Source organism: Dyadobacter bucti, from assembly GCF_005869225.1.
GTDB lineage: Bacteria > Bacteroidota > Bacteroidia > Cytophagales > Spirosomataceae > Dyadobacter > Dyadobacter bucti.
Map to the genome: position 1 here is coordinate 57,672 of NZ_SWFP01000003.1, position 57,287 is coordinate 114,958.

Annotated in this window: 54 protein-coding genes (2 of these 54 cut by a window edge); 18 read left to right on the forward strand and 36 right to left on the reverse strand. The window is 44.5% G+C overall.

What is annotated here, in order from left to right; all coding sequences use genetic code 11:
* A protein-coding gene (gene aspS / locus FBF61_RS10345; RefSeq protein WP_138477162.1) for an aspartate--tRNA ligase crosses the window boundary here: on the reverse strand, positions 1-1,419 show its 5' portion. 348 nt of this gene lie to the left of the window's left edge; only the first 1,419 of its 1,767 coding nucleotides appear in the window; its start codon is at positions 1,417-1,419; the stop codon falls past the left edge of the window.
* 92 nt (positions 1,420-1,511) lie between these two features.
* Between aspS and FBF61_RS10350 the strand changes: the two genes are divergently transcribed.
* The 4 genes from FBF61_RS10350 to FBF61_RS10365 all read left to right on the forward strand — a co-directional run bounded on the left by FBF61_RS10350 (position 1,512) and on the right by FBF61_RS10365 (position 8,326).
* Positions 1,512-2,429, forward strand: coding sequence for a PE-PGRS family protein (locus FBF61_RS10350; protein WP_138477163.1), 918 nt, complete (start codon positions 1,512-1,514; stop codon positions 2,427-2,429).
* Between the two features lie 178 nt (positions 2,430-2,607).
* A complete protein-coding gene (locus FBF61_RS10355) occupies positions 2,608-4,698 on the forward strand; it encodes a prolyl oligopeptidase family serine peptidase (protein ID WP_374756609.1) in 2,091 nt (696 codons plus the stop codon).
* Positions 4,699-4,874: 176 nt separating this feature from the next.
* Entirely contained in the window at positions 4,875-6,998 is a 2,124-nt protein-coding gene (locus FBF61_RS10360; RefSeq protein ID WP_138477165.1) for a bifunctional aldolase/short-chain dehydrogenase, read from the forward strand.
* Positions 6,999-7,042: 44 nt separating this feature from the next.
* Positions 7,043-8,326, forward strand: a complete 1,284-nt coding sequence (locus tag FBF61_RS10365; protein ID WP_138477166.1) for a sugar isomerase — start codon at positions 7,043-7,045, stop codon at positions 8,324-8,326.
* Between the two features lie 93 nt (positions 8,327-8,419).
* Here the strand turns inward: FBF61_RS10365 and FBF61_RS10370 are convergent, their stop codons facing one another.
* Positions 8,420-9,439, reverse strand: a complete 1,020-nt coding sequence (locus FBF61_RS10370; RefSeq protein ID WP_138477167.1) for a GntR family transcriptional regulator — start codon at positions 9,437-9,439, stop codon at positions 8,420-8,422.
* 125 nt (positions 9,440-9,564) lie between these two features.
* A complete protein-coding gene (locus FBF61_RS10375) occupies positions 9,565-10,812 on the reverse strand; it encodes a DUF6600 domain-containing protein (protein ID WP_138477168.1) in 1,248 nt (415 codons plus the stop codon).
* Positions 10,813-11,116: 304 nt separating this feature from the next.
* Between FBF61_RS10375 and arfB the strand changes: the two genes are divergently transcribed.
* Together arfB and FBF61_RS10385 are read left to right on the forward strand one after the other, a co-directional pair.
* On the forward strand, positions 11,117-11,524 hold the full coding sequence (arfB, locus tag FBF61_RS10380) for an alternative ribosome rescue aminoacyl-tRNA hydrolase ArfB (RefSeq protein WP_138477169.1): 408 nt from the start codon (positions 11,117-11,119) through the stop codon (positions 11,522-11,524).
* A 27-nt stretch (positions 11,525-11,551) separates the two neighbouring features.
* Positions 11,552-12,793 carry an MFS transporter gene (locus FBF61_RS10385; RefSeq protein ID WP_138477170.1) on the forward strand — a complete coding sequence of 414 codons (1,242 nt, stop codon included), beginning with the start codon at positions 11,552-11,554 and terminating at the stop codon, positions 12,791-12,793.
* Positions 12,794-12,807: 14 nt separating this feature from the next.
* On the opposite strand, the gene FBF61_RS10390 is transcribed toward FBF61_RS10385, so the two are convergent.
* The 7 genes from FBF61_RS10390 to FBF61_RS10420 form a co-directional block, all read right to left on the reverse strand.
* Positions 12,808-13,143: a DUF6984 family protein gene (locus FBF61_RS10390; protein WP_138477171.1), complete on the reverse strand. Its 336-nt coding sequence runs from the start codon at positions 13,141-13,143 to the stop codon at positions 12,808-12,810.
* 45 nt (positions 13,144-13,188) lie between these two features.
* On the reverse strand, positions 13,189-14,226 hold the full coding sequence (locus FBF61_RS10395) for a hypothetical protein (protein ID WP_138477172.1): 1,038 nt from the start codon (positions 14,224-14,226) through the stop codon (positions 13,189-13,191).
* A 75-nt stretch (positions 14,227-14,301) separates the two neighbouring features.
* Positions 14,302-14,508, reverse strand: a complete 207-nt coding sequence (locus FBF61_RS10400) for a DUF5615 family PIN-like protein (protein WP_138477173.1) — start codon at positions 14,506-14,508, stop codon at positions 14,302-14,304.
* A 15-nt stretch (positions 14,509-14,523) separates the two neighbouring features.
* Complete coding sequence (locus FBF61_RS35265) at positions 14,524-14,679, reverse strand: DUF433 domain-containing protein (RefSeq protein ID WP_310590266.1); 156 nt, start codon at positions 14,677-14,679, stop codon at positions 14,524-14,526.
* 79 nt (positions 14,680-14,758) lie between these two features.
* Positions 14,759-18,184: a DUF7133 domain-containing protein gene (locus FBF61_RS10410; protein WP_138477175.1), complete on the reverse strand. Its 3,426-nt coding sequence runs from the start codon at positions 18,182-18,184 to the stop codon at positions 14,759-14,761.
* 106 nt (positions 18,185-18,290) lie between these two features.
* Positions 18,291-18,857: a Uma2 family endonuclease gene (locus tag FBF61_RS10415; RefSeq protein ID WP_138477176.1), complete on the reverse strand. Its 567-nt coding sequence runs from the start codon at positions 18,855-18,857 to the stop codon at positions 18,291-18,293.
* Positions 18,858-18,973: 116 nt separating this feature from the next.
* Positions 18,974-20,182 carry a DUF763 domain-containing protein gene (locus FBF61_RS10420; protein WP_138477177.1) on the reverse strand — a complete coding sequence of 403 codons (1,209 nt, stop codon included), beginning with the start codon at positions 20,180-20,182 and terminating at the stop codon, positions 18,974-18,976.
* 174 nt (positions 20,183-20,356) lie between these two features.
* Here FBF61_RS10420 and FBF61_RS10425 point away from each other — a divergent pair, with 174 nt between their 5' ends.
* Positions 20,357-21,649, forward strand: a complete 1,293-nt coding sequence (locus FBF61_RS10425; RefSeq protein ID WP_138477178.1) for a hemolysin family protein — start codon at positions 20,357-20,359, stop codon at positions 21,647-21,649.
* A gap of 19 nt (positions 21,650-21,668) precedes the next feature.
* On the opposite strand, the gene FBF61_RS10430 is transcribed toward FBF61_RS10425, so the two are convergent.
* From FBF61_RS10430 to atpA, 7 genes are all read right to left on the reverse strand, one after another.
* On the reverse strand, positions 21,669-22,358 hold the full coding sequence (locus tag FBF61_RS10430; RefSeq protein WP_138477179.1) for an SDR family NAD(P)-dependent oxidoreductase: 690 nt from the start codon (positions 22,356-22,358) through the stop codon (positions 21,669-21,671).
* A 36-nt stretch (positions 22,359-22,394) separates the two neighbouring features.
* Positions 22,395-23,258, reverse strand: a complete 864-nt coding sequence (galU, locus tag FBF61_RS10435; protein ID WP_138477180.1) for a UTP--glucose-1-phosphate uridylyltransferase GalU — start codon at positions 23,256-23,258, stop codon at positions 22,395-22,397.
* A gap of 109 nt (positions 23,259-23,367) precedes the next feature.
* On the reverse strand, positions 23,368-24,363 hold the full coding sequence (locus FBF61_RS10440; RefSeq protein ID WP_138477181.1) for a mevalonate kinase family protein: 996 nt from the start codon (positions 24,361-24,363) through the stop codon (positions 23,368-23,370).
* 142 nt (positions 24,364-24,505) lie between these two features.
* The gene (locus FBF61_RS10445; protein ID WP_138477182.1) at positions 24,506-25,036 is read right to left on the reverse strand and encodes a YceI family protein; all 531 of its coding nucleotides are present in this window, start codon (positions 25,034-25,036) and stop codon (positions 24,506-24,508) included.
* A gap of 122 nt (positions 25,037-25,158) precedes the next feature.
* Complete coding sequence (locus tag FBF61_RS10450) at positions 25,159-25,875, reverse strand: outer membrane lipoprotein-sorting protein (RefSeq protein ID WP_229214997.1); 717 nt, start codon at positions 25,873-25,875, stop codon at positions 25,159-25,161.
* A gap of 148 nt (positions 25,876-26,023) precedes the next feature.
* Complete coding sequence (gene atpG, locus FBF61_RS10455; RefSeq protein ID WP_138477184.1) at positions 26,024-26,911, reverse strand: ATP synthase F1 subunit gamma; 888 nt, start codon at positions 26,909-26,911, stop codon at positions 26,024-26,026.
* Between the two features lie 98 nt (positions 26,912-27,009).
* The gene (gene atpA, locus FBF61_RS10460; protein WP_138477185.1) at positions 27,010-28,587 is read right to left on the reverse strand and encodes a F0F1 ATP synthase subunit alpha; all 1,578 of its coding nucleotides are present in this window, start codon (positions 28,585-28,587) and stop codon (positions 27,010-27,012) included.
* A gap of 288 nt (positions 28,588-28,875) precedes the next feature.
* Here atpA and bamJ point away from each other — a divergent pair, with 288 nt between their 5' ends.
* Positions 28,876-29,634 carry a BamJ family beta-barrel-assembly machinery protein gene (gene bamJ, locus FBF61_RS10465; RefSeq protein WP_138477186.1) on the forward strand — a complete coding sequence of 253 codons (759 nt, stop codon included), beginning with the start codon at positions 28,876-28,878 and terminating at the stop codon, positions 29,632-29,634.
* Between the two features lie 9 nt (positions 29,635-29,643).
* Positions 29,644-31,767, forward strand: a complete 2,124-nt coding sequence (locus tag FBF61_RS10470) for a carboxy terminal-processing peptidase (protein WP_138477187.1) — start codon at positions 29,644-29,646, stop codon at positions 31,765-31,767.
* Positions 31,768-31,814: 47 nt separating this feature from the next.
* Here the strand turns inward: FBF61_RS10470 and FBF61_RS10475 are convergent, their stop codons facing one another.
* Positions 31,815-32,279: a hypothetical protein gene (locus tag FBF61_RS10475; protein ID WP_138477188.1), complete on the reverse strand. Its 465-nt coding sequence runs from the start codon at positions 32,277-32,279 to the stop codon at positions 31,815-31,817.
* A 144-nt stretch (positions 32,280-32,423) separates the two neighbouring features.
* The gene (locus tag FBF61_RS10480; RefSeq protein WP_138477189.1) at positions 32,424-32,669 is read right to left on the reverse strand and encodes a helix-turn-helix domain-containing protein; all 246 of its coding nucleotides are present in this window, start codon (positions 32,667-32,669) and stop codon (positions 32,424-32,426) included.
* Positions 32,670-32,841: 172 nt separating this feature from the next.
* Between FBF61_RS10480 and FBF61_RS10485 the strand changes: the two genes are divergently transcribed.
* Both FBF61_RS10485 and FBF61_RS10490 read left to right on the forward strand, forming a co-directional pair.
* Complete coding sequence (locus FBF61_RS10485; protein WP_138477190.1) at positions 32,842-33,807, forward strand: hypothetical protein; 966 nt, start codon at positions 32,842-32,844, stop codon at positions 33,805-33,807.
* Positions 33,808-33,855: 48 nt separating this feature from the next.
* Entirely contained in the window at positions 33,856-34,863 is a 1,008-nt protein-coding gene (locus FBF61_RS10490) for a thioredoxin domain-containing protein (protein WP_138477191.1), read from the forward strand.
* A gap of 177 nt (positions 34,864-35,040) precedes the next feature.
* Here FBF61_RS10490 and FBF61_RS10495 read toward each other — a convergent pair whose 3' ends face one another.
* From FBF61_RS10495 to FBF61_RS10510, 4 genes are all read right to left on the reverse strand, one after another.
* A complete protein-coding gene (locus FBF61_RS10495; protein ID WP_138477192.1) occupies positions 35,041-36,483 on the reverse strand; it encodes a TolC family protein in 1,443 nt (480 codons plus the stop codon).
* A 65-nt stretch (positions 36,484-36,548) separates the two neighbouring features.
* Positions 36,549-39,704 carry an efflux RND transporter permease subunit gene (locus FBF61_RS10500; RefSeq protein WP_138477193.1) on the reverse strand — a complete coding sequence of 1,052 codons (3,156 nt, stop codon included), beginning with the start codon at positions 39,702-39,704 and terminating at the stop codon, positions 36,549-36,551.
* 27 nt (positions 39,705-39,731) lie between these two features.
* Positions 39,732-40,883, reverse strand: coding sequence for an efflux RND transporter periplasmic adaptor subunit (locus FBF61_RS10505; protein ID WP_138477194.1), 1,152 nt, complete (start codon positions 40,881-40,883; stop codon positions 39,732-39,734).
* Between the two features lie 194 nt (positions 40,884-41,077).
* On the reverse strand, positions 41,078-41,497 hold the full coding sequence (locus tag FBF61_RS10510; RefSeq protein ID WP_138477195.1) for a hypothetical protein: 420 nt from the start codon (positions 41,495-41,497) through the stop codon (positions 41,078-41,080).
* Positions 41,498-41,902: 405 nt separating this feature from the next.
* Here FBF61_RS10510 and FBF61_RS10515 point away from each other — a divergent pair, with 405 nt between their 5' ends.
* Both FBF61_RS10515 and FBF61_RS10520 read left to right on the forward strand, forming a co-directional pair.
* On the forward strand, positions 41,903-42,943 hold the full coding sequence (locus FBF61_RS10515) for a GNAT family N-acetyltransferase (RefSeq protein WP_138477196.1): 1,041 nt from the start codon (positions 41,903-41,905) through the stop codon (positions 42,941-42,943).
* 8 nt (positions 42,944-42,951) lie between these two features.
* Positions 42,952-43,572, forward strand: a complete 621-nt coding sequence (locus FBF61_RS10520; RefSeq protein WP_138477197.1) for a YdeI/OmpD-associated family protein — start codon at positions 42,952-42,954, stop codon at positions 43,570-43,572.
* Positions 43,573-43,612: 40 nt separating this feature from the next.
* Here the strand turns inward: FBF61_RS10520 and FBF61_RS10525 are convergent, their stop codons facing one another.
* The 7 genes from FBF61_RS10525 to FBF61_RS10555 form a co-directional block, all read right to left on the reverse strand.
* On the reverse strand, positions 43,613-44,203 hold the full coding sequence (locus FBF61_RS10525) for an HmuY family protein (RefSeq protein WP_229214998.1): 591 nt from the start codon (positions 44,201-44,203) through the stop codon (positions 43,613-43,615).
* A gap of 82 nt (positions 44,204-44,285) precedes the next feature.
* Positions 44,286-45,671 carry an HmuY family protein gene (locus FBF61_RS10530; RefSeq protein WP_138477198.1) on the reverse strand — a complete coding sequence of 462 codons (1,386 nt, stop codon included), beginning with the start codon at positions 45,669-45,671 and terminating at the stop codon, positions 44,286-44,288.
* A gap of 31 nt (positions 45,672-45,702) precedes the next feature.
* Positions 45,703-47,976 carry a TonB-dependent receptor gene (locus tag FBF61_RS10535; protein WP_166444499.1) on the reverse strand — a complete coding sequence of 758 codons (2,274 nt, stop codon included), beginning with the start codon at positions 47,974-47,976 and terminating at the stop codon, positions 45,703-45,705.
* A 130-nt stretch (positions 47,977-48,106) separates the two neighbouring features.
* Positions 48,107-48,643, reverse strand: coding sequence for a YceI family protein (locus FBF61_RS10540; protein WP_138477200.1), 537 nt, complete (start codon positions 48,641-48,643; stop codon positions 48,107-48,109).
* A gap of 8 nt (positions 48,644-48,651) precedes the next feature.
* A complete protein-coding gene (locus tag FBF61_RS10545; protein WP_138477201.1) occupies positions 48,652-48,990 on the reverse strand; it encodes an avidin-fold protein in 339 nt (112 codons plus the stop codon).
* A 63-nt stretch (positions 48,991-49,053) separates the two neighbouring features.
* Entirely contained in the window at positions 49,054-49,437 is a 384-nt protein-coding gene (locus FBF61_RS10550; protein WP_138477202.1) for a VOC family protein, read from the reverse strand.
* A gap of 66 nt (positions 49,438-49,503) precedes the next feature.
* Positions 49,504-50,313: a helix-turn-helix domain-containing protein gene (locus FBF61_RS10555; RefSeq protein WP_138477203.1), complete on the reverse strand. Its 810-nt coding sequence runs from the start codon at positions 50,311-50,313 to the stop codon at positions 49,504-49,506.
* A 259-nt stretch (positions 50,314-50,572) separates the two neighbouring features.
* Here FBF61_RS10555 and FBF61_RS10560 point away from each other — a divergent pair, with 259 nt between their 5' ends.
* The 4 genes from FBF61_RS10560 to FBF61_RS35505 all read left to right on the forward strand — a co-directional run bounded on the left by FBF61_RS10560 (position 50,573) and on the right by FBF61_RS35505 (position 54,126).
* Positions 50,573-51,418, forward strand: coding sequence for a cupin-like domain-containing protein (locus FBF61_RS10560; protein WP_138477204.1), 846 nt, complete (start codon positions 50,573-50,575; stop codon positions 51,416-51,418).
* An 87-nt stretch (positions 51,419-51,505) separates the two neighbouring features.
* Positions 51,506-53,524, forward strand: a complete 2,019-nt coding sequence (gene uvrB / locus FBF61_RS10565; RefSeq protein ID WP_138477205.1) for an excinuclease ABC subunit UvrB — start codon at positions 51,506-51,508, stop codon at positions 53,522-53,524.
* A gap of 69 nt (positions 53,525-53,593) precedes the next feature.
* Entirely contained in the window at positions 53,594-53,812 is a 219-nt protein-coding gene (locus FBF61_RS10570; protein ID WP_138477206.1) for a hypothetical protein, read from the forward strand.
* Complete coding sequence (locus FBF61_RS35505) at positions 53,797-54,126, forward strand: type II toxin-antitoxin system PemK/MazF family toxin (protein WP_138477207.1); 330 nt, start codon at positions 53,797-53,799, stop codon at positions 54,124-54,126. The genes FBF61_RS10570 and FBF61_RS35505 overlap by 16 nt, the downstream gene beginning before the upstream one ends.
* A gap of 15 nt (positions 54,127-54,141) precedes the next feature.
* Here the strand turns inward: FBF61_RS35505 and FBF61_RS10580 are convergent, their stop codons facing one another.
* Positions 54,142-54,690 (reverse strand): 5' nucleotidase, NT5C type, encoded by a 549-nt coding sequence (locus tag FBF61_RS10580; RefSeq protein WP_138477208.1) that lies wholly within the window; start codon positions 54,688-54,690, stop codon positions 54,142-54,144.
* Between the two features lie 113 nt (positions 54,691-54,803).
* On the opposite strand from FBF61_RS10580, the gene FBF61_RS10585 reads away from it, so the two are divergent.
* Complete coding sequence (locus tag FBF61_RS10585; protein WP_138477209.1) at positions 54,804-55,553, forward strand: DeoR/GlpR family DNA-binding transcription regulator; 750 nt, start codon at positions 54,804-54,806, stop codon at positions 55,551-55,553.
* A 15-nt stretch (positions 55,554-55,568) separates the two neighbouring features.
* Here the strand turns inward: FBF61_RS10585 and FBF61_RS34585 are convergent, their stop codons facing one another.
* The 5 genes from FBF61_RS34585 to FBF61_RS10600 all read right to left on the reverse strand — a co-directional run.
* A complete protein-coding gene (locus FBF61_RS34585; protein WP_166444500.1) occupies positions 55,569-55,727 on the reverse strand; it encodes a hypothetical protein in 159 nt (52 codons plus the stop codon).
* Between the two features lie 130 nt (positions 55,728-55,857).
* Positions 55,858-56,274 (reverse strand): hypothetical protein, encoded by a 417-nt coding sequence (locus FBF61_RS10590; RefSeq protein WP_138477210.1) that lies wholly within the window; start codon positions 56,272-56,274, stop codon positions 55,858-55,860.
* Positions 56,275-56,298: 24 nt separating this feature from the next.
* Positions 56,299-57,078: a 3-hydroxyacyl-CoA dehydrogenase gene (locus FBF61_RS10595; RefSeq protein ID WP_138477211.1), complete on the reverse strand. Its 780-nt coding sequence runs from the start codon at positions 57,076-57,078 to the stop codon at positions 56,299-56,301.
* A complete protein-coding gene (locus tag FBF61_RS34590) occupies positions 57,079-57,243 on the reverse strand; it encodes a hypothetical protein (RefSeq protein ID WP_166444501.1) in 165 nt (54 codons plus the stop codon). It lies immediately after the preceding gene.
* Positions 57,244-57,254: 11 nt separating this feature from the next.
* Positions 57,255-57,287, reverse strand: partial view of a DUF6934 family protein gene (locus FBF61_RS10600; RefSeq protein WP_138477212.1) — the end only. The gene runs 423 nt beyond the window's last position; the window shows 33 of its 456 coding nt (coding positions 424-456); its start codon lies off the right edge, out of view; the stop codon is at positions 57,255-57,257.

The window sequence follows — 57,287 nt, forward strand, 5'->3', positions numbered from 1 at the left end:
ATTAGCCCGTACTTGCCCCAAATTTGTATCCAGCAATGCAATATCTTCTGGCTTCGGACTTGTAAATGGGTGGTGCATGGCGAACCAGCGATTTTCGGCTTCTCCGTATTCAAGCAGTGGGAAATCCAGAACCCATAGAACTTTATACTCATCAGGATTACGGAGTCCAAGCCTGGTACCCATTTCCAGACGCAGCTCATTCAATTGCTTGCGGGCCTTGTCAGCAGTTCCGGATAAAATCAGGATCAGGTCACCGGGTTTTGCATTGAATGCAATAACCCAATTTTTGAGGTCTTCTTCCGAATAGAATTTGTCAACGGATGATTTGATTGATCCATCGGTATTATAGCGGACGTAGATCAAGCCTTTCGCACCGATCTGGGGGCGTTTGATCCAGTCGGTCAGCTCGTCAATTTGCTTGCGGGTGTAAGCCGCACAATCAGGCGCGCAAATCCCCACTACCAGTTCCGCATCATCGAACACACCGAAATTTTTACCCGAAGTCAGATCCTGTTCAGCACCTTTGAGTTCCACAAATTTCATATCAAACCGGATATCCGGCTTGTCCGAACCATATTGCTTCATAGCATCTGCATAAGTCATCCTGGGAACATCCGGGAGCGTGATGCCTTTTACCTTTGAGAAAAGATTACGAATCAGCCCCTCAAAAGTATTCAATATGTCCTCTTGTGTAACAAAGGACATTTCACAGTCTATCTGGGTGAATTCCGGCTGCCTGTCTGCACGTAAATCTTCATCCCTGAAACATTTTACGATCTGATAGTAACGGTCGAAACCCGCCACCATCAGCAATTGCTTGAACGTTTGCGGGGATTGCGGAAGCGCGTAAAATTCGCCAGGGTTCATGCGGCTTGGTACCACAAAGTCACGTGCGCCTTCCGGAGTCGACTTGATCAAGACTGGTGTTTCAACTTCAATGAAATTCAATTCATCCAAATAAGTCCGGGTATGGCGCGCGACCTGATGTCTTAATTGAAGGTTCTTGCGCACATTATTTCTCCGTAAGTCCAGATAGCGGTACTTCATGCGGATGTCGTCGCCACCGTCCGTTTCGTCTTCAATCAGGAATGGAGGTAATTTCGCAGGATTTAAAACCGTGAGTTCGGAGACACGGATTTCAATGGACCCCGTCGCAATTTTATCGTTTTTAGAAAGGCGCTCTATTACTTCCCCTTTCGTAGAAATAACAAATTCCCTGCCCAGCGAACGGGCAGTTTCCAATACATCTGCAGGCGTTTTTCCTTCTTCGAAAAGCAACTGGGTTAAACCGTAACGATCACGCAAATCCAACCAGATCATCCCGCCTTTATCGCGTATGCGCTGTACCCAACCGCACAATACAACGTCTTGATTTACATGTTCTAAGCTTAACTCCCCACAGGTATGTGTACGTAACATATAATTATTTTAATACTGATATAAAGAAAAACCCTGATAATAAATGGCGCAAAAGTACGTATTTTTAGCAAATCTAACATGATGAGTTTTCTATGAAATTACATAAAGGGCTTGGCAGACAGATCAGAATATTCTCATACTCTTTTGTAATTTGCCTCACCTGCGCCTGTGATCCCGACCCGAAACCTGGTGCAGGCGGGGTCGCTGAATTTGAAAGCACGCCTGAAAAATCTGCTATTGCTCCCGGAATCATTGATGAAGCATCAGGCCTCGCGCCAAGCCAGAATATGGACGGCTTTTTGTGGACAATCCAGGATTCAGGAAACCTGGCATCTTTGTATCTGATTAGTAAAGACGGTAAATCCATCAAGGAATTCAATGTTCCCGGTGCGACGAATCACGATTGGGAAGACGTTGCTATCGGGCCCGGGCCGGACAGTGGTATTCAATATCTGTACATTGGTGAAACAGGAAACAATAATCAGCCGGTTACTCCCACCAATATCGTATACAGGATACCTGAGATAACTGATCAAAATGGTTCCTTTGCAGCTGCTTCGCTGGAAAAAATCACGTTCAAGTATCCGGACGGCCCTCGCGATTCCGAGGCGCTGATGGTGGATCCCGGAACTAAGGATATCATCATTGTTTCAAAAGAAGCAACGGAAACAGGTATTTATCGACTCCCTTTCCCGCAATCGACGAGCGAGACAATTACAGCTGAAAAAGTGGGGACGATACCCGGCGTGTTCATCGTGACCAGTGGAGATATTTCAGGTGACGGGAGTGAAATATTGATCCGGACCTATCTTGCCGCCTATTATTGGAAACGGAAAGATGGAGAAACGATTGGAAATGCACTCTCACGAGCTTCGGATAAACAGCTCTCTGTGGCTCTGGAACCGCAGGGGGAGGCGATCAGTTTTGACCGGCAGGCCAACGGGTTTTATACCATCAGTGAAAAATCAAATGCTTCTTCGGTTAGTTTGAATTATTACAAAAGAAAATAACCACGATCAGGTTTAAGAACCTTTGTCTTGCCGACTGCATATTGCACGCACTTGTTGCAGAGGAATATACGGTTTGCCAAAGCAGACATTTTACAATAGCGATGTTGTATTCAATCTGACGGGGTAAATATCCAAAAATCAAATAGTTTCCGGATTTATGTACACAAAAGTTTTAATTATGAATATGGTTACAGCAGCCATAATGGCTACCGACACTTTTGCCCAACAATTGAATTACCCAAAAACAAAACAGATCGAACATACCGATGACTATCATGGTACAAAAGTAGCCGATCCATACCGCTGGTTGGAAGATGACCGCTCAGAAGAAACAGCCGCCTGGGTGAAGTCACAGAACGAGGTCACTTTTGGTTATCTCGATAAAATACCATTTAAAGGCAAAATTTTTGCCGATCTCGAAAAAGCGTACAATTATCCGAAATATTCTGCACCGTCTAAAAAAGGAGAATATTTCTATTTCTATAAAAATGATGGGCTCCAGAACCAGGCGGTGTTGTACCGGCAAAAAGGATTGAAAGGAACACCGGAAGTTGTCATAGATCCAAACAAACTATCTGCGGACGGTACCACGCGTTTAACCGTTTTTAGTCTTTCCAAAAATGGGTCTTATGCAGTTTTGGGCTTTTCAAAAGGTGGCTCGGACTGGCAGGAATATCAGGTAATGGATATGAAAACGCTCGCGATGCTTTCCGACAAAGTGGAATGGGTGAAGGTTTCAGGGGCAGCCTGGCAGGGCGATGGGTTTTATTACAGCAGCTATCCAAAGCCTGAAGGAAGTGCGCTGGCAGCAAAAAATGAAAACCATCAGGTTTATTACCATAAAATCGGAACGGCCCAAAATGAGGATAAACTGATCTTTGAAGATCCTGCAAACCCGCAACGTTTTCACACTGTCGGGACTACGGAAGACGAACAGTATGCGGTACTGAGCGTGAGCGACAGGGGAAAAGGAAAAGACGGAAACGGACTGTGGGTGCTGAAAAAAGGAGACACGAATTTTACCGCAATCAAAGAGGAAATTACTGATTTCAGTTACGGGGTTATTGAGCATATTAATGGGGATTTTTTGATCGAAACCAATGAAAATGCTCCTAACAGCAAGGTTGTTTTGTATCAGCCTAAAAATAAAAGCTGGAAAAACGTACTTCCCGAAAAGCCTGAGCCTTTGCAGGGCGCAGGTACTGCTGGCGGGAAGCTGTTCGCTTTGTATTCAAAAGATGTAACTACCAGGGTTTACGTTTATGACCTTACCGGAAAGCTGGAAAATGAGGTCAATCTGCCTGGGCTGGGTTCAGCCAGCGGGTTTGGTGGTGAAAAGGAGGATAGTTTTGTTTTTTACACATTTACATCATTCAACTATCCGCCGACCATTTTCAGCTATGATATAGCGAGCAAAAAGAGCGTGGTTTTCCGCGCGCCGGAAGTTTCGTTCAAGCCTGAGGATTATGAAACGAAACAGGTTTTTTATCCCAGCAAAGACGGCACCAAAATTCCTGCATTTGTTACCTATAAAAAAGGTTTGAAACTCGACGGCTCAAATCCGACAATCCTGTATGGTTATGGCGGCTTTAATATCAGCCTTACTCCGGCCTTCAGTCCTACGCGCATCCCGTTTTTAGATCAGGGCGGCGTTTATGTACAGGCCAATCTCCGGGGCGGAGGCGAGTATGGGGAAACGTGGCATGAGCAAGGAATGAAGCTGAAAAAGCAGAATGTCTTCGATGACTTTATAGCTGCTGCCGAGTTTTTGATCAAAGAAAAATATACATCTCCGGAAAGGCTGGCGATCCAGGGAGGTTCTAACGGCGGACTTCTGGTAGGCGCGGTGATGAACCAGCGTCCTGAACTTTTCAAAGTAGCATTTCCGGCTGTTGGTGTAATGGATATGCTCCGCTTTCATAAATTTACAATCGGCTGGAACTGGATTGCCGACTACGGAAGCAGCGACAACGCGGAGGAATTCGGGGTGCTTTATGGATATTCACCTTTACACAACATAAAAGAAGGAGGAAAATACCCTGCAACTATGATCACAACTGCGGACCATGATGACAGGGTTGTACCGGCCCACTCTTTCAAATATGCCGCAGAACTGCAAACCAAAGCCGCAGCCAGCTCGGCTAATCCACTCCTGATCCGTATCGATACCAATTCCGGACATGGCGCGAGCAACACAAAAAAAGCACTGGAAACGCAGGCGGATATTTATGCCTTTCTATTCAGCAACATGGGGCTTGTTTGGAAGTAAAACTTCCAAATCTCACATTTATTCTCAGTTTATTTCTACATGCAGGATACCACAGGACGGTGCGTATAGGTAAGTTTTCTAATCTTGTGCCTGGTTACACAGTAGTAGCTATCCCGTCAAATCTTTTCTCAGCATAGGGTCCTTAACCTCGTAAAATAATTAATAAATAAAAGAATATGAGCAGTATTAAAGAAAGCCAATACAAGTATGTAAGTTATTTATGGGATGATGAGAAAGCCGCTGCCCTTGGAGATGACCAGGTAGCACTACTCTTGTACCGTTCCAATTTATTAGGAGCCGACCTTCGCCTGACCAACTATGCAGGGGGTAACACAAGCTGCAAAACCGTCGAGAAAGATCCTCTGACAGGAAACCCTGTTGAAGTGATGTGGATCAAAGGCTCTGGCGGTGACATTGGCACATTAACAAGAAGCGGACTGGCGGGGCTTTACCAGGACCGCTTGCACAACTTGAAAAATATATACCGGGGGCTGGAATTTGAAGATGAAATGGTTGAGCTTTTTAACCACTGCATTTATGATCTTAAATCCAAAGCTCCTTCCATAGATACGCCTCTTCATGGTTTGTTGCCATTTAAGCATATTGACCACCTGCACCCCGATGCATTAATTGCAATCGCAGCTTCCAAAGAAGGTGAAGCTATTACGAAAGAATTATTCAAAGGCGAACTGGCGTGGGTGCCCTGGCAACGTCCAGGTTTTGATCTCGGATTAAAACTGGAAAAAGCACTGGCTGACAATCCCGGCATACGTGGAATCGTATTGGGTGGACACGGTTTGTTTACCTGGGGCGATACAGCTTATGAATCTTATATCAACACACTTGATACGATTGAGAAGGCTTCGGAGTATCTGAATGAGAATTATGGTAAAACGCGTCCCGTTTTCGGCGGACAGCGTATTGCCGCTGAATCTTCGGAACGCAGACTGGAAATTGCCGGAAAACTGGCACCTTATCTGAGAGGTCTTGCTTCGGACAGACAGGCGATGATCGGACATTTTACCGATGACGAACGCGTGCTTGAATTCATCGGAAGCCATGATCTTGACAAACTGGCACCACTTGGAACCAGCTGTCCAGACCATTTCCTGCGTACGAAAATCCGTCCGTTGGTTCTGGATCTTCCTTTCGAAAAACTGGAGTTGACCGATGCTGAAATTCTGGATCAGATCAGACCGCAGTTTGAAGCTTACAGACTGGATTACCAGGCATATTATGATCGTTGCAAACATGACAACAGCCCGGCCGTGCGTGACCCGAACCCGGTTATTATATTGTTGCCAGGAGTAGGAATGTTCTCTTTCGCAAAAGACAAACAAACTGCGAGAGTTGCGGCGGAATTTTATGTGAATGCAATCAATGTAATGAAGGGGGCAGAGGCTATTTCCTCCTACGTTTCATTGCCTGAGCAAGAAGCTTTTGATATTGAGTACTGGCTTCTGGAAGAAGCGAAGTTACAGCGTATGCCGAAAGAAAAATCGGTATCCCGCAAAGTAGCTTTTGTTACCGGCGGATCTGGCGGTATCGGAAAAGCAATTGCACAGAAATTGTTACAGGAAGGAGCCTGCGTGGTGATTTCGGATATTGACGAAAAAGCATTAGCTGAAACAAAAACAGAATTTGATGGCAAATTTGGTAAGGATTTTTCAGCAACTACGATTGCAAACGTACTTGATCCTGAGGCGATAAAAGCGGCATTGCATACTACTAAGCTGAAATACGGCGGTGTGGATATCATAGTGAACTGCGCCGGCCTTTCAATATCAAAGCCTTTGGCAGAAACGACTATCAAAGACTGGGATATTTTGCAGGACGTGTTGGTAAAAGGACAGTTCCTGGTTTCTCAGGAAGCCGTCGCAATCATGCGTCAGCAAGGACTGGGCGGCGATATTATCAATATTGCCAGCAAAAACGGAATTGTTTCCGGCCCTAATAATGTGGCTTACGGAACCGCGAAAGCAGCTCAGCAACATATGACACGTCTTTTGGCAGCCGAACTAGGACCAGACAGAATCCGCGTGAATGTGGTGAATCCTGATGCCGTTATTGCGGGAAGTAAAATATGGGAGAGTGGCTGGGCAGCCGGCCGTGCCAAAGCATACGGTATTAAAGTCGAAGAATTACCTGCTTACTATGCAAAACGCACCGTTTTGAATGCAGAAATTCATACGGAGGATATAGCCAACGGTGTTTACATTTTTGTCAGCGGCCTGCTGAGCAAAAGTACCGGAAACGTGATCAACGTGGACGGAGGCGTCCCCGCAGCATTCCTGAGATAAAGCCGGGGGCACCTTCACGGTGCCCCTTTTAATTAACACGAAATATGAAAATACAGCAATACCAGATTGAGCAGCATAATGACAAGTTATTGTCACGGCACAACAATCAATTCATATATACAAAAGAACAACTCGGCGAGCAGGGAATTAACGCCAATGACATAGTAAAAGCATTGGAGGCGTTTCAGGTGGCCATTCCGAGCTGGGCTTTGGGAACTGGTGGAACCCGCTTCGGAAGATTTTCGGGCGGCGGCGAACCCAGGTCTATTGAAGAAAAGATAGAGGATGTTGGGCTTCTGCATGCATTGAACCGGTCGAGCGGATCTATTTCACTGCATATTCCCTGGGATATTCCTGGTGATGCGGAATCAATCATCAGCCTGGCTACTTCGCTGGATCTGAAATTTGACGCTGTTAACTCCAATACTTTCCAGGATCAGAAAGATCAGGAGCATTCCTACAAATTCGGTTCACTTTCTCATGTGGACCCCAAAGTAAGAAAGCAGGCGGTTGAGCATAATATTGAAGTAATTAAATATGGCAAAGATCTTGGCTCAAAAGCATTGTCGATCTGGTTGTCAGATGGTTCTTGTTTTCCGGGTCAATCCAATTTTGTAAAATCCTTCAGGAATACACTAGAGTCTTTGCAGGAGATATATGCTGCGCTACCTGATGACTGGAAGGTTTTTGTTGAGTACAAAGCATATGAGCCAAACTTCTATTCCACGGTAATCCAGGATTGGGGAAGCTCGCTATTGTTTTGCCAGAAACTGGGTGCAAAAGCAGATGTACTGGTCGATCTGGGACACCATCTACCAAACGCAAACATCGAGCAGATTGTCGCTACGTTGATGATGGAAGGCCGTTTGGCAGGTTTTCACTTCAATGATTCCAAATACGGTGACGATGACCTTACGGTCGGAAGTATCCGTCCGTACATGTTATTCCTGATTTTTGTGGAGCTCGTAGAAGGTATGAAGCGCGCCGAAAAGGGCAGTGACGGATATGCCTGGATGATCGATGCCAGCCACAATGTTAAAGATCCTCTGGAAGATTTGTTGCAATCCGTAGAAGCGATTTTACTGGCTTATGCACAGGCTTTGATCGTTGACAGAAAAAAACTGGAACTGGCCAGAAATCAGAATGATGTAGTATTGGCCCAACAGATTTTACAAAATGCATTCAGAACAGACGTTCGTCCTTTGGTTCGCGAATCCATGAGATTGACCGGCGGTGCTTTGGATCCGATCGGTTTGTTCAGGAATCTGAGCGTACGTTCAGAACTGATGAATGAACGAGGAAAAGTGACGGTTGCTACCGGGCTTTGATTCACACCGTCACGTTGAGCGCAGTCGAAACGTATTGCCAGTGCCCTTCGGCTGCGCTGACAAATTGATTATAAGGTGCTCTAAATAAATACATTATAGCGACTTCCTCTTAATCAGCGTAAAGGGATTTTTAATAATCGCTCTCCGGTTTTCGGTGATCAGCTCAGCTGCTGTTCTCCCCATTTGTTCATGATCGGTAGAAATCGTCGTGATACCGTCGAGCAGGATTTCTTTCAGAGGGGTTTCATTATATGAAATAATCCCGATGTCCTTGCCGATCTCGAGTTTCTGTTCCCTGCATTTTTTGATCAGGTTTACAAGATCGTTCTCCTCAATCACTACATAAGCAGTTTCCCTGACGGCCGTACTGTTTTCATGAAAATCATACATGATCTCGTGCTCGAACTCATGCTGGATACAGAAGATCCGGAAACCTTTGAGAATTTCCTTGGGGTAGCGGATAATCGTCGGGAAAATGAGGATCAGTTTTTTGTATACTTTCAAAAGATCAACGGCTTCATTTAAGGCTGAAACAATGTCTTTTTCAAAGTTCTGGAAGACGGACGAGTGTTTTTTACTGTTCAGGTCAATGTCCTTGTCGAGTAGTATCAGTTTTTCCGGCGGGATCATTTTCAGCACTTCCAGGGCTTCTTCGGCTTTTTCATAAAAGTGCGGCATAATTACATAGTAGTCGTATTCTCCCAGACTGTTCTTGATCAGATTTTTGAAAATATTGGCATTGGAATGATGGATATGCAGGTCAACATTTACATTGCGACCAACATTTTCAACAAAGGCATTGTATATCTGTTTTTTATAATTACTGATTTTATTGAATACCAAAAGTATTCTCAGAGAAGTTTCAATATCGACCCTGTTGATAAAATAGCCTTTGCCGCGTACCGAAATCAGGACGCCGTCTTTAATCAGGTGTTTGTACGCTTTTTCAACAGTATCCCTCGAAAGCAGGTATTCCTCGCTTAACTGATTGATTGACGGAATCTTATCCCCGCGTTTCAGTTTTCCTTTGCTAATCGCCTGCAAAAGCGATTTGATGATTTGCATGTATTTCGGGGCACTTTCCTTGAATTCAATATCAAACTGTATTTCCATTAAGAAGCAGGTTTTAGGAGCAGGCTAAAATAATACATTTCTTCAGCATTGCGGCCTGAAAACAAAATCACCCGTCCGGAATATTTTATTTTCCGGACGGGTGATTTTATGTTCTGAGTCGGTTTTTATCTTGGCGACCGGCTGCTGCGTTCGCCCCCGCCCGATCCTCTGTCGGAGTTACCTCTCGAGGATCTCTCGCTTCCTTGCGAACTTCCTCTGGACTCATTGGACCTGCTCCGCGATTCACTTGGCGCGCTAGGTCTGCTTCTTGATTCACCGGAACTTCTTTCCGACCGTTCCGGACGAGCCGACGGAAAATCATTGGAGCTTCTGTTTTGCGGCGCTGGCTCGCTCTGGCGACTGGATCTGCTGTTTCTTTCAGAGTTATAGTCCGGTCTTTTTATCTCTCTTTCCGGGGAAGGATTGCGTGAAGGCTCGTACTCGCGGCTGCTTCTGCTGTCAGATGGTCGTGAAACTTCGGGTGCACTTTCGCGGTTGGGTCTGCTGTTATTTCTGTTGTAATCGTAGTTAGCGCCAGTCCGGCTGTCTTCTGCACGTTCATTTCTTCCTCGGCGGTCCGGAGCGGCCTCGATTGTTCTGGGGCGTTCCGATGATCTTTCAACTCTGCTATTGCGATCGTAAGATGGACTGTATCTGTCGTTCCCTCTGCTGTTTTCCGCAACTATTACACGGCCCCTGCCTCTTGGGCTCGCGTCGATGGTACGCACGGGAACGCTTCTTCTCGTGACTCTCTCGATCTCGTCGCGTCTCGGGCCGTAAACGTAAGTGCGGTTATCATTGCGGTAATAATTATTGATGATCACCGTGTTGTTGTAAACCCTGGTTACGCGGTTCCTCGGCGCACAGTAGGAGTGCCAGCGGGGACTTGTGATGTATCTTTGCGGTACAAAAACCCACCAGAAAGAAGGAATATTAACCGAAACATTGATGTTGACACCCGGCCCCAACGGTGCCCAGCCGTAGTATCCGCCACCCGAACGCCAGTTTACCCAGGCAGGTCCCCATTCGTAATCAGGGATCCAGAACCAGCCGTTAAAGTCGTCGTAAGACCATCGGCCGTAGTGAAATGGCGCCCAGCCCCAGTCATAGGCCGAAACCCAGGTATTGCCATACTCTGTTACTTCCCAATATCCGTTTGTAGAGTAGGGCTGGAAACCAGGTTCCACGTCGGGCCGCCATACGGAACCATATTGTGGGGAGTTGATCCAGCGTCCGTATGGTGACAGATCCTCGTAAAATGTTTGAAATGAAACCCGGACACCGGGCTGCGCCTTTATCCCGGTAGTTGTAAATACACCCGCAAAGATTAATAGAGCTGTGCCGAGTATCCGAAGTTTTCGCATGATGTTCATGGCTATATGGATTAATTGTTTTCTGTTCGTTAAAATCGTTTCTTGGACATTCTTTTTTGTTTCTGGTTTAACGATCTTTGAGACCGCACATTTTTACAACGAAGACGAAAAACCGGTTCAATAAATTGTCTCAAAAGTCTTGTTGTCAAGGTGAAAATATAAATAGATCACAATCAATAATTTATGAGAAAAATTTTTGACAATTCATGACTGGTTTTTAACAATATGACATGTAAGAGCCCTCAAACCCCCACGCGTAGCAGCAAACATTAACAAAATGTTAACAATATTTTTTAAGTGAATAATGATAAACCCACAGATACTACACACTGAAATTGTTTTTCAAACGGCAAGGAGTGGCGGCAAAGGCGGTCAGAATGTAAATAAGGTTGAGACAAAAGTCGAATTAAGATTTGATATCCGGAATTCCCAGCTCCTTACCGACGATCAGAAAGAGATACTTTATGAAAAATTGGCGACTAAATTAACCAATGAAAAAGTGCTCGTTTTGTACCATCAAACCGAGCGTTCGCAATTAGGGAATAAGGAAAAAGTCGTTGCCAAATTTGATAACCTGATACGGAATGCGTTCGTAGTACAAAAAAACCGCCGCGCAACGAAACCAACCTTTGCATCAAAAGAAGAAAGATTGAAGACCAAACAACGTAATGCCATCATTAAATCCCTGAGAAAAAAGACTTTCGAAGACTAACCTCAACCTCCCGAAAATAGAGCAGATATGTACCCTTCCGTTTCGTCCAAACCCAAAATCAGTGCAGTGCTGACACTTCCCGTTATTGTTGCATCGCTGGGTTATTTTGTAGATGTGTATGATCTTTTGTTATTCAATATTGTCAGGGTGCCAAGCTTGAAGGATCTGGGGCTGACGGAAGAAGAAATCTCTGAAATAGGGGCAAACATCTACAACTGGCAGCAGGCTGGCTTGTTAATCGGAGGTTTTATGTGGGGTATTTTGGGTGACAAGCTTGGTCGGCGATCCGTTCTTTTTGGCTCGATACTGACTTATTCTCTTGCAAACATCGCCTGCGGTTTTACATCTAATGTGGAAGTATATGCTTTGCTGCGTTTCGTTGCCGGCCTTGGTCTGGCGGGTGAGCTGGGTGCAGGAATTACATTGATCGCCGAAATCCTTCCGAAAGAGCTGAGAGGCTACGGTGCATCGGTAGTAGCAAGTGTAGGGCTTGCGGGGGCGATAGCAGCTTTTTTTGCAGTGAAACTGACCGATTGGCGAACTGCTTATTTTATTGGAGGCGGTATGGGGATTGTCCTTTTGATATTGAGAATCAATGTTCTGGAGTCAATTATTTTTAATAAAAGCCTTAAAAAAAGAGGGTCGAAACCCGTTCCCTGGTGGACGATCTTCACCAGCTTTTCCAGGTTCGTCCGGTACATCCGTTGCATGGGTATCGGTTTGCCAACTTATATGGTGATCGGGATTTATGCAACTTTTGGGAATGAATTTGCCAAAGCATTGGGAATTCCCGGCGACGTACAGGCGAGTACGTGCGTATTGTATACGTATATAGGCGTTGTAACCGGCGACTTTTTTAGCGGTATCCTGAGCCAATGGCTGCAATCGAGACGAAAAGCAATATTACTGATGATAGCGATGACGCTGGCCGGAGTTGTGTGGCTGATTTATGGCGGAATCCAGTCCCCCGAAACGCTGTATGTGTGTTATGTATGGCTGGGCTTTTCTATCGGTTATATCGCGATGTTCCTCACTACTACTGCGGAACAGTTTGGTACCAATCTTCGTGCCACCGTTACCACATCGGTTGCCAATAACGTGCGTGCGACTGTGTTGCTGACATTGCCATTATTCCAGTTCCTGAAACCAGGACAGGGGGTATTGAATGCCGGGGCGATCGTGGGGGCAGTTTGTTTCGCACTGGCGCTTTTATCTTTGTGGAAAATGGAAGAGACATACGGAAAAGAACTGGATTATGAAGAATCCTGAATCTTTTGGCTGCATTAGATTTTATTAAATATCAGCTTGTCAGGTGTAGGATAATCGATCAGTTTTGAAAAATCAACCTTCCAGAAATCGAGATCAAGCAGCCGGTTTTTGTTGTCTTTGGTCAGCGTGATGACCACAGGAGTATTGTCACTATCGATATATTCCACCTGAATCAGATCACCCTCGTATGCCGAAGTATCGCCTCCAAGGCTGATGCTTCCCATTTTTCCGCCCTCATATTCGTCCACAAGTTCATCGTAGGGGTAATCTTCCGGCGCTAGGTTCAGTTGTTTCAAAAGAAAATCCAGCAGATCTTTCTCATTTTGCCTGATCGGGCGTTTGTTTTCCATATTGTTTAAATCTTGTGCATTTTATCTTCTATATATGCATAAACATTAGTTTTTGGCACTCTCCCTGCTACGCCATTGCTCGGCTTTCCTTCCGACAAACCAGAATGAAAGTGCGAGAATTGCGAAGAAAATCCCTTTGTTTGTACGATCCCAGAAATATTCAAAGTAGCGGGTGTAGATGTTCAATAAGAAGAAAACCAGTGAGAGATCCCGCAAAGTGTCGAGCTTGTGTTGCAAGGCGTAATAGATCAGTCCTGCCAATAAAATTGAAAATCCTGCCGCCCAATACCAGAAATAGCTTTGTTTGATAGCCGTCCAGCCGCTCAGATCGTCGTAATTTCCAAATATGGATAATGTCCAGCCAGCCAGAAGAAACAGAAAAAGACCAATGTTGTAGGTTTCGTCTTTGAAAGAAGCCAGTGACTTCACTTTCGCAATAAGTTGTGAAGAGCCCCAGATTACCATACCGAATAAAGTCATGCGTAGCGGATAATTCATTCCTGCAAAACGATAAGCCCCGCCAGACCAGAAGTGCGTTTGCGCGCCCCACCATCCCGCCAGAGATATGATCATCACCGCCCAGAGTAAAGTCGATCTCAGAAAAATGGCGACGCCTCCGTAGGCAATTGTCGCGATCAGTAGCGGAATTGCATAATTCCCCTCGAAATTCAGGAAACTTCGCGTCCAGTAGGTAATAGCTATTCCGATAGTAAGCAGTATTGTGATGTTATAAGTTTCATTGCTGGCAGTGGCCGTAGGGAATTTTTTCTTTCGTCTTTTTGCGAGAATTACAAACAAAACAGCCAGCATACTAAATCCAATTCCCACTATTGTTTCGGAGAAGCCCCATTTTTTGCGCAGCAATTCAATCCATTTCTCATCTATCACCAGTGCACCAAAAGCCAGTAAACCACAGGAAATAGCGGAGATTAATGCATAAATAGCAATAGCATCGACATTCGCATTCCTCAGTTTGTAGCTGTTCCGCAAGTCATTGGCCGTATCCGGAGAAATTTTTGCGTTCTCCTCCCAATATTGAATGGCCTTATCGACAACAGCTGCTTCTTTTTTGTCTAATTCCATTGCTTATGAAAATTGTGTGCTGAACATTTTAGGTATAAATTAATATGCCCGCAAAATATATGTTTCCAGATTGAATTAAATAAAAGCCTCAATCTTGTCACTGAATATGACCACTAGCTTATAATCGTTGCTAAGTACTTCAACCTCGTCCCAGATAGACGAAACCAGGTGATGAAAAGCTTTCATGGAAAGATTCCAGTAGGAAAAATGAATTTTGCGTGGAGGAGGATTGGAAAGGATAATTCGATTGGAGAGTTCGGAATCTTTGGTGACTATTGTCATGCACCTTTCTTTTGATCAACCCCAAATGTCGGTATCGTGGCGGTTCGTTCCAGGAAACAAAAATTCCAGAACAGTCTGCACAGTGATTCTCATTCCCCTGATGACAGGGCGTCCGTTGCAAATGTCCGGATTTACTGCGATTCTTTCAGTGAGATAAGCAGTCATAGTCATTGGCTGTTTTTCAAAGATAAAAAATCCCTTTGGAATAACTTAATTCCAAAGGGATTACAATTTGTTCTCTAAAATGGTTTTACCGCTTCAATCCAGACAGAAATTCAACAACATCGCGGATTTCCCTTTTAGACATAATCGAGCCCATCGGCGGCATGCTTGATGGAACATTTTCACGTTTTGCGATGCGCGCTACCGGAATTTTGAGCGGCTCAGCTTCCGAGGTTTTCAGAACAAGTTCATGCTCATTTTCCTGCGACAGGATTCCTGCTGCACTGGTACCGTCTTTCAACGTCAGCATAACCATACCATACCCGGGCGACAACCGGGCGCTGGGCTCAATCAGTGCCTGAAGAATCTGTTCACGGGTAAGTACATTTCCGATATTGGATAAAGAAGGACCTACTTCTCCGCCCTGTCCTCCAACAGAGTGGCATCTTACACATTCAGCTGCCGAATTGGTCATAAAATATCTGCGACCAAGCTGCGCATTACCTCCAAAAAGCGCGTCCTGGAAATCTGCAACAGTTGCTCCTTTTGAACGTAGCGGAGCAAGTTTGGCAATTAGCGGGGCCGATTTGGTAGAATCCACCGCTTCTCCCAGATCCAGCGCTAGGCTGGGAGAGAGCGTTTTGTCAGCCATTTTTCCAATGAGGTTATCAAAAATACCTTCGGTTTTTGTTATCGGCATTTCACCCAGCACGCGAAGCATTTGCTGTTGCTCCCGCACGCTTCCTTTTTCAAAAATTGTCTTTGAAATATCGGTCAATGTTTCTTTTGACATATTGACGCTTCCAACCATTCCTAACGCAGCAGTTCTTACGTCGGCGTCAGAATCGGTCATGCCTTTCTTCATCACCGTTTCCATATCGGTGTATTTCAGGTCATTTAGTGCGGTCAGCATGGCAGCTCTCACCTTGGGGTCCTTGTGCGTGTCAAGAATTTTTGCCAATGCAGCATTATTTTCTGTTACACCCAGGTTCGTAAGCATTTGCGAAGCTGCGATCAGAATGCTTGCGTCGTTATCTTGTAACAAGCTGCTGATAATGGGCTGGATTTTTGCCTTTACTGTCGCAGGATTTCTTTCGATAACGCCACGGTACCTGCCGTCAACCCGGTCCATAACCGACGGGCTGGCCCAGGTGCCGAGTGTAGCGAGCGCCTCTGCACGTACTTCCTTATTCAAATCGGTACGTTTGGCAAATGCAACAAGGTCGTCCAGCTGCTGTTCCCCACCTACCCGTAAAGCTGCGTTAATCGAGCGTCTGAGCATCGGTTCGGAAGTGAATCTTTTTTCATTCAACGTTGCAGCCAATGCAGGCAAAGCGGCCGGAATGGACAAATCATCATTAATGCCCCGTGCAGCCTCGGTAGCGATGTATTCGTCTTTGTCTGATAAAAACAGGCTTATTTTTTCGTTTTGCATTCTGCGCAGGACAAGAACCGCGGCAATCCGGAGTGATTTATTTGGGTTATTAGCCAACGCTACAATAGGTTCAGCTTCGCCGATACGCGACAAAGCCAGAACCGCGGCATGCCTCAGGTAAACGTCTTCGTCATTATTGGCCTTGATCATTTCTAGTAAAGGAGCCACAGCTTCTTTGTGCTTAATCCGACCAAGCGCTTGTGCACTAAAGAATTGCGCTCTCGGATTTTTGCTTGAAAGCATCGGGATCAGCAATGGGCCTGCTTCTGCAATGTGCGCGTCGCCCAATACTTTTGCAGCCTGGACCGTAATTTCTTCGTCAGAATCTTTTAACAAGGTCAGAAGAACATTGGCGTAGGATTTGTCCTGCCGGGCAAGCTGGCCCATACCCCATATTCCGTGAATCCTGGCCAACTGATTGGTTGTTTGTGCTATGGCTTTGCTCAAAACCGCGGCTCCTTTTGCACCGCGTGCGGCCAGCTCAAACTGCGCTTTCTGACGAATCCGCATGTCTTCGTTGGAAAGCAACGAGAGCAGCATGTCCTCAGACTGTTTTGGATAGTCGAGCTGGATTAGTCTTTTGGTTTCCAACCTGATCGCTTTCAGATCATTTTTTTCGTCGGTTACATCCAGTCTCCATACTCTTCCAGAGTTTTTAGTGTCCCAGCCATTGAGCCAGTCGGCAACATATAATGCGCCGTCCGGTCCGAAACGAATGCCTGTTGGAAGGATTCCCGTAAGGATATTCTTTTCTCCATTTAAGACAAAAGAAGCGCCTTTTGGTTTCAGGCCAAATGACCATATTGGTGATCGGGCGGGATTGCCGACGAATTCAACCAGGAAAAATTTGTTTTTCCACGCAGATCCCAGCGCGGTGCCAGGATTGTATTGCATTCCGGTCGGACCGTTGTGAAAATTCTGGATCGGAGGAATAATATAAGCAGCTTGTCCGTCCCAGCGGGGCTTGTAAAGCTGCTCATCCATCCACACCTTATAGCTGTTGTTTTTCGGGTCGGTATACTTTCCATATTGCCAGTTGGAACGCCAGCCCGCATCGGATCCTTCCACAACATGGACAAGTCTTTCACTTTCTCCAGGATGGTCGCCATCATTGTCGGAACTGATCAGGTTGCCATATTCGTCAAAAACGAACTCGTGCGTATTCCGCAAACCATGAGCAAAAACTTCGAAATCACTACCGTCAGGGTTGGAACGGGCTATAATGCCAGAGTTTGGGTACTCATGTTTTACACCCTCGGCAGTTGTGATGTTGGCACCGATATCCCCGATATTCCAGTAAATTTTTCCGTCAGGCCCCTCAATGGGATTAGACATTCCATGTCCGCCAAAACCAATATGTACACCATATCCGTGGCTGATCGATGTTTTCTCGTCTAGCACACCGTCACCATTTGTGTCTCTAAGCCTCCATAAATCGGGTGCTATGGCAACAAATGCATCGTGCGCCCGGATCAGCAGCCCACCCGCAACGTCGGAAACTTCCTCGAAGAAGTCGTTCAATATCCTTGTTGAAACGTCTGCGATTCCGTCGTTATCTGTATCCTCAATCCGCCAGACTTCATCTTTTTCAACGGTTAAATCCTTCCAGTCGTGGACACCGTCCCCGTTCAGATCTTTTAACCAGCTATTTTCCTTGCTTTTTTCTGGTGCAAAAGTTTTACGGAGAAAAGTACGGCGGTCTTCAACGGTTTGAAGGCCGATGGATTCCGTCATCCAGTTACGATGTCCGCGAATATCAAATTCAGAATTTTTCTGGCGGTTCGTTCTGTTCAGATAAACCCGTCCCTGATCGTCCATCGCTATTGCAACCGGGTCGGGAGCCAGGGAATCGGAAGCCCAAAGATCAAGTTTAAGTCCATCGGCAAGCTTAACGGCCGTTTTCTCACGGATTTCCTTCGCTTTCGTTTTACCCGTAGCGGCATCTTCTTTAATGACCAAAGCTGTACTGTTGGTTTTGGAAGTCTTGCCGGAAGGTTGCATTTTCATACAGGATATTACAACCACCGCGACAAGTGCCAGGAGCAGTAAGGGATTTTTTAGTAGTTTTTTTGGGATCATTAATTAGATAGGTAGATTGACTTTGTATAAAAACGGAGTAAATTAAAAAGAAGATCGACGACAACGGTTTTTTACTGTTCAGCAGGACCACTTTACCGAAGCGTATTTAATTCAACGACCCAGCAGAAAACAATTCATTAACTGTCAGTTCGAAATCAGGAAGGACAGGTGATGCGAAACAGACATCGGTATCCGTGCAGATAGCGACATTTTTTCGGGAAGTGTAGATGTAAACCACTTCATTCTCAGGATAAATATGCCACACAACTTTGACGGTCGATTTGAAATATTCCGCCAGTTTTTCCTCTACTTTCTCCGCGTCGTCTGTCGGGGAAATTACTTCTATTAGAAATTCCGGAATGGGCTCTGTGTCGGAAATTGTACTATTATCAATTTGAGCTCCACTGAAATAGGCAAGATCCGGACGCCGCATCTGTAAGCCGTTCAGTAACACATCTTGCTCCATAATGAAAGCTCCTCCCCGCGAAAACGAGACCGTCCGGAAGAATAACTGCTGTAATTTTCTGATGATAAACAGATGCTTTTTCTTCATTTTTTCGAATCTGACAACTTCTCCGTCGCTCCATTCATATTTAAAACCATCGACAGGTTCCCACCGAAGAAGCTCTTCGAGTGACTGAGGTAAAGCCGATGATGGAGTATGAAGTATCATAATCGAATTGCTGAGTATGGTAGTAAACTTAATTAAATTGAAAATAACTTACTATCCTGGCGGAATAATATTTGGCAACATCACGTATCTGTAAAAGTATTTTCATGTCAAATATATCAAGAAAACAATTCCAACTGCCCGTTTCCAGTACCTGGCTTTTTCGACTTTCCCTTAACTGTCCTGCCCTCATATTTCCAGGAATTGGCTCTTTCTTCATCAATAATATCATTAAAACGATTGTTGGGAAGGAAGTCTTTTTCAAGCTGCTGAGAGACTTTCGAGAGATTTTTAAGCGCATCGGACTTATCATTTTCTCCCAGTTTGGCGAGTTGGATAGCTTTATCCAGCGTCAGAATGGACTCATCATAAACTGTGATCGGGACAGGGAACGGGTGACCGTCTTTTCCGCCATGTGCAAAAGAAAATCTGGCCGGATCGGAAAAACGGGAAGGTGTACCATGAATGATTTCACTTACCAGCGTCAGAGATTGGATGGTCCTTGGCCCGACTCCCTCCAGTAACAGCAACGACTCCATATTTTCCACCGGATTGTCGTGAGCCAGCGCGAGTACGGCTCCAAGTCTTTTTAAATTGACATCTTCGGCCCGCACGTCGTGATGGTCCGGCATTACCAGTTTTGTCACCTCGCGCATGATCTTATCCGGATTTTCATGCGTCAGTTCCAATATTCCGGAGCGGGTAGGAGCGGCTGCTTTGTCGGTAAGGTTCAGAATTCTTCCCCGATTTTGGCCATAAATGAATGTATGCGGTTCTTCAATAAATGATTTGATATCTGGAGAATGCCAGTGGTAGCGACGCGCCATGCGCTCGTACGGGTTCATTCCCTGCTGAATGACAGCCCAGTTACCTTCCACAGACAAAACAAACGAATGCAGGTATAACTGAAAACCATCCTGAATTGCAGTATTATCCACTTTGGCGGACAATCGGCTATTGTGAACGAGAAGATTGCCGTCCAGACCTGTTTTTTCTGCGATAGCAAGCAGTTCCGAGGGAGTTTGCCGGGAATATTTACCGCGTCCTCCACAAATGTAAATACCCAGTTCAGCAGACTTTTTATTCACAGCACTTTTCAGCGCGCCCATCACAGAAGTGGTAATCCCGGAAGAATGCCAGTCCATCCCCAGCACGCAGCCCAGCGACTGGAACCAGAAAGGATCGCTCATCCTTCGTAACAGCGCATCCCGGCCGTATTCCATTACCACAGCTTCCACAATAGCGCCGCCCAGTGAGCTCATTCTTTGAGCTAACCAAACCGGCACTTTTCCGTAATGCAAAGGCAAATCTGCGTGACCACTTTTCATATTGGTGAAAGTTACGAAAAATAAAAAGGTCGAGGGAAATTGGCGGAGGTCGGTTTTCTTAGGATAGGTGAAGAACAAGTTAGCGGAAATAGACCGACACTTTTTAAATGGTATACTTTTTTCGTACTATGTGTACTTTAAAGCACATAACCCCAATTTTTTCGATCTTACAAAATGGCAATTCAGGTTTTAATAACATTGGTTCTGGTCCTTCTCAATGGTTTTTTCGTCGCGGCCGAATTTGCAATTGTCAAGATCCGGGCATCCCAGCTGGAGCAAAAAGCTCAGGAAGGGAATAAGATGGCCATTTTGTCAAAACAAATTGTATCAAACCTCGACGGCTATCTGGCTGCTACGCAGTTTGGTATCACATTAGCGAGTCTGGGCCTGGGTTGGATCGGTGAGCCGGTTGTATCAAAAGTATTAATTGGAGGCATGGAGCTTGTGGGTATTTCTCTGGATCCCGAACTGGCGCATCAGATTGCTTTGCCTGCTGCATTTGCTATTATAACTGTACTGCATATTGTGTTTGGGGAGTTAGCGCCAAAGTCGATAGCGATCCAGCGGCCTGAGGCAACCACGCTATTTTTGTCATATCCTTTACATGGTTTTTTTCTGATTTTCCGGCCAATTGTCTGGGTCTTGAACGGCATTGCAAATTTTATTTTAAAAGGCGTCGGGATAAGTCCTTCACATGGAAGTGAAGTACATAGCAGCGACGAGCTGCGTTATCTGGTGCAGCAACAAAAAGAAAGCGGGATGATTGAGGCTGCCGACTATGACCTCATCAAAAATGCGTTCAATTTTTCGGAGCGGATTGTCAAGCAGGTGATGATTCCACGCCCTCATGTTTTCGGTATCGATATCAATGATTTTGATGAAAAAACACTTGAAAAAGTTATTGAGGAAGGATATTCCAGGATCCCGGTTTTCGAAGATACATTGGATCATATTGTTGGTGTACTGCATTTGAAAGATCTGCTGTTGAAAATGCGGAAAGGCAGTGAAATTGTTCTTTCTGAGCTGGTACGGCCCGTTTCAACGGTGCACGAATCCAAGCCTATCGGCGCGCTATTGCGTGATTTCCAGGTAAACAGGCAGCAAATGGCGGTTATTATCGACGAATATGGCGGCGTCGACGGCATAGTGACAATGGAAGATATTCTGGAAGAATTGGTAGGCGAAATTCAGGATGAATATGACAACGAAGCGCCTATTGTTAAAAATGAGAGCGATAATACCTACACGGTTTTGGGCTCGGCTTCCATCTCAGACATCAATGATAAATTGCCGCACGATATTTCCCGGGAAAGCGAGTACGAAACGTTGGCGGGATACCTGATCTGGAAGTTTGGAAGAATTCCTTCGGTAGGCGAGAAGCTCAAAACAAAGCATTATGAGTTTACCATTCTTAAAAAACAGCGGAGTACAATATCTCAGGTCAAGATCACTTCGATTGACAGTTAATGCAGTTTTCGGGAGATTATCAGCCGTTATTATAAAGCTTCAAAACGGTCTGTCTCATCTTTTGACCCGTTTCACTCAGAACAAATGCGATGCCTTCTGCCATATCAGATGCCGGGATCCATTTTGCGAAGTCTGCATCCGGCATGGCTGCTCGGTTGTCAGGTGTGTCGATAGTGCTGGGTACGATAACTGTGGCGGTGATGTTCTTAGTTTTCCCCTCCGCATTGATGAATTCTGCCATTTTGAACAACAAGGATTTTGACAATGCATAGGCAAAATTCCCTGCTCCCTGCTCGGCAACCAGCGCCGGTCTGGCGCCTATAAAAATAAACTGCCCGCCTCCTGCGGCCTCAAAATGCTCCATCAATGGTTTGACAAGATGGAATGATGTAAGGAAATTGGTGCTGAACATTTTTTCAAGATCAGCATCGCTTGTATCCGATATCTTTCCGGGAGCGTAGCCACCCGCAAGGAAAATCCCGGCCTGAACGCCACCCGTTTCCATAATTGTATTTTTAACAAAGCGGTCCGTATCGGCTGCATCCGATAGGTCTACAACCTGACCTTTCACGTTTGGTAATTCGCTCAGTTTTGACAGGCCTTGTTGACGTGAAGGTGCATGTAAGCCATACCCCAATGCGGTCAGTTTTTTTACAACTTCCTGCCCAAGATTTCCTGAGGCTCCGCTGATGATAATCTGTTTTTGCATAAAGATAAGGCTTACTATTGCCGGTGATGGACTGGTCTATTTCTTCAAAATATCTTCCAGGAACTTTCTGAAAGGTTCGGCAAATTCTTTCCTTTTCAAGGCAAATTCGACCGTCGTTTTCAGATAATCAAGCTTGTCACCAATGTCATGGCGCTTGCCTTCAATATGATGCGCATAAATGTTTTCACGCTTTAAAAGCAGCAGCAATGAGTCGGTAAGCTGAATTTCGTTGTTTTTTCCTTTGGGTGTTTGCTCAATGGTCTGGAAAATTTCCGGCGTAAGGATATAGCGGCCGGCAATTGCCAGATTAGAAGGTGCAAGATCAATAGCCGGTTTTTCAATCAGCGTATTCAGTTCCATAATGGTATCACTCAGCGAGGTTCCGCCTACAATCCCATAACGGTTTACTTTATTTGCAGGAACCTCTTCCACAGCGATGACAGATCCGCCATATTGCTCGTACGTATCCATCAATTGCTGGGTAACCGGAATCACGGAATCCATGATTGTATCACCAAGAAGTACGGCAAATGGTTCATTTCCAACATGATGTCTCGCATAGTAAATCGCATCACCCAACCCGTTCGCTTCTTTTTGGCGTACAAAATGAACATTGGCCATATCAGCCAGGCGGCGCATTTCATTAAACCACATCAGGTCCTCTTTTTCTTCCAGGCGGCTTTCCAATTCTACATTTCTGTCAAAATGGTCCTCGATCGCCCGCTTTCCCTTTCCGGAAATAATCAGAATATCTTCAATGCCGGAATCGACTGCTTCCTGTACCACATATTGAATGGTGGGAATATCAATGATCGGAAGCATTTCTTTAGGCATTGATTTGGTCGCCGGTAAAAATCTGGTTCCAAGTCCGGCAGCGGGTATTACAGCTTTACGAATCATAAGTTTGTCTTTCGGCTTTCGGCGCTCGGCCGCCAGCCAATATATATATAACGTGAATATTCTGATATGTTAAAGAAAGCTGACTGCCGATGGCTGACAGCCGGCAGCCCTAAACCACAAACGGCCTGATCACTCTTGCATTATGCTTTTTCAACTCTACAAAAAGCTGGTTCAGCATATCATCATCGTGATAAATGCCAATGATCGTTCCGCCGGAGCCAGCAAATTTAGCCGATGCCCCGCAGGATCTTGCAGCATTGATCAGTCTTTTATTGGATTCGGGAACATTGTAAATTTTACAGCGCAGGTCGAAATTTTCATTCATCAATTGATGCAGATCGTGTGCCCGGCCTTCGAGGAGCGCTTCTCTGCCGTCCTCCGCTTTTTTTGCTATTTGGCCTAAAACATCTATCACATCCTGTTCACCACGGTCAAATCGCGCACGCACATCGCTGTGAACTTTCCCGGAAACCTTGCTCAGATTGGTATTGTAGGCTACATATAGTTTTGGAAGAAGTGCCGGATTGATCCGTTCGTAAAGTCCGTGCCCCTTGGTTTCGATCATCGTTTTGTCAAAATCCATGTACACACAGCCTTCGTAACATTGAATTACCCGGTCCTGCAACCCGGCCGTGATTCCCAGTTCTTCTGTCTCCGTGACCATTACCAACTGAGGCAGTAATTGTACAGGAATTTCAACCTTGTAAAACTGCATCAATGCCCTGAAAAGCGCAACCACAATGGCACTTGAACCAGACATCCCCACTTGCCGCGGAATAGAAGACCGGTAGCGCACGGTGAAATTCCGGTTTGGCAAACGTATCCCTTGTTCCTCACAGTAATCACCGAATTTCTTGATCCCGGCCTTGATAAGCGGAATTCCGCCATTATAGCCGAGCATACTAACCGAATCCCGCAGGTGAAAAATGCTCCGGAAAGTACTTACATCCTGAGGCTGGGCCTCAATATGCAGCTCGGGAGATTCGTACAGTGAAATGGAGGCACCAAAATTTCTAACCGAAATAGATATTGTTTTGCCAAAAAAACCGTCGGAAGGATTGCCCAGCAGCCCGGCGCGGGCATAGGCGCGTGTTTCAATAATCAAGAGTAAAATCTTTTTTGATCAAAAGTAATAACAAATTGACGACAGAATCCTGTTTTGCCCTGATATGTATTTGAATAAAAAAACTAAAAAAGCGCAGATATGAATATATCCGCGCTTTTGTCGAGAAGGATTTATTTATGTCTTATTGTTTTGCAACCTGAATATTGGCAATCAGCTTCACATCGTCACCTACTACCACGCCACCTGCTTCTGTTACAGCACTCCATTCCAGGCCGAACTCTTTGCGGTTGATTTTGCCTTCGATCTCAAAACCTGACTTTACATTACCATAAAAATCTGTCATCGCACCGCCGTATTCCACCTTGAACTCGAAGGGTTTGGTAATGTCTTTCACAGTAAGGTCTCCTTTCAATGCATAAGTATCTTCCCCTTTTTTTGTCAGAGTTCCTGTGAAACTAAGTTTAGGATAAGCCTCTGCGTGAAAGAAGTCGGCCGACTTCAAATGCTCGTCGCGTTGGGCCTGGTTGGTATCAATACTTGCTACATCTGCCGAAAAGTTCACTGATGCTCCATCGAAATCTTCCGTTTCGCTTTCGACGCTGCCTTCAAAACTTTTGAATGCACCTGTTACAGTTGAGATCACGAGGTGTTTTACTTTAAACTGGATTTCTGAATGTGTTGGGTCAATGACCCATTTTGTTGCCGTTGCCATATTGGTTGTTATTTATTTATGTATTAACATTTAATGTATATACATGTAATTATACAAAAGAGTTTCATGATGTGGATTTTTTTTTCGAAGAGGTTTTACGGATGCATCGAAGGGAACAAAAGTTATTGGGGCATGGCAAAAATCTGCTCGTCAATTTTAGGATTGATTTCAAGCGTTTTTATTTTCAGGACCATAGCTGCGCCGGGCATAGCTGAGGTGGAAACTTCGGAAGTGAAAGGGTAGAATATTCCATCGACCTCACGGAAGTCCGACTGTGTATTCACCGATTGAATCTCCTGATCGCCGACTTTGCCTTGTACGGTTATTTTCAGAATGTAAAAAGTGTCTTTTGAAATGTAGTTAACACGTTTTATGCCATTTTTTGTAGTCATTCCGACTTTATAAACTTTTGCCCCGCCCAGGTCATCCTCCCCTTCGAGTGTGAGTGCGTAACCTTTTTTCTTGTAATCGAATAGCCCGGTAAGGTCGGTTTCTGCCGCCATTGCTTTGACAGTTTCTTCTGGTAGGGCAGTGGCTTTGGCGGAACCTGTCATCGGATTGATGATCCAGCCAGCGGTACCATTTACAGCCTGAACGATCGTCATTCCTTCTACGGTAGTTTCGCTGCGAAAAGCTTTATCCTGAACGATTGTTGTAACTACCGGAACCTGCTTGCCCATCACTTGCATGTCGGCGGTGATGCGGACACTCTGTACTTTGGAGAACCTTTGGGCACCGCCCATCGCGGCAATGTGTTTGGAAATAATTTCATCAACTGATTGAGCAGAAACTGCGCTCAAAAATCCTGTAAAAAAGACAATTATCAGTGATGCGAACATTTTTATTTTCATCGTAGTCGAGTTGGTTGTACTATTTTGAACTGGCAATGTGTTGCAATATTGTATTTCAGTCTGCTTATTGAAAGGGCAATAAAAAAACGGGCAGATAAATCATCCGCCCGCTCCGTTACTGTTATGTACAATTGTACTAAGCCTTCAATGCTTCTGCACCTCCGACAATTTCCAGGATTTCCGTTGTAATTGCCGCCTGACGTGTACGGTTGTAAACCAGTTTCAGTTCTTTCAAAAGCTCCTGAGCATTTTCGGTAGCCTTGTCCATGGCTGTCATCCTGGCACCCTGCTCGGATGCATTGGATTCCAGAACAGCGCGGTACAACTGGATTTTCAATGATTTTGGAATCAATTCCGCAAGGATTTCTTCTTCAGTCGGTTCGAAAATATAATTAACCTCGGTTTTCTTGGTTTTGGCCTTAGATAAATTTTCAGATTCAATAGGCAGGTAGCGATCGGTATGGATAATCTGGGTGGCAACGTTTTTAAATTCGTTATAAACCAAATCAACCGCATCGTAACGACCTTCCGAAAAATCTTTCATGATCTCTTCGGCTGCTGATTTTGCATTTACAAAACTGAGCCTGCCGAACAGGTCCATGTATTTTTTGTTCACAACAAAACCTCTTTTAGCAAGAGACTCTGCGCCTTTTTTACCAATTGCAAAAATTTCCACATTCCCTTTACGGGCCTGTTCTGCATATTTGGTTTCAATAAGCAGCAATGTAGCTTTGATGATATTCGTATTGAATGCTCCGCAAAGTCCGCGATCTGAGGTAACTACCACGATCAACACTTTTTCAATCTGGCGGACTGTTTTCAGCGGACTATCGGATGAGCTTTCAGCTCCTGCTGATACTGTAGAAAGCATTTCACCCAACTTCTGAGCGTAAGGGCGCATCTGGAGGATGTTATCCTGAGCCCTCCGCAACTTAGCCGCAGCCACCATTTTCATGGCTTTTGTGATCTGCTGGGTGGAGTTAACCGACACAATACGGTTACGTACTTCTTTTAAGCTTGCCATTATTTGGAAGTTTAAAGCAATCCGACACTGCGGATTTTAATGAGTATCTATAGAAAGAGCAAGAACGATATCACATCGTTCCTGCTCTTTTAAATATTTCAGTAGTATTTTACTGCAACTTCTTTTGCTACTTTTTCGATGACGTCGGTCACGCTGTTGTCCAGCTTACCAGCACGAAGCGCAGCCAGAGTGTCGCTATATTGTCCGCTCAGAACTGTAAGGAAATCCTTTTCAAATTCTTTCACACGGGTTACATCCACTTTGTCAAGCAAACCTTTTGTAGAAGCATAAACTGTAGCAACTTGTTGTTCAACAGGAACCGGAGCGTACTGAGGTTGTTTCAATACTTCCTGGTTACGGCGACCGCGGTCAATAGCAAGCTTTGTCGCAGCATCAAGGTCAGAACCGAATTTCGCAAAAGCTTCCAATTCACGGAACTGGGCCTGATCAAGTTTCAGCGTACCTGACACTTTCTTCATCGATTTGATCTGTGCATTACCACCCACTCGTGATACCGAGATACCTACGTTGATTGCAGGACGGATACCAGAGTTAAACAGGTTGGATTCCAGGAATATCTGTCCGTCCGTGATAGAGATCACGTTCGTAGGGATATACGCAGAAACGTCACCAGCTTGCGTTTCGATGATTGGAAGTGCAGTTAACGAACCACCACCTTTTACAATTCCCTGAAGAGAAGGTGGAAGGTCATTCATGTTTTTTGCAATGGTATCATCAGCGATAATTTTTGCTGCACGCTCCAAAAGACGGCTATGCAGATAGAAAACGTCTCCAGGATAAGCTTCACGGCCCGGAGGACGACGTAGCAAAAGGGAAACTTCACGGTACGAAACTGCTTGTTTGGAAAGGTCATCATAGATAACCAGGGCAGGACGGCCTGTATCGCGGAAGAATTCACCGATCGCAGCACCCGTAAACGGAGCATAAAACTGCATTGGTGAAGGATCAGATGCACCAGCAGCAACGATTACCGTGTAATCCATTGCGCCGTAGCGGCGAAGTGTCGCCTCGATCCCTTTGATAGTGGAAGCTTTTTGTCCGCAGGCAACGTAGATACAAAATACCGGTTCGCCTTTGTCAAAATATTCCTTTTGATTAATGATCGTATCGATGGCAACAGCAGTTTTACCTGTCTGACGGTCACCGATAATCAATTCACGTTGGCCGCGACCGATAGGAATCATTGCATCAATAGCCTTAATCCCTGTCTGAAGTGGTTCAGTAACCGGCTGACGGAAAATTACACCCGGAGCTTTACGCTCAAGAGGCATTTCATAAAGCTGTCCCTGGATAGGGCCGCGTCCGTCGATCGGCTCGGCAAGGGTATTTACAACCCGGCCCACAATTCCGTCGCCTACTTTTACAGAAGCGATTTCTTTGGTCCTTTTAACGGTTGCACCTTCCTTAATGTCGCTGAAATCTCCAAGTAAAACGGCTCCAACGTTGTCTTCCTCGAGGTTTAACGCGAGGGCTTTAAGACCATTCTCGAACACAAGCAGCTCTCCTGCCTGTACCTGGGAAAGACCATAAATGCGGGCAACACCGTCACCAACCTGAAGGACTGTTCCTACTTCTTCGAGTTCTGCCTCAGATTTAGCTCCTGCAAGTTGTTCGCGCAGGATGGCCGAAACTTCATCCGGTCTAACAGATACCATAGTATAATTGACTTATTTAAAGTATAGTAGTAAGTTTTTGAAAACTGCCGCAAAGGTATGATTTTATTCTGGTAAATAAAGTATTGTGTAACTAAAAACCAACCGTATAAAATTAGATTTTTCTAAGGGGCAGGCCAGAAAAGCCCAGAGCCTGGCTATTTAACCGTTTGTCGGTCAATTAGCAACATTTTTAAAACTTTTTTAGGTACTAATTGTGTTTTTGTTGTAATTGAGTTCGTTAATACCTCTTACCAATCAAAATTAAACTTATTGACCATCCTTAGTACAATGCACAAATTGAAAAAAACCGTCTTAGCAACCTTAGTATTTGGAGTTTTGGTAATGGCAGAAAGCACAGCACAGACTATCAAAAAAACAACAAAACCGGCAACAGCAGTAAAGAAAGCTCCCGCAGCACCAGTAAAAGCAGCAAGTCCTGCTAACGTACTCAAAAATCAAAGCGATTCCCTTTCTGCCGCAATCGGAGTCAGCTTTTCAAATTCATTGACTTCTCAAGGTTTAGCCGATATCAATGGTGAAATATTAACCAAAACGATCAATGCGGCTCTCAAAGGCACTAAAACGGCTTTCACTCCAGAAGAGGCTAATAAATTTATAGGCGAATATTTTCAGAAGATAACTGAAGAAAAGGGCGCAGCCGTGCGGGTGGAAGGTGAAAAGTTTTTGGAAGAAAATAAGAAAAGGACTGGTGTCACCACCACAGCGAGCGGTTTGCAATACGAAATCATTAAGACAGGGGAAGGTGCCAAGCCTACTGCGGAGGATAAAGTGAAGACGCACTACCATGGAACTTTGACCAATGGAACGGTTTTTGATAGTTCTGTGGATCGCGGAGAACCCGTGGAATTCCCGGTGAACGGTGTGATCAAAGGATGGACAGAAGCGCTTCAGCTTATGCCTGTGGGATCGAAATGGAAATTATTCATTCCCTATCAGTTGGCATACGGAGAGCGGGGAGCAGGTGGTCAGATACCGGGCTATTCGGCACTGGTATTTGAAGTCGAATTATTGGAAATTGTTAAATAACAAAATTTAATGAAAAAGTACTTAATCACTCTTATTCCGGTTGTGTTGCTGGGTTGGCAGCGGGGTCCGGTTCAGGACAAAGCTCCAATGGTAACCGTGGAGGGTTCTTTGGAAGAAGATATTAAGCCGATCCCGGCTCAATATAAAGCAGAGGAACTTACCACACGTATTCTGTCAAGCTACCATTATCGTAAAACCAAGCTGAATGATTCATTATCAGCTGCCATATTTGACAAATACATTGATGGGATCGATCACGGCCGACTCTATTATCTTGCATCAGATATTTCTGAATTTGAGAAGTTTAAGAACTCTTTCGACGATTATTTGCTGAAAAGAGAACTTGATGTTCCGTTCGAAATTTACAATGTGTTCAGAAAACGCTTCAAGGAAAGAAGTAATTATATCCAGACACTGTTGGGTGAAACGAAACCCTTTGATTTTTCGGCAGACGAATCCATGAACACGGATCGCGAAAAAGCAGCATGGGCTAAAAATACGGATGAACTCAATGATACCTGGCGGAAATATCTGAAAAGCGAGGCACTTGACCTCAAACTGTCCGGTAAACCTGATACTGCTGTAATTACAACTTTACGTGACCGTTACAAAAACCGCGACAGGGCTTTGGGGCGAATCCGTACCGAACAGGTTTTCCAAATGTTCATGAATGCCTATGCCGAATCCATGGATCCGCATACAAGTTATATGGCACCTACTTCTGCTGATCGCTTCAAACAGGAGATGAGCCAATCGCTGGAAGGGATAGGCGCATTGCTGAGAGAAGAAGATAATTACATCAAAATTGTGGAAGTTATCCCCGGTGGCCCTGCATTCAAGGGAAAGCAACTCAAAAAGGAGGATAAGATCATTGCAGTTGCCCAGGGCGACGAAGGGAAGATGGTAGATATCGTAGGATGGTTTGTGGATGACGCGGTAAAATTGATCAAAGGCCCGAAATCGACGGTAGTTCGTCTGCAGGTGATTTCAGCCGACGCACTGCCAGGTACTCCTCCGAAGGAATACAGATTGGTGCGGGAAAAAATAAAGCTGGAAGAGCAGCGCGCAAAAAGTGAAATAGTGTCTATCAATTCTTCTAATAAACAGTACAAAGTGGGTGTGATAGACATTCCTTTGTTCTATCGCGATTTTGAAGGTGCCCAGCACAAAGAGAAAGAATTTTCAAGCACGACCCGTGATGTGCAGAAGCTGATCGTTAATTTACAACAGGCCAATGTGGACGGGATAGTTATCGATTTGCGCAATAACGGTGGCGGTTCGCTTACGGAAGCCGTATCGCTGACAGGATTGTTTATCAACCGTGGTCCGGTTGTTCAGGTGAAGGAAGGACAGGGGGAGATTGAGGTTCAGTCCGATAACGATCCGACTATCGCTTACGATGGCCCGATGGCTGTGATGGTAAACCGTTTCAGTGCATCTGCATCGGAGATTTTTGCGGCAGCGATCCAGGATTATAAGCGCGGAATTATTGTTGGTGAACAAACCTACGGAAAAGGGACCGTGCAGACTCTAATTGACCTAAATCAATGGGTCCCGAAAGAAACCGATCAGTTGGGACAGGTCAAGCTTACAGTCGCCAAATTTTATCGGATCAATGGAAGCAGCACACAATTGAAAGGCGTGATGCCTGATCTGGAGCTACCCACAGCTTTCAGTGCAAATGAATTTGGGGAAGGTTCCCAGGCAAGTGCTTTGCCATGGGACCAGATTCCTTCTTCCCGTTATGATTTGACAAACAATGTTAATGTTAAGGTTATTGACCAGGTTCGCGACAAATATAAGCAGCGTTTGAAATCTGATGAAGAACTCAAAACGTTGGTCAAAACACTGGATGAATTTAAAAAGGCTCGCGAGAATAAAGTTGTTTCCCTACAGGAGTCGAAGAGAAAGCTGGAACGCGATGAGGCTGAAAAGAAAAGGCTCGCAATGAAGCAGCTTGGCGAAGACAGTCTGGATGATGAAGAAGAGGATGCAGATGTAAAGCCCACAGATGCTCCAAAAGAGGCGAAAGCCAAAAAAGATATCTATCTGAATGAAACCGGAAGGATTTTGGTTGACTTCATTAATATATCAAAAGAGCCGAGCCTCGCTGGAACGAAGAAGAAAAATTAAGGTAAGTTATAATTTTTAAAAGGCGACGATCGGGGTTTATGCCTAGTTCATCGCCTTTTTTTGTTGTCGATGATTTTTATTTGATCAATCCGCTCGTTTATTTTCTTTATCTCTCTAAAAATCATAAAATTGACGTTCTTGTTATCCCTGTCATATTCCAGCTGGTTTACTAGATTTTCAAGTAGGAACAAGCTATCGGAAGGGTAATAAAACTTCACATAACCTTTGTTTTTGTCATCTAACATGAGAACGTCCTGATATTGCCATTCCTTTTTTAGTTCCAGAAAGCTGTCTTGTGCAGTATCTACGTCGCCGATGCTACATTTCTGATAAATAGAAAATAGAAGAATATTGATTTTCAAAAAGTTGATCTGGCCTGTATTGTTAACATTATCATCAGTACATGAAAACGTCGGGTATCCTTTGTAGATAATAGCTACACAAAAAGCAGCGGCGATCAATAATGTGAGGAACTTTAATGTCTGCCTAAATGCTAATGTGTGGTTGGTCATTGTAAACGACAAGAGCTGCGTTAGAACCTGAATGTGAGATTAAAGTTGAGTGTTTTAAGTAGCTTTGCGTCTCTTATTGAGCGATCGGTGCCGAAAATTATCTAACGGCAAAAGCAGAATACGCGATAGTGGTTTGCTACCATTCTAGAAAGTCCGTTCTCTGGTCGTTTTCTTACAGATATGCTTCTCATAAAATGCCTCCATCTCTTCCTTATTTTCAAATCCAAGATGCTTGGCAATTTTATCGGCCATTTGACAGTCGATTTGAATTTTCCCATTCTCGATTTTGGAAACTGATTGCTGTTTCACATTGAGTAGTTCAGCAATTTCAGTTTGCTTAATACCCTTCATCATCCTTAATGCTCTTATTTTCTCATTAAATGTTGACATGAGGATCTCAATTTTCAAAGTGTGCGGAGGAAATATTTGCAAAATAGAATAAATCTTTTCTAACGTCAAGTTGTAAAATACAACCATCGTAGGGGTATAATACAACCTTGTCTCTTTTGAAAAATTCAAATACATAACGCTCTTTGTTGCGTATTTAAACAATCTACAGACTATGAAAAGCAAAAGGCGTAAATCATTGATTTTAGTAAGACATGCTTTCTTAAGTACCGTTTTATCTCTAATCTTTTTCGGATGTGAAGAAAAGGAGGCCTTATCGATACCTGAAAACGATTTGAATGTGCTGATTACAAAAGTGGAGAAGGCTTATGAGGAAGGGAATGTGAAGGTTGAGACTGATGGCTTGCAAGAAAAGGAAACAATGGCTTCTTGGAACATTCAAAATGAGGTAAGATCGAGGTTATTGGCATATCAGAAGACCTTTGAATCGAGATATCATGTGACAAGAAACTTGTCTGAGGGATACCCGGTAGGTGTAATTCCAGCAGTGGATGCCTGTCCTGCCGGTACTGAGAAAATAAAATTTTTCATGGATAACCAGGATAATGGGAATTCGATGAAAACCGGCTGGACTGGCGCGTGGACGGTTGATGCTAATGGAAATACTTGGCATACGCTGTGCTCAGTTTATGGAGCGGCATTCAAATTTATGACATTTAACACCAGCACTTTGTATCTCTTGGTACGGCTTGGGAACAATAAAACCATGTATATGGAGCCAAGGGTATGGAATGTATATTTGGATAATGAGGATAACAACAACAAAAATGTAGTTGCCGAAGGAGATTTCAATCCGAATACAATGGATCAGAATGGGACCAACTTGCAATTTTGGGCGATTGCCGGTAAAAATACACCAGGTGTTAATCAAGATTCCGAGTTTCCGGACCTTGGATTTAGTTATGGTGTTTTTGGCACCTTTACTTCGCCGGTGATAGGCGGTGCAGCGGGTACTGGGATGTTGAAAACCGATGATGAAAACAACAGTAATGCAAACCAGCTTTTTTCAAAAGATTGGAATACTAATGTTATTACTCATGCCTCAAGCGTTCAGGGAAAAGGTGTGGACAGGACAAACGACCCGGGGAACACCATTTTTAATATTCGCAAGGTTAGATAGTTACAGACAAAACTGAGCCTATCACGTAAATTATGATAGTACGAGCATATGAACCGTAAGTCTGTGATTCGATGTGGGTGGCTTTGCATATTGCTACTTATTACTGGATGTACCATAACAAAAGATGAAAATTTCGTTGCCGAAGTCAATGGGCAGAAAATCAGTATTCAGGAAATAGACGGCATGGTCCGGAATTCGCTTTACGAATACCTTTTTGCTATTTACAATGTTCGGAAAATTTCGCTCGATGAGTTAATCAATCAAAGACTTTTGAATTTTCGCGCGCGACGCCATCGGATTTCGACAGATTCCGTTCTTTCAATAGGCATCGCAGGTATGAAGAAGAAAATAAGTATAGATTCATATATCCGTAACAATTCGCTGCATTATGGGGTAGTTGACGAAAAAAATCCATTTAAACTTATTCCACTGAAAACGGCAGAAGGGCAAAGAATTTTGCATGAAAGCTATTTGAATTTTTTGCGAAATGAATATATACAAGAATTGAGGAAGGAGAGTGATATTCGAATTTATCTTAAACCTCCGATAACTCCTAAGCTAGACCTCGCCGGCGTCGAAATGAAAATCCGGGGTGATGTAGCTGCCTCAAATTCCATTACTGTTATTTCTGATTTCAATTGCCCAGTTTGCCGAGAGAAACAATCTTTGTTCGAAGAGTTATATAAGGACTACAAAGATAAATTGCGTTTCGAATATATACATCTTTCTTCTTCGGTAACGAAATCAATGGTTTTCGCTGAATGTGCGGCTAAGCAAAATCGATTCTGGAGTGCTTATGATGTATTGTTTAAAAAAGCCGTCACTGATACTGCCAGCGCTATTGGCTTAATTGCGGAGTTACAATTATCAAAAGACGAATGCCTAAGTTGTCTTTTTAACACGTATGAAGAGAAACGTTTGACTTTAAGTATGGATAGATTGAGAGCCATTGGAATTGAGGCCACTCCGACAATACTTGTAAATCATAAGATCTACTATGGGGAACTTACTGCCAACAGAATTCGACAATTTATTGAAACCTCTTTGGAAAGATAGTTATCTGACTGTGTATGAGGAAATAACCTTGTAGAGGTGACATCGTTCGTGCAATGTCACCCCTCACGGGGTTCTGGATCATAGTATGGTGATTTTTGTTATCATAATTTCAGCCCTTCGGGCTTTGCGAGAGGCTTTATAATTGTTTATCTATCTGTTAGTTATGAACTAACACCATCATTCCCAACCCCCACCCAGCGAACGGTACAATGTAATCAATGCCAGAAACTGCTCTTTTTGAACATTGGTCAGGTTCAGTTCGGCCTCGAGTACGCTTCTTTGTGCAGTAATTACCTCAAGATAAGTAGCATATCCGGTAAGGAACAAGTCTTTGGAAGTAGTAACGGTTTGTTGGAGTACATCCACTTCCTGCTTTTTGAAGTCAGAGATTTTTCTGCTGTTATCCAGTTTTTTCAAACTTGTGCTTACCTCTTGAAAACCAGTAAGAATGGATTTGTTATAAGCATAATACGCTTCAAGACTGGAGGCTTCTGCCCGTTTTTGCACCGCTTTCAGCGCTTTTCGGTTTACTAGCGGAGCGGTGAGGCCGCCGAGCGCATTATATGCAATGGACCCGGGTGAGAATAATAAGTTGCTTTTAAACGCATTAAAGCCTAGCATGGCTGTGATGTTCAAAGAAGGAAGGAAAGCCAGCTGAGCTGCTTGCTGGTCAGAGTAATATGCAAGCATTTCAAGCTGTGCCTGCTGAACGTCTGGTCTCCGTTTAAGCATATTGGTTGGAATACCCGCCTGTATTTGTTCAGGAAGCTGTTGCCCCGATGCGCTGCCTCTTGCGATCGTCTGAGGAAACCTGCCAAGTAGCAAATTAAGATTGTTTTCGGCCTCCGTGATTTTCTGAAGAATTTCAATTTCTAGGCTTTTTGTATTCAATAATTGGGCTTCAAATTGTTTGACTGCCAATTCGTTAGCACGTCCTCCTTCTTTCTGTATTTTAACAGTCTGCACCGCGGAATCCTGAAGTGCAATATTTTTTTTGATAATCGAAAGCTCGGAATCCAATGCCAGCAGTTCGTAATAGTGCTGGGCGACTTGTGCGATGAGGCTGGTTTTGATGGCATGCCTGGCTTTTTCAGTTGCCAAAAAACGGGTGTAGGCAGCTTTTTTTTGCGTTTTCAATTTGCCCCAGATATCAATTTCCCAGGAGCTTCTCAAGCCTACAAAATAGTCTGGCAAAAATGGGGCAGGAAGTCTCCTGTCGTTATCAATGTTGTCCGAAAAATTGGTATCGTAATTTCCAACTCCATCCATAGTATAATCCCCAAACTTCCTTCCTCCTCCGGAAATCTCGCCTGAAAGAGAAGGTAGCAAAGCGCCCTGGCTCAGCATAATATTGGATCGGGCCATCTCTATTCTTTGAACGGCCATTTTAAGATCCAGGTTATTTTGCAAAGCGGTGTCGATCAGTGCAGTTAACTGTGTGTCCTTGAAAAAAGATTTCCATTGGATAGCCCCGATACCTGTTGAGTCTGTTTGTCCGGCAAACGTTTCGGGAGTAACGATGCGGGAAGCCTGCTGCACCGGCTTGGTAAGTTTGCAGCCTGAGAATGTGATCAATGCCCCGATAAACAGGAGATTGACGAGCCTTTTGTAGGTTTTCATTAATGAAAGTCATTTATATGAGGCAGCCGGAAACGGATTCCGGCTGCCCGATAAGTCGGTGATATTTAGTGAAGGACAGCTTCTTCTTTTTCGGGTAAAACCTCAATGGCTTTCTTCGGCTTGGCGAGGCTAGCAAAAAGTACATAGAGGCCAGGAATAATGATGACCCCGAAAAGAGTACCTATGAGCATTCCCCCCGCTGCGGCCGTTCCAATAGATCGGTTACCTATTGCACCTGCGCCGGAAGCCATTACGAGCGGGATGAGACCAGCGATGAATGCGAAGGAGGTCATCAGGATCGGTCGCAGCCTTTCGGTGGCGCCTTCCAGTACTGCATCATAGACCGAACGTCCTTCTTTCTGTCGGATAATTGCGTACTCAACAATCAGGATAGCGTTTTTACCCAAAAGGCCAATCAGCATGACGAGCGAAACCTGAGCATAGATATTGTTTTCCAGACCCATTAATTTCAGTCCAAGGAATGCGCCGAAAATACCGGTAGGAAGTGATAGTATTACAGGCAACGGAAGCAGGAAACTTTCATATTGTGCCGCAAGCAGCAGATAAACGAAGATCAGACAGATCCCGAAAATATAAATAGCCTGGTCGCCGGACAAAATCTCTTCACGCGTCATTCCTGACCAGTCATAGGTGAAACCTTTTGGAAGCTTCTCTGCTGCAATTCGTTCAACAGCCTTGATCGCATCTCCCGAGCTGTATCCAGGCGCAGCATCACCGTTGATCATGGCAGAAGTATACATATTGTAGCGCGTCAGAAGCTCAGGGCCGTAGACTCTTTCTAATCGGATAAATGTTGAAAACGGTACCATGTCCCCACGGTTATTCTTAACGTATAGTTTTAGAATATCCTCCGGGTTCTTGCGGAAACTCGGATCGGCCTGGACCATCACTTTGTACATCTGGCCAAACCTGATGAAATTGGATGCATAAAAGCTGCCGATCAACGTTTGGAGGGTGCTCATGGCAACATCCACTGAGACGCCTTTTTTTGATGCCATATCAGCGTCAACATGGATCATATACTGCGGGAAGCTGGCATCGAAACTACTGAATGCACTGGCGATCTCCGGTGAATCCATCAGGTCCTTCACAAACTTGTTGGTGACCTCCGCGGTTTTCTGAAGATCATCAGCTCCTGTGCGATCCTGAACACGTAGCTCAAAACCACTTGAATTACCAAATCCCGGCACAGTCGGAGGCGGGAAAAATTGAATATCGGCATCGGTAATGTGCTTGGTTTTTTGTTCCATTTCCGTAATAATGTCTTTTACGGATGCCTTTCGCTGATCCCAGGGTTTAAGGTTGATCATGGCCATTCCATAAGAAGATCCGGCCGATTCTGTGATCAAACTGTACCCCGACAAGCTGGAAACAGATTCCACGGGTTCCAGTGATTGCGCTACCTTCTGAATTTCATCCAGTACTGCTTCCGTCCGTTCAACGGTGGATGCCACCGGAGTAGTAACATTGACGTTAATAACTCCCTGATCCTCTGTCGGAATAAAACCTGTGGGAAGAACGGTGTTGATACCGTAAGTGCCGATACAAAACGCCACCAGAAGACCAACTGTTACGACTCTTCTGTTGACAATGAGGGAGAGCAGTTTTCTGTACTTGTTTGAAATACCATCATAACCATTATTAAAGCCTTTAAAAAACCGGTCAAGAAGCGTGTTTTTAGAAGGTTGTCCATGCGTGTTTTTCAGCATAAGGGCACAAAGCGCGGGTGTCAATGTCAACGCATTGATACCCGATATCACAATTGAAATGGCCAACGTGATGGAGAACTGACGATAAAAAATACCAACCGGCCCTGACATAAATGCTACCGGTACAAACACTGCCGACATCACAAGGGTGATCGCAATGATGGCACCACTCATTTCTTTCATCGATTCCATGGTCGCTTCCCGTGCATCAAGATGCTTTTCGGCCATTTTTGCGTGAACGGCCTCGACGACGACAATGGCATTATCAACTACGATACCAATGGCGAGTACCAATGCAAACAGCGTTAGAAGATTGATTGAAAACCCGAAAAGTTGCATGAAAGCGAAGGTGCCAATCAACGCTACGGGCACTGCAAGCGCGGGAATAACGGTTGAACGGAAATCCTGCAAAAACAGGTAAACAATGATAATTACAAGAATAAATGCCTCGATCAGCGTACGTACAACTTCGTGAATGGACGCGTCCAGAAACCGGGAAACATCATAAGAAACGAAGTAATCCATACCGGGCGGAAACGTCGTTGTTTTGAGTTCGGCCACTTTCGTTTTGATATTCTGAATTACCTCCTGGGCATTGGATCCCGGCCGTTGCTTGATCATAATCGACGCCGAAGGCTTACCATTGGATTTGGAGGCCATGTCGTATTCAAGTGTGCCGAATTCAATGTCCGCTACATCTTTCAGTTTCAGCATTGATCCGTCGGGGTTGGAGCGGAGTACGATGTTCTCATATTGAGCCGGTTCAAACAGCTTGCCTGTGTATTTCAAGACATACTGCAACGCCTGCACCTCACGTCCGGAACTTACACCGGTTTTCCCGGGGGCGGCTACTACATTCTGATCCCTGATAGCCTGCACCACTTCGTCGGCAGATACATTGTAACTTACCATCCGGTCAGGTTTCAGCCATACGCGCATGGAATAGTCCTTACTTCCCATGATCTGCGCCCTACCGACACCGTCTATCCTCTTAAGTTCTTTGAGAATGTTGATATCGGCAAAGTTGTAAACGAAATCTTCGGCAACAGATGAATCCGAACTCATAATGTCCAGATACATCAGCATACTGTTTACCTCTTTTTCTGTGGTTACGCCCGCCTTGATTACCTCCTCAGGAAGTTCATCTATAACAGTCTGAACCCGGTTTTGCACGTTTACTGCCGCAAGATCCGGGTCGACGCCCACATTGAATGAAATGGTAATGGTAGTTACCCCGTCATTACCGGATACACTGGTCATGTAGGTCATGCCGGGAACACCGTTAATCGCCTTTTCCAATGGCACGGCTACGGCATCTACGCATACTTCTGAGTTGGCACCGGTATATGTTGCCGTCACTACTACGGATGGGGGCACTATATCCGGGAATTGGGAAACAGGCAAACCTTTAAATGCCAAAATTCCCAGGAGGGTTATAAAAACCGAGATAACCAGTGATAAAACCGGCCGCTCTATAAATTTTTGAAACATAATCTGAAATTCAGGTGAGAAAGGATCTTATCGTGCAGTAAGCTCTATTGGGCTGGCCTGCGTGTTAAGACTGTCAGGAGAAATATTCTTTGGGTTAATAGTTGCCCCGTCTTTCAATCCCTGAAGCCCTTCGTAAACAATGGTTTCTCCTGGTTCAAGACCTGATTTAACAATATAGTAAGAAGCAAATCTTGATTTTGGGACGAAGCTCCTGGTTTTCACCTGGTTATTTTTATCCACTACGTATACGAAGCTTTTATCCTGAATTTCAAATGCAGCTTTCTGAGGAATAAGAATCGCGTTTTCTACCGTATTGGTAAGGCGTATGGTTCCTGTCGAGCCATGTTTCAGCAATTTTTCAGGGTTAGAGAACCGCGCACGAAAAGCAATGGAGCCAGTACCTTCATCAAAAGCACCTTCCATTGTTTCGATATTCCCTTTATGTTTGAAAAAAGAACCATCAGCTAGCTCCAACTCGACGATTGCCGATTTATTGTCAGCTTTTCCTCTCGCTTTCACGTATTCCAGGTACTCATTTTCAGATACATTGAAATATACAAAGACGTTTTTGGTATCTGAAAGAGTCGTCAGGAGCGTGCCTTCATTGATAAGGCTACCCATTTTGTGAGGTATCCGGTCGATTACCCCGTCAAATGGCGCTTTAATTTCTGTTTGTGCTAGATGAATGGCTGCGTTTGATTTCTCTGAACGTGCTTCTTCGATTTTGGCATTGACAGCAGCAAGTTTTGCCTCAGCCACTTCCACTTCTGTTTTCGCAATAACATTTTTATCTACCAGCAGCCGTACCCTTTTCAGTTCAAGCTCGGCACCTTTCGCTTCTGCGATAGCACTTTGCAGGGTAGCTTTTGCTTTCGCCAGTTGAGCTGCATATTCTTCGTTATTGATCCGGAACAGGACCTGGCCTTTTTTTACTTCCTTGCCTTCGTCTACGTATACTTCTTCAAGGTAGCCCTTTACCCTGGCATATATTTCCACATTACGTACTGCGTGTATGTCACCTACATATTCTCTGTGCAGGTCAGTTCTTTGGGGTGTGAGTTCGGTTACAGGAATGGTAAGGATGCTGTCTTTGCTCTCAGAGGTAGTTTCACCCTTTGAAGCACACCCATAGGTAAACATGCTCGCAAGAAACAACACAGGCCATTGTAAATTTTTCATGATGAGTAGATAAATGAATGATTTTTTAACTATTGGGGTACAGAAAAAAGCATGGGCAGTCCGTAACGTACAGACTGATCCAAATATGAATGCTGAACAGTATGGGAAAGACACTACATGTCCTTGGAGCATGGAGCCTTTATTCCGTTACTGAGCGGAAAGATTGGGAATGAAAGAACGCTTGCGGCGGGAAGTCAGAATGGGCAAAGACGGTGCAGAAAACTGTAATAATCGGGCAGGGTTATCAAGCCCTTTGCCACAACGGGCAATTGTGCGGACTGCCGGACAAGTTTCTGAAAATGCGAAAAGCTGAAATAATAAAATGCCTCGGATTTAAGCGTAATAAACCTGTATGTGGAATTACGGTGCCGAAGCAGGTCGGATAAACCTTCCTTCCATTCACATACGTCGGCACGTACAATACATTGATTCTGACATATAAAATCGTCAAAAGCAACGGCCTGATCCGATGCGTCATCGGTATTGACGGAAGGGGAAGAAATTCCTATCGAAGCAAAATTCAGTTTGCATAAATTCCCCTCCTGTCTTGTGAACAGGGATAAAGCCAGGAGATTTGCAAGGCAGAAAAACAATACAAAAGTTCTTTTTGTCATGATGCTGATTGAGATCAGTACATTAAAAAATTCATACTTTTATAATGAATTCAAGAATGATTGGAATTATTAAAACGGAATTATGATATAATGAGGCAATACTTCAAATATAAGGATTCAGATGTACAAACCAAATTTTAAGGTATGTTAACAACTGTTAATAATTCCGGGATTGTTCTGTATCAACGTGTTCTTGTTGTGATTTCTTTTTTCAGCAGAGCGGAAACTTCTCCGTTTTTTGTTAATCGTCGGAGAATTGTTTGCCGGGCCAGTGTAACTGCATTTCCCGGATTATTTCAATTAATTACACCCTTTTATCAATTTTAAATATTTGATAAAAAGTATATATTTAACCAGGTTTTCGGGCCCGGGCAGTCTTTTCTGCATTTTTTTGCGGATACATTTATGGATATCAAACGGATAGAAACGCAAAGGTTTGTGCTGACAAAAATGACGGCAACTGACGGCGATAAGTATTTCAGACTAAGCAATAATCCCAACGTCATGAAATATGTTACGGGATATTCACTCACCCGCAGCGAGTCAGACGAAATGTTGAAAGGTTTCCTGAGAGAATATGGAAACGAAACATACCTGGGACGGTATCTGATCGAAGACAAGCAAAATGATGCACTAATTGGTACAGCAAAACTGGATAAGATCGGATCCGAGATAGAGATCGGTTACCGTGTCCTCGAAGATCATTGGGGCAAGGGGATCGCAACGGAAATTGCCAGCGGCCTCATTGAATTTGCGACAACAAAACTTGGCGCCGGAACAGTGATTGCATTTGTTAATGTAAATAATCTGGCCTCTATACGGGTGTTGGAAAAAGCGGGTATGACCAATGTAGAAATGATTGAAGACCTTGATGAAGTAAAATACAAGTTTAGTTATTCACTTAAAACCAATCAATCTATGAAAAAAGTACTCTACATTATTATTGCGTTGATTGCAGTGGTGCTGATTGCAGCATTTATCATGCCGAAAGACTATGCTGTGAAAAGGGAGATTGTGATTAACAAGCCAAAAGCAGAGGTTTTTGACTACCTGAAAATGCTGAAAAACCAGGATAACTGGAGTGTGTGGATGTCCAAAGACCCGAATATTAAGAAGGACTTTACCGGTACGGACGGTACCGTGGGCTATACCGCAATGTGGGAGGGGAATGAGGATGTGGGCAAAGGGGAACAAGAGATAAAGAATATCGTCGACGGCGAACGTATCGATACCGAGCTTCGGTTTATCGAACCTTTTGAGAGTACCAATAATGCTTACATGACCACCGAAAGTGTCGGGCCGTCGAGTACCAGGGTCGGCTGGGGGTTCTCGGGAAGCATGCCTATACCGATGAACGTCATGTTGCCTTTTATGGGAATGGAAGAATCTGTGGGCAAAGATTTCCAGGACGGGTTAAATAATCTGAAAGCAATTCTTGAAAAATAGCTTCCGAAATGAATCATACTGATCCGCGCATTGACAATTATATTATCAAATCCGCTGATTTTGCGGTGCCGATCCTGATTTATTTGCGGGAATTGGTACATGCTTCATGCCCCGAAGCAAAAGAAACCATGAAATGGAGTTTCCCGCATTTTGAGTACAAAGGCAGTATTTTATGTAGTATGGCGTCATTCAAGCATCATTGTGCATTTGGTTTCTGGTACGGTTCGCTGTTAACAGATCCGCATAAATTTCTTGCTTCGGGCGAGGAAAGGAATTCGATGGGAAATCTAGGCAAGATCAAAAGCCTGTCTGACCTTCCTACGGATGAGCAGCTCGCAGCATTTATCACCGAGGTTATGCAGTTGATTGACGCTGGCATAAAGGTTAAAAAGGAAGAAAAGCCGAAAGAAGTAAAAGAATTGATAGTGCCTGCGTATATGTATGATGCGTTGAGTGAGAACCCCGAGGCATTGCAGACTTTTGAGAATTTCAGTTATTCACAAAAAAAGGAATATGTGGAGTGGCTCGAAGAAGCAAAAACCGAAGCTACCAGAAACAAGCGACTTGCCACGGCGATGGAGTGGCTGGCGGAAGGAAAGATCAGAAACTGGAAATACCTCAGAAATTAAATAAAAAGACTTCCCGGTGATCACTGAGAAGTCTTTTTATTTAGAATTTGCCGTTTTCATCGGCCAATACATACCTGAAGGTATAGTAGCTGGATGCTTCCGTAGGGACATCTTCGGGAGCGCCTTTGTAGTAGCTGATAATTTCCAGCTTGGCGAATTTTCCATTGGCTGTTTTTACAAGAATTGTCCGGCCGATGATCGGAATGATGGCGTGTACGCTCATATCGTATTTGTACCACGAATTTCCGCTGCCGCCCGGAATTGCGTATCCTCCGTCGCTGTCCGTTTTATATCCGTCTTTTGGGGCTTCTGCGATCTGGTCGATGGGTTTTTCAACTACCATCGCGCCACCTTGTCCCGGACCGCTGCTCCCGCTGTTTATGGCGATCGTTGTTTTGCTGAAAGCAATATCCCACTTTGAAGTTTTGGCATCCGCAGCAGGAACATCTTTGCCTGTTTCCAGGCTGAAATAAACGAATGGTTTCGTGTTGGCGTCCAGATCTCTGACCACGATAATTTCGGACTTTTCAGGATTGGACGGAACATTCTGCTCAGCCGGATTCTGGCTGTCAGCACTGTTTTTGATGATCAACATAGCAGATAGGGACAAAATTAGTTTGGTCAGTATCATTTCATTGCTGTTTAAGAAATCGTAGAGACAAATCAAAAGATTGTCTCTACGATTTTGGAATATATCTTATATTAACGCAATGCTATGCGCCTTTTTTAACCAGTTTGTATTCCAGTTTCGGCTTGCCACGTACCCCGCTGTCGTCTGGATGGAAGCTGATGAAACGTAGCTTGTAAACATTGCCCGAGCCATCCTTGATCAGATAAAAACGGTCCGTTTTTACGCCGACGGTACCCGTAGTTGCTCTCCATTTGGACCCGATTGCATCCTTACTTGTACTAAATGTGGCCGCTGCAATATTGGCTTCTGCGAAGGCATCATAAGTAACTGTGCTGGTAAGGACTTCCGCTGCTTCCACCTTAGCTTCCTTGTTAGTGAAAACCAGATCAGAGAATGCGTAAGGTATCAGGCCAGTTCCAAAGTTTGTGAAATACATGCTGTAACCCCATTGCAGGTCCCAACGATCTTTCAACGGTTCAAAATCAACTGTCGCGCCAGATTCCAGAGATACAAATTCGAAGTTGTAAGCTGCGTCTTTTGTTACGTCCAGTGTTTTAAAAGTCGTGTCGTTGATTTTAGCATACTGAAGTGTATAACCTGTTCCTTTCCGAAGAACGCGTATTTTGTATAATTTGTCGGAAGGCAACACCGTTCCGCCGGTGCGGTTTACTACATAAACTTTATTGTCAGCATCAGTTGCAGAAATTTCCTTGATGACTGTTTTGGTAAGGCCTCCGGCTGCGTCGTCCACCAGCGAAAGTTTTCCTTTGCCCTGGCCAACTGCAAGCGAATCCGGCGTAATATCCTTATCAGAAACAGCATTGATATCCGACTGGTTGATCATAATTGCAGATGTTCCGGTAGTATTGTTGAGGATGACCCGAAAATCTGCCCCACTGTAAAATCCAAGATCCCAGCTTGCGCGAAGTACCGGTGTCTGGATATTGGTACTCAGGTCAAGAAACACAGAATTGGCGGCGCTGCTACCTGGTTCGTCTCCTGCTATTCCATTGAGCTGTATCGATGTGCCTTCAGAAACGATGGCTTTGAAGCTCAGTTTAAGGTCTGTATTGGTTCCTGCAAGAACAGGGCTTGCCACGGAAGTAATCTTGAATGCCAGACTTTCATCACCGTCCAGCAGCACACCTGCTTTTCTTGTCACCTTGAACGATACGCCCGACTGGCCGGCTGGAACTGATAGAGCGATTGTGTTATTTGTGGCTGCGGGTGTAGTTGTGAACTCCGTACCGTAAGTCAAAAGGGTGGGAGTGAGCGAAACCGAGATAGGCGTGGCCGCATCAACTGCCCGCGACAGCGCGACTTTTATTTCTACTTCATCTCCTTCAAAACCCTGCGCTGTGGTTTCAAAAGCAGCCAGGTTATCTGGAAGCGGCGGTTCGTCATCCTTACATGCATTAAAACTTCCGAGAAAAGCAACCAGTAACAGTGACTTAACTATTTTCTTCATGATTGTTAAATTTATATTGAAAGCGTATTGGTTAATTCTTTGACCACTGGATATTCAAGCCCAGGAAATAGGAGCGTCCGTAAGACATAGGGACCGCGCCGCCGGTGCTGTGCGCGCCGGAGGTATCCGTAGAAGTGTTGCTTAATGTGGTTACATCAAAAAGGTTTTTGATACCGCCGATCACGTTGAGAAGTTTGCCGAAACGCTTCGTAAGGGTCAGGTCCGCCATGTGGAAACCGGCCGTCTCCGCCAGATGTACATTCACCTGATCGGTACTTTCATAGATCGGTCTCTTGCCGGAATATTTGTAGAAAAGGTTAACTGTCGCACCTATTTTCTTGAAGGAATACAAGAGATTCGTGTTGATCTCAGACGACCAGACAAATTGCGGGAGCTGGCCGAACTCCTCAGGGGCGTCGGAGAACTGATTGTAACGTCCGATGTATGAGCCGCCTACGCTCGCCTGTATGTTTTTCCAGAAAATCCTATTATCCAGCGTCAGCCCCTGGGTTTTGAACAAATGGATATTCAGATAAGTCGTTTCTGACGTGTTGCTCGGGTCGACGCCGGTATCGATGAGGTTATGAAAGATATTGTAAAAGCCGCCCAACGTACTGCTTACCCGAAGATCGGGTTTGCTGACAGACTGCCATACAAAAAATGAATTGAAGCTATTGGAATATTCCGCCTTAAGGTTCAGGTTTCCATTAATGGAGTGCGAGGCATCGTGAAAATCGAAATACAATTCCCTCAAAGCCGGGGACCTGAAACCTCTTGCATAACCAAACCGGAAGTCGAGTGTTTTTGAGATGGCCAGTTTTCCATTGACCGACGGAATTACCGGAGGTGCATCATACACGGAGTTTTTGAGAAAACGAAGGCCAGGGCTTAGCTTGAAAATCTGTCCGAAACGCAGTTCAGGAGCAACAAACAGCGCATATTCAGTTATGCTCGGAGAACCTTTGATCCTGGCACCGGAGCTGTTATTGTCCGAAAAATCTACCCCTGCCAGAAATGAAAAGTTACTATTGACTTTGTAAAAAGCAGTTCCCCGGAAAAATGTGGTGGTGAAAACCGATTTATCCTGAGAACCCGGTTCAAGCGAAAGTGTCCGCCGGTTATTAGCGTCTACATTTGTGCTTAGTGTCTTCCGGGAATAATCGGTATAAGATAAGGCACCGTTGAAGTTCAGTTTTTCATTTACCCTGTATTCCGATTGAAGCTGATGAAACCAGCGGAACGTATTGTAGTCTTTATCGGCAGCAATTTTGGTGATTGCATTTCTGTTTCCAAGGTATCGGATCGTTTCATCGGTTCCGTTGAAACGATACCAGACGTTCCATTTATTACCCTGATGCCGAGCGGAAGCGGTGTATAGCATTTGTTCCTTTGGCATCCAATCTTTCGCCCGTTCCGTGGAAGAACCTTGCCACCCGCCGAAATTATTGCGTGTAACATTTCCGGATAACTGCAGATTTTTGATTTGCCAGGTCAGCCCTACACTTTGGTTATGGGTACCTTCTTTTGTGAAAACATCATATTCTTCACCAGCACTTTCTTCCTGAAACCGCGCGGTAACAGTCAGATTGGAGCCATTAATACTTTTTTTAGTAATGATATTGATCACCCCCGCCAAAGCATCTGTGCCGTACATGACCGACATTGGCCCTTCTACAATTTCGATGCGTTCAATGGTATTGATGTCGATCTGGCCGAGGCTCTCCCGTGTGCTTCCACGGTCCACCATCGGAATGCCGTCCTGCAGTATTTTCACATTCTGTCCCGACATGCCCATTAGCTGGATATCGCTGGTGCCAAGGGTCAGGTCATTTGAAAAGCGGATTCCCAGTTCGGTGTTCAGGATTGTCTGGACATTCGTAGCACCGCGGAGTCGTATACGTTCACTATCGATGATGCGAACCTGGTATACAGAATTCTTTAGTGATTGAGCTTCAAATTGTCCTGTTACCACTACTTCATCCAGTGAAAGAGGTAGCTCAGCCAGCTGAACATCCGGTATGACGGTTGTTTCTCCTGCTATGACGGTCGTTTCTATCTCGGTTTTATTATTCCCCAGCGTGCTGATAACGAGCGTGTGATTGCCTGCCGGCGCGGAAAAAGAATACTGTCCTTGTTCTGCTGTGACGAAACCCGACGACGCTCCTTTGATAAGAATATGGGCACCCGGCAGGGGCTTGCCGTCTTTTGAAAAAACTTTTCCTTCAACCAAACCAGAGGCGGTTTGAGCAGACGCCATCCGGGAAAAGCATATCAGGATACAGACGATCGTGAAGATGTGTTTCATGAAGGAATTCTTATTTAGACTAATTATATTGAATACATTGCAAAGGAAAATATTATTTAGACTAATTACAATCATTGTCTAAAATAATATTTTATGAGCTGACACACAGCACATTGGCGTCTAGTAAATACTATTTGACGATTGCTTTAAGCGTCACAGTGACGACGTCTTTGAGTTTCCAGTCCTTTTCGCCGACATTGTAATCGATGCGATTGACCTGAAAAGTACTGGAAAGTGCGTAGGTACCATCGGCGTTCTTTTTGGCTTCAAAAGGAAGCGTAACGGTTTTGGTTACATCCCTGATGGACAGTTTGCCGGTGGCTTGGTAGGCACCGTTTTGCTTTTCTACTTTAGTAGACTTGAAGTGAATTTCCGGATATTTTTCCACGAAAAAGTACTTCTCGCTCTTCATATCCTTGTCTCGGGAGTTATTGTTGGTTTTGAAGCTGGCAGCTGCCACAGTTAGATCAAAAGAAGTTGTTTGCGGGTTCTTTTCATCGAAGACGGCGGTTCCCTTCGGTGCGTCGAAGGTTCCTTCACAAGTTCCCAATATAAATTTTACGCTGAAACTGGTAGAACCGGATACGATTTTCGAAGTTTGTGACCATGCCGGGCTTACAAGCGAGGCTAGTATTAAGGTGTAGAAAATGCGAGCGATCGCTTTCATGACTTCTTTTATTTTTCCTCAAGAACAGAATTACCTTCCGAAAAGTCACCGGAAGTCCACTGCCATTTTTCGTGAAGCCGGATTTTTCCGTTCTCCATAATTTCCGGGGTCGATTTACAAAAGCCGGTCATGATCTCGCCCCGGTCGTTGATCTGGTGGTAACGCATATCCAGGCCTCCGTTTTCATCCACAATGGCAATCAGATGTCCGGTTCTGATCCTGCCTCCTGAATAGCTGGAAGTAAGCATATTACCTTCCTGCCGATACAAAAACTGCATTCCGGAATCTACTTCCCCGTTTTCGGAGTTGGAAACCGGGATAAACACTTTGTTGTCGTAATTGATCATGTTCTTTTGTTTAATAGAAAATGCCACCCTTGCTGCGAAATTTCAGCAAAGATGGCATTTTTATCAAAGTACCGACGTGATCCACCATGTGTTTCCGCAAGGATCGGTTACGCCGCAACTTCTGCCGTAGCTCTGATCTGCAGGTTCCATCACATTCGTACCACCTTCGGAGAGTGCTTTTTTATAGGTTGCGTCTGCATCCTCCACGTATACAAACATATTTGCTGTTTGTGCGGGCCACTCCGGGCGGCTGTCGCAAAACATAATGGTACTTCCCGAGATCTCAACTTCGGAATGCCGGATCAGGTCCGAGTCTTCACTCATCTGGGTCGAAATAACTTTTGCATCCAATACTTTGGTTGTGAAATATGCGAATCTGGCTGCGCCGTCAAGCATTAAATAAGGCATAACAGCCTGATGTCCATTTGGGATTTTTACTGTGCTCATGATTTTTGATTTAAGTTTAAGCAAAAGTAAATGCGCCGGAAAAACCGGAATTGGAAAAACACGACATTATACATCACGATATTCCGTTCCTTCCGCTTTACCTGAAAAATAAAACCTGGGATGCTGGCCGGAGAAGGCCTTGAAATCGTGGATAAAATGGGACTGATCATAATACCCGCATTCATAGGCAATTTCTGTCAATGATTTGTCCAGCCTCCCGTAAGCGCCAAGTGCTGACTGAAAGCGGGTGATCCTGGAAAAGAGCTTCGGACTGAAACCGGAGAATGCCTTAAACTTCCTTTCAAACTGACGGGTTGACAGAAAATTCTGTGCCGCGAGTTCCCGTACATTGGTAAGGCCTTTGTTTTCAATAATATGGTTGATAACCGAAAATACTGCCGGCTCGTATGCCCGGTTTTTGACCAGACAAGCTTCCAGAAATGAGGAAATGATTTCCACTCTTGCAACGTGATCGGCAGCCAGCATCATTTTATCTTCAAGTTCCTTGCCCTTGTTTCCCAGCAATGCATGGAGATCGGGCATTTCATTGGTTACCTCGTCGGCCGGGATCCCCAAAAGTGCGGGTATGGCAAAAGGGTAGAGGTATACACCAAAAATCCCGAAATCTTCCTGAATGATGAACCTTCTGAAGGTTTGGGACTGTCCGTGTATGCCCGAAGAAAACGACGAAGTTGTCTGGTCTGCGGAAATGATTTCGTCGAATCGTCCTTTGTAATGAAAAACAAGCTCGGCAAAACCGTCCGCGAGTGTCCGGTGTATATAAGGCGTGCCACTTTGCACGTCGTGTTCCAGAACCCAGAAAGCCTTCACGAACTTCGCCAGCCGTGGAGACGGTGGTAGGGTGTAATATTTCATAACAGTTCAAATATGCCCGGGAATTTACCGGTTTGAAGATAACTTATTGTGCACTAAAAAATTAATTCCAGAGATTTTGCCAGATCTATTAGTAATCAAAGGAGTGGGAAGAATTTACCCTATTTAATCTATATATTTAGCAGTTATATCATTATTGTATTTCTGAAATTTATATTTTTGAATTCTCTTTAATACATTTGAGTCGTTGTAGGATTCAAATTTTAGAATTATTGAATTACCTTCTTACCCAGTTCCTGTCATGAAATTAGTGCCCATAGAGAAGCGTAGCGGACTTACCCGCGAAGAGTTTATTGAAAATTATTTAAAGCCAAGCCGTCCTGTAGTTTTCACCGATTTGGCAAAAGACTGGCCCGCAGTTGAAAAATGGACATTTGACTGGCTCAGAGAAAATCACGGAAATCTGGACGTGCCGCTGGTTGACAATCATATCCATGATGCCGACAAATATTTTCAGATTGCCAAAACCATGAAATTCGGTGATTACCTCACCCTGATCGAAGGCGGTCCTACGGATCTTCGTATTTTCCTTTTTGATATTTTCAAGAAAATCCCTGAACTGGCAGACGATATCCGTTTCCCGACGATCATGGATGGATTTCTTAAGTCTTATAAATTCGTTTTTTTCGGTGGCGAAGGCTCTATCACCAACCTGCATTATGATATGGATTGCTCCAACGTATTTCTGACACAATTTCAGACACGCAAGCAGGTAATCCTGTTTTCTCCTGAGGAAAGCAAACGTCTTTATCACCATCCTTTCACCGTGATGAGCAAGGTTGATCCGATTAATCCGGATTATGAACGTTTCCCGGCGTTGAAAGGCGCGGTTGGCCATGAAACCATTCTTCAGCATGGCGAGACCATCTTTATCCCTTCATTGTGGTGGCACTACATCCGTTATGTAGATGGCGGATTCAGCCTGGCACTCAGAGCAAATAACTCAATTTTTACGGCTGTACGCGGTGGTATGAACCTAGTCCGTCACACATTTGTGGACAAAAGCATGACCAAGCTGCTTGGTATTGACTGGCAGCACTGGAAGGAGCGTAAAGCTGCCGAGAATGCAAAAGAAGTATTGGCATAGCATTCATAGAAGTCTTTTCCGGGCGCATTTCAGAGAACTAATTTATCTTTGAAATGCGTTATCCCAGTTGTGCTTTTATAAAACGTTATGGACTTCGAACTCATTTCTGAATACCAGCCGACGGGCGACCAGCCCCAGGCCATTGCCGAACTCGTACAAGGAATTGAAGCCGGAGAGCCATCCCAGACATTGCTCGGGGTTACAGGTTCAGGTAAGACATTTACAGTTGCCAATGTTGTTGCGCAAGTCAAAAAGCCAACACTGGTTTTGAGCCACAACAAAACCCTGGCAGCCCAGCTCTACGGAGAGTTTAAACAGTTTTTTCCTCAAAACGCCGTAGAGTATTTTATCAGCTACTACGATTATTACCAGCCGGAAGCTTTCATTTCCACCACTAATACATATATAGAAAAAGATCTTCAGATCAACGAGGAAATTGAAAAGCTACGTTTGCACACCGTTTCTTCTTTGATGAGCGGGAGAAGAGATGTGCTTGTAGTGGCCTCTGTATCATGTATATATGGTGCGGGAAATCCTAACGAATACAAAAAGAGTATCGTCAGCGCCAAGCTAGGCGATATTGTGAGCCGGAATCAGTTCTTGTTCCGTCTGGTGGAAATTTTATACAGCCGTACAGAGCTGGAATTCAACCGAGGCACATTCCGCGTGAAAGGGGATACGGTTGATATATTCCCGGGCTACGCCGATTTTGCTTACCGCGTTATTTTCTTTGGAGATGAAATTGAGGAGATCCAGCGCATTGAGCCTGAAACCGGGAAAAAAATATCGTCCGAACGCGCAATAGCTATTTTTCCTGCCAACTTGTTTGTAACCGGCAGGGATGTGCTGATGCAGTCTATCAAAGAAATTCAGGACGACCTTGCTCTGCAGATCAATTATTTCACAAAAGATGGAAGATTGGCTGAGGCCGAGCGGGTAAAGGAGCGTACCGAATTTGATATGGAAATGATGCGGGAGCTTGGTTACTGCTCCGGTATAGAAAATTACTCCCGCTATTTTGACCGACGGATTCCGGGTCAAAGGCCTTTTTGTCTTCTTGATTATTTCCCGGAGGATTTTTTGATGGTTGTGGATGAAAGCCATGTTACGATGCCGCAGATCCGCGCGATGTGGGGAGGTGACCGGTCGCGCAAAGAGTCGCTCGTAGAATATGGTTTCCGTTTACCCTCCGCCCTGGATAACCGGCCGCTCACTTTTCAGGAATTTGAGGATATGACGCCCCAGACCATTTTTGTAAGTGCCACACCGGCGGATTACGAGTTAAGAAAATCGGAAGGTGTGGTGGTAGAGCAGATTATCCGCCCCACCGGTTTGCTGGATCCTGAAATCGAAGTACGCCCGAGCCTGAACCAGATCGATGATTTGCTCGAAGAAACCACCGAACGTATCAAGATGGGTGATCGTGTGCTCATCACCACATTGACGAAAAGGATGGCCGAGGAACTCAGCAAATATCTTGATCGTGTGGGGGTTAAATGCCGTTATATTCACTCAGAAGTGAAGGCACTGGACCGGGTGGAGATTTTGAGAGAACTCAGGTTGGGTGTTTTTGATGTATTGGTGGGTGTGAATTTGCTGCGCGAAGGGCTGGATCTGCCGGAGGTTTCCCTTGTGGCGATCATGGATGCAGACAAGGAAGGTTTTTTAAGAGATACGAGGTCGATGATACAAACCATCGGACGCGCCGCCCGTAACGACAGGGGAAAAGTGATTATGTACGCCGATGTCATTACAGGCTCAATGCAGCAAGCCATTGATGAAACCAATCGCCGCCGGAGTATTCAGATGGATTATAATGCTGAACATGGCATTACTCCGAGAACTATTCTTAAATCGAAGGAAGCTATCATGGAACAAACTTCCGTGGCCGATTCAAAAGTAAGAAAAGTGTATGTGGAGCCGCAGGAAATTCGCATCGCAGCCGATCCGGTTGTTCAATATATGGGTAAAAATGATCTTCAAAAGTTATTAGCCGAAACGCAGAGAAAAATGGAAGCAGCGGCAAAAGACCTCGACTTCCTCGAAGCTGCAAGGTTGCGGGATGAGCTGATGCAATTGAAGGAACGGGTGAAGGAGACTGCGTGAGCTTGAACGACCCATTTGAAAGGGAAATAATTTCTTTATCTTTATGATTGGTACGATCAAATTATCAATATGATACGAACACTTCTGATACCTGAAAATCAAGATGTTTCAATACAGATACCTGCTTCATTTGTTGGCAAACAGGTAGAGGTCATTGCGTTTACGATTAATGAGACAATTGATCAGTCGGAAGCAAAAGATATACCCCTTACTCATTATGCCAGCCAAAACTCTCTGGTAAAAGACTGGTTGACCTGCGAAGAAGACGAGGCATGGGCAAATTTGTAAAAGGGGAAATTGTTGTCATCCCATTTCCATTTTCAGACCTTTCAGGGTCAAAAAGAAGGCCAGCTATGGTGCTTGCTGATCTTGATGGGGATGACATTCTACTTTGTCAGATCACTTCTCAAAATACCAGAGACTCCCGAGCCGTTCCTATAACCAATCAGGATTTTCAACATGGATCCTTGCCGGTTAGCTGTTATATCAGGCCTACCCGCATTTTTACTGCGGATAAAAACATTATTGTTCGTGCTACGGGTATCTTAAAACCGCAAATTGTGACTGATGTGGTACAATCAATAATATCAGTTATAAGTTAATCTTAACAGATAGGATTAGATCGAATTTGTCGGATTCGCTTGCATCAGCAATTCCAAAGCCTCCTTCCAGTTGTTCACTCTTATATGTTTATCGACATTCACATTATGCGATGCAGTGAAAAGAATAGGAGTTCCCTGACAGAAATCAAGATTTTTCAAATGGTCGTCGATCATGAAATCCGTATTGATGACCCTTTTATCACCACAAAAAACAATGTTTTTCCAGGTTATAAATGGGAAATGTTCACCGAGCCATTCATATTTTTCAGGAAGTGAATTCGGGAATTCCATTGCCGCTGAAACAATGAATATATCAAAATCTTCCTGCAGTTTTAGCAGAGCTTCCTGTGCACCTTCAATAATAGGGGCATTCCTGAAGAAACCGGATTTGTAAATCAAACTTCTCGCCGCCGCTGGATCCGGAAAGGCGTCATCTTCAGGTATACCCAGCAAATCCTCCTTGGCAATTCTTACCCCGTATGCTTTTTCATACAAATTAATCCAGTTGGTTTCAATGTCCACAATAACATTGTCCATGTCAATAGCGATTGATTTACGCGGCATATTTCTTTGTTATTTATATTGCTAATTTATGCAACAAATGTAAATTTTTTTTGCAAAATTATGCAATATATTTCCTTTAAATTTTTGTAATTTCGCAAAAAGTAGAAATTAGTATGCTTAAAGAGGAACGTTTTCAAGTGATTTTGGATCGGCTGGGCCAGGAACAAAAGGTGTACCTTGGCAGGCTTAGCGCGTTGCTGAATGTGTCTGAGGACACAATCAGGCGGGATATTAAAGAATTGGCAGATCAGGGGCTGCTGAAGTCGGTGCGGGGTGGGGCGGTGCCACATTCCCCTGGCCCACATCATTTCCGAGACAGAATGTCTCATGATAAAGAGCAAAAACAAATTATAGCAGTAAAAGCACTGGATTTCCTAAAAGACGGACAGGTTGTTGTTTTTGACGGTGGGACTTCGGCCCTGTTGATCGCTCAATCGCTGCCTAAGGATCTGCATATCACGGTAGTAACCAATAGTTTTCCAATCGTGTCCCTGCTCGAAGAGCACGAGCATGTCGAGGTTTTATTTGCAGGTGGTCGATTATTAAAGAATTCATTCGTAACCATTGGAAATGATACGGTTCAGTTTTTCAAAAAGTTCAGACCTGATATTTGTCTGCTGGGGATTTGCAGCATTCATACGGAATTGGGAGTTACCGGGCCGGATTTTGAAGAAAGTGAGGTGAAACGGGCCATGATCGAGTCTTCCAAAGAGGTCATTGCACTGGCAACACTTGAAAAACTCGGAACTGCCGAAGCTTATTACGTCTGTCCAACCGATAACTTATCGGTAATTGTAACAGATCAATCCTCTGATTATGAGGAATTTGATGTATATAAGGAAAAAGGCATCCGTATGGTGTAGATGCCTTTCTGCGTGTTAACCTTTTTTATCAGTCGTCGTTTGCTCGATTTTGAAAAAGGTATCGTCAACTGATTTTGTGTCGTGATCCATAGCGCTGGCGAAGCCTAGCATGTATGAAATGGCCAGCCTACGGAGCCATTTTCGGGTGTGTTTCAATATAATATTGATTTTCATTTTCCATAAATTAAATAATGGAGCATCTTCCAGGGAATTGGAATAAACCCCTAGGGAACTGAATAATGATGTTGATCTGCTGTAATCAAAGACTGGCAGATGTATCGGGTCAGTTAAAACCGGATAGTATTCAGGAAAATGAAATGAGTGGATCTTCGGAAATCAGAGGCCAGCAATGAAAATGCCGGATAAGATTGTCAAGAGTTAAATGTAACTCTTTCTGCGACTCGCGCAGGTTGACGGAAGTAATGTTATCAACCCTTTTGCTGATCGCTTCTAAAATCAAAAATTGAAAGCTGTTGTTTTTAAACGCCCAAACATGGTTACTGGCAGCCGTGGAAACCTCATAAATGCCAGGGATATTGCGAAGTTTACCCGGAAAGCCTGCGGCAATAGGGATTGTTTCCTTTTGGATCGCAGGCCGGCCAGCGCCTGTCTCATGAAGAAGAAATATACCTGCGGAAAGTATAGCAAGCAGCAGGCAATTAATCACCGACTTTTTTTCTGATATGTTCCTGGATATTTTCATCGCATCTAAATATAGCATAATATCCTGATAAATGGCAGGTTGCTATCTTGGGGCCATTCGAATGGCACCGTCCAGGCGAATCACTTCGCCATTCAGCATCGGATTTTCAACAATCGCTTTCGCCAGCAAAGCATATTCCGAAGGTCGCCCGAGCCGTGATGGAAAGGGTACCTGCTGGCCCAGTGACAAACGTGCTTCTTCTGGCAGGCCCAACATCAGAGGGGTTTCAAACAGCCCGGGCGCGATGGTCATGACCCTGATACCCGACTTTGCGAGGTCGCGGGCGACAGGAAGCGTCATGCTTACAATGCCCCCTTTGCTGGCAGCATAAGCAACCTGACCCATTTGTCCGTCATAGGCGGCTACTGAAGCAGTATTGATGATCAGACCACGCTCACCTTCTTCGTTCGGCATGTTTTTCTCCATTGCAAAGGCTGCCAGCCGGATTACATTGAATGTACCTATCAGATTGACTTTGATTGTTTTTTCAAAAACTTCTAGGGAATGTGGACCGTAAATCCCGTCTACTTTTCCAACGGTCTTACGGGCAGGAGCAATACCTGCGCAATTAATTGCAATATCAATTTTTTGAAATAACTCCAGAATTAGATCAATGGCCGCCTGGACTGCGACCTCGCTGGAAACATCGGTTTTGATGAATTTGATATTGCCGGGAAATTCATTTTCGAGGTTTTTCCCCGCAGCCCCGTTCAGATCAAGAATGGCGATTTTGGCACCTTGTTTTACAAACAAACGGGCGGTAGCCTCTCCTAAACCAGAAGCTCCGCCCGTTATCAGTACTGTTGCGTTTTTTAACTGCATCTATTTCACTTTTCGCAGGATGTGCTCCGGGATAGGATGCTCTTCCAAAAACTTTCGCGCTTTTTCTGCTTTTTCCAATACGACCGGGTGCTGAGATAAATCAGGCAGCGAGTTATCTATTGTTATTTTTGGAGAAATAAGCGATTTTTTTTCCAGAACCTTCATATTGATAATTGTTATCTAAACGAATCTAAGGATTTTTGACCAAT

What these genes read in the sequence shown, in the direction of transcription:
- FBF61_RS10350 (WP_138477163.1), top strand. Translation starts at nt 1,512, where the DNA reads ATGAAATTACATAAAGGGCTTGGCAGACAGATCAGAATATTCTCATAC.
- FBF61_RS10355 (WP_374756609.1), top strand. Translation starts at nt 2,608, where the DNA reads ATGAATATGGTTACAGCAGCCATAATGGCTACCGACACTTTTGCCCAA.
- FBF61_RS10360 (WP_138477165.1), top strand. Translation starts at nt 4,875, where the DNA reads ATGAGCAGTATTAAAGAAAGCCAATACAAGTATGTAAGTTATTTATGG.
- FBF61_RS10365 (WP_138477166.1), top strand. Translation starts at nt 7,043, where the DNA reads ATGAAAATACAGCAATACCAGATTGAGCAGCATAATGACAAGTTATTG.
- FBF61_RS10370 (WP_138477167.1), bottom strand. Translation starts at nt 9,439, where the DNA reads ATGGAAATACAGTTTGATATTGAATTCAAGGAAAGTGCCCCGAAATAC.
- FBF61_RS10375 (WP_138477168.1), bottom strand. Translation starts at nt 10,812, where the DNA reads ATGAACATCATGCGAAAACTTCGGATACTCGGCACAGCTCTATTAATC.
- arfB (WP_138477169.1), top strand. Translation starts at nt 11,117, where the DNA reads ATGATAAACCCACAGATACTACACACTGAAATTGTTTTTCAAACGGCA.
- FBF61_RS10385 (WP_138477170.1), top strand. Translation starts at nt 11,552, where the DNA reads ATGTACCCTTCCGTTTCGTCCAAACCCAAAATCAGTGCAGTGCTGACA.
- FBF61_RS10390 (WP_138477171.1), bottom strand. Translation starts at nt 13,143, where the DNA reads ATGGAAAACAAACGCCCGATCAGGCAAAATGAGAAAGATCTGCTGGAT.
- FBF61_RS10395 (WP_138477172.1), bottom strand. Translation starts at nt 14,226, where the DNA reads ATGGAATTAGACAAAAAAGAAGCAGCTGTTGTCGATAAGGCCATTCAA.
- FBF61_RS10400 (WP_138477173.1), bottom strand. Translation starts at nt 14,508, where the DNA reads ATGACAATAGTCACCAAAGATTCCGAACTCTCCAATCGAATTATCCTT.
- FBF61_RS35265 (WP_310590266.1), bottom strand. Translation starts at nt 14,679, where the DNA reads ATGACTATGACTGCTTATCTCACTGAAAGAATCGCAGTAAATCCGGAC.
- FBF61_RS10410 (WP_138477175.1), bottom strand. Translation starts at nt 18,184, where the DNA reads ATGATCCCAAAAAAACTACTAAAAAATCCCTTACTGCTCCTGGCACTT.
- FBF61_RS10415 (WP_138477176.1), bottom strand. Translation starts at nt 18,857, where the DNA reads ATGATACTTCATACTCCATCATCGGCTTTACCTCAGTCACTCGAAGAG.
- FBF61_RS10420 (WP_138477177.1), bottom strand. Translation starts at nt 20,182, where the DNA reads ATGAAAAGTGGTCACGCAGATTTGCCTTTGCATTACGGAAAAGTGCCG.
- FBF61_RS10425 (WP_138477178.1), top strand. Translation starts at nt 20,357, where the DNA reads ATGGCAATTCAGGTTTTAATAACATTGGTTCTGGTCCTTCTCAATGGT.
- FBF61_RS10430 (WP_138477179.1), bottom strand. Translation starts at nt 22,358, where the DNA reads ATGCAAAAACAGATTATCATCAGCGGAGCCTCAGGAAATCTTGGGCAG.
- galU (WP_138477180.1), bottom strand. Translation starts at nt 23,258, where the DNA reads ATGATTCGTAAAGCTGTAATACCCGCTGCCGGACTTGGAACCAGATTT.
- FBF61_RS10445 (WP_138477182.1), bottom strand. Translation starts at nt 25,036, where the DNA reads ATGGCAACGGCAACAAAATGGGTCATTGACCCAACACATTCAGAAATC.
- FBF61_RS10450 (WP_229214997.1), bottom strand. Translation starts at nt 25,875, where the DNA reads ATGTTCGCATCACTGATAATTGTCTTTTTTACAGGATTTTTGAGCGCA.
- atpG (WP_138477184.1), bottom strand. Translation starts at nt 26,911, where the DNA reads ATGGCAAGCTTAAAAGAAGTACGTAACCGTATTGTGTCGGTTAACTCC.
- atpA (WP_138477185.1), bottom strand. Translation starts at nt 28,587, where the DNA reads ATGGTATCTGTTAGACCGGATGAAGTTTCGGCCATCCTGCGCGAACAA.
- bamJ (WP_138477186.1), top strand. Translation starts at nt 28,876, where the DNA reads ATGCACAAATTGAAAAAAACCGTCTTAGCAACCTTAGTATTTGGAGTT.
- FBF61_RS10470 (WP_138477187.1), top strand. Translation starts at nt 29,644, where the DNA reads ATGAAAAAGTACTTAATCACTCTTATTCCGGTTGTGTTGCTGGGTTGG.
- FBF61_RS10475 (WP_138477188.1), bottom strand. Translation starts at nt 32,279, where the DNA reads ATGACCAACCACACATTAGCATTTAGGCAGACATTAAAGTTCCTCACA.
- FBF61_RS10480 (WP_138477189.1), bottom strand. Translation starts at nt 32,669, where the DNA reads ATGTCAACATTTAATGAGAAAATAAGAGCATTAAGGATGATGAAGGGT.
- FBF61_RS10485 (WP_138477190.1), top strand. Translation starts at nt 32,842, where the DNA reads ATGAAAAGCAAAAGGCGTAAATCATTGATTTTAGTAAGACATGCTTTC.
- FBF61_RS10490 (WP_138477191.1), top strand. Translation starts at nt 33,856, where the DNA reads ATGAACCGTAAGTCTGTGATTCGATGTGGGTGGCTTTGCATATTGCTA.
- FBF61_RS10495 (WP_138477192.1), bottom strand. Translation starts at nt 36,483, where the DNA reads ATGAAAACCTACAAAAGGCTCGTCAATCTCCTGTTTATCGGGGCATTG.
- FBF61_RS10500 (WP_138477193.1), bottom strand. Translation starts at nt 39,704, where the DNA reads ATGTTTCAAAAATTTATAGAGCGGCCGGTTTTATCACTGGTTATCTCG.
- FBF61_RS10505 (WP_138477194.1), bottom strand. Translation starts at nt 40,883, where the DNA reads ATGAAAAATTTACAATGGCCTGTGTTGTTTCTTGCGAGCATGTTTACC.
- FBF61_RS10510 (WP_138477195.1), bottom strand. Translation starts at nt 41,497, where the DNA reads ATGACAAAAAGAACTTTTGTATTGTTTTTCTGCCTTGCAAATCTCCTG.
- FBF61_RS10515 (WP_138477196.1), top strand. Translation starts at nt 41,903, where the DNA reads ATGGATATCAAACGGATAGAAACGCAAAGGTTTGTGCTGACAAAAATG.
- FBF61_RS10520 (WP_138477197.1), top strand. Translation starts at nt 42,952, where the DNA reads ATGAATCATACTGATCCGCGCATTGACAATTATATTATCAAATCCGCT.
- FBF61_RS10525 (WP_229214998.1), bottom strand. Translation starts at nt 44,203, where the DNA reads ATGATACTGACCAAACTAATTTTGTCCCTATCTGCTATGTTGATCATC.
- FBF61_RS10530 (WP_138477198.1), bottom strand. Translation starts at nt 45,671, where the DNA reads ATGAAGAAAATAGTTAAGTCACTGTTACTGGTTGCTTTTCTCGGAAGT.
- FBF61_RS10535 (WP_166444499.1), bottom strand. Translation starts at nt 47,976, where the DNA reads ATGAAACACATCTTCACGATCGTCTGTATCCTGATATGCTTTTCCCGG.
- FBF61_RS10540 (WP_138477200.1), bottom strand. Translation starts at nt 48,643, where the DNA reads ATGAAAGCGATCGCTCGCATTTTCTACACCTTAATACTAGCCTCGCTT.
- FBF61_RS10545 (WP_138477201.1), bottom strand. Translation starts at nt 48,990, where the DNA reads ATGATCAATTACGACAACAAAGTGTTTATCCCGGTTTCCAACTCCGAA.
- FBF61_RS10550 (WP_138477202.1), bottom strand. Translation starts at nt 49,437, where the DNA reads ATGAGCACAGTAAAAATCCCAAATGGACATCAGGCTGTTATGCCTTAT.
- FBF61_RS10555 (WP_138477203.1), bottom strand. Translation starts at nt 50,313, where the DNA reads ATGAAATATTACACCCTACCACCGTCTCCACGGCTGGCGAAGTTCGTG.
- FBF61_RS10560 (WP_138477204.1), top strand. Translation starts at nt 50,573, where the DNA reads ATGAAATTAGTGCCCATAGAGAAGCGTAGCGGACTTACCCGCGAAGAG.
- uvrB (WP_138477205.1), top strand. Translation starts at nt 51,506, where the DNA reads ATGGACTTCGAACTCATTTCTGAATACCAGCCGACGGGCGACCAGCCC.
- FBF61_RS10570 (WP_138477206.1), top strand. Translation starts at nt 53,594, where the DNA reads ATGATACGAACACTTCTGATACCTGAAAATCAAGATGTTTCAATACAG.
- FBF61_RS35505 (WP_138477207.1), top strand. Translation starts at nt 53,797, where the DNA reads ATGGGCAAATTTGTAAAAGGGGAAATTGTTGTCATCCCATTTCCATTT.
- FBF61_RS10580 (WP_138477208.1), bottom strand. Translation starts at nt 54,690, where the DNA reads ATGCCGCGTAAATCAATCGCTATTGACATGGACAATGTTATTGTGGAC.
- FBF61_RS10585 (WP_138477209.1), top strand. Translation starts at nt 54,804, where the DNA reads ATGCTTAAAGAGGAACGTTTTCAAGTGATTTTGGATCGGCTGGGCCAG.
- FBF61_RS34585 (WP_166444500.1), bottom strand. Translation starts at nt 55,727, where the DNA reads ATGAAAATCAATATTATATTGAAACACACCCGAAAATGGCTCCGTAGG.
- FBF61_RS10590 (WP_138477210.1), bottom strand. Translation starts at nt 56,274, where the DNA reads ATGCTATATTTAGATGCGATGAAAATATCCAGGAACATATCAGAAAAA.
- FBF61_RS10595 (WP_138477211.1), bottom strand. Translation starts at nt 57,078, where the DNA reads ATGCAGTTAAAAAACGCAACAGTACTGATAACGGGCGGAGCTTCTGGT.
- FBF61_RS34590 (WP_166444501.1), bottom strand. Translation starts at nt 57,243, where the DNA reads ATGAAGGTTCTGGAAAAAAAATCGCTTATTTCTCCAAAAATAACAATA.